Origin of the sequence: Microvirga subterranea, assembly GCF_003350535.1 — a bacterium.
GTDB lineage: Bacteria > Pseudomonadota > Alphaproteobacteria > Rhizobiales > Beijerinckiaceae > Microvirga > Microvirga subterranea.
In genome coordinates this window covers 1-57,671 of the sequence record NZ_QQBB01000013.1, presented here as the reverse complement: position 1 = coordinate 57,671, position 57,671 = coordinate 1, and the positions used below count along the sequence as shown (strand labels likewise).

Annotated in this window: 52 protein-coding genes (1 of these 52 running past the window's edge); 17 read left to right on the top strand and 35 right to left on the bottom strand. The window is 61.2% G+C overall.

Annotated elements, in window-relative coordinates; all coding sequences use genetic code 11:
* Positions 1–242, bottom strand: the 5' end (the start) of a protein-coding gene (locus tag DES45_RS22045; protein ID WP_245571835.1) for a GmrSD restriction endonuclease domain-containing protein. Its footprint begins 1,972 nt before the window's first position; 242 of the gene's 2,214 nt are visible here — the first part of the coding sequence; the start codon lies at positions 240–242; its stop codon lies off the left edge, out of view.
* A 629-nt stretch (positions 243–871) separates the two neighbouring features.
* Here DES45_RS22045 and DES45_RS22040 point away from each other — a divergent pair.
* Entirely contained in the window at positions 872–1,927 is a 1,056-nt protein-coding gene (locus DES45_RS22040) for a S1 family peptidase (RefSeq protein WP_114772654.1), read from the top strand.
* Positions 1,928–1,977: 50 nt separating this feature from the next.
* On the opposite strand, the gene DES45_RS26405 is transcribed toward DES45_RS22040, so the two are convergent.
* The 5 genes from DES45_RS26405 to DES45_RS24855 form a co-directional block, all read right to left on the bottom strand.
* Positions 1,978–2,208, bottom strand: coding sequence for a transposase domain-containing protein (locus DES45_RS26405; RefSeq protein ID WP_425374303.1), 231 nt, complete (start codon positions 2,206–2,208; stop codon positions 1,978–1,980).
* Positions 2,209–2,901: 693 nt separating this feature from the next.
* Entirely contained in the window at positions 2,902–3,030 is a 129-nt protein-coding gene (locus tag DES45_RS26165) for a hypothetical protein (protein ID WP_281024107.1), read from the bottom strand.
* Positions 3,031–3,402: 372 nt separating this feature from the next.
* On the bottom strand, positions 3,403–3,729 hold the full coding sequence (locus DES45_RS22030) for a hypothetical protein (protein ID WP_147282471.1): 327 nt from the start codon (positions 3,727–3,729) through the stop codon (positions 3,403–3,405).
* 4 nt (positions 3,730–3,733) lie between these two features.
* On the bottom strand, positions 3,734–4,159 hold the full coding sequence (locus DES45_RS24860) for a hypothetical protein (RefSeq protein WP_147282470.1): 426 nt from the start codon (positions 4,157–4,159) through the stop codon (positions 3,734–3,736).
* Positions 4,160–4,191: 32 nt separating this feature from the next.
* Positions 4,192–4,707, bottom strand: a complete 516-nt coding sequence (locus DES45_RS24855) for a hypothetical protein (RefSeq protein ID WP_147282469.1) — start codon at positions 4,705–4,707, stop codon at positions 4,192–4,194.
* Between the two features lie 1,052 nt (positions 4,708–5,759).
* On the opposite strand from DES45_RS24855, the gene DES45_RS22025 reads away from it, so the two are divergent.
* The 3 genes from DES45_RS22025 (at position 5,760) to DES45_RS26400 (ending at position 8,662) form a co-directional block, all read left to right on the top strand.
* Positions 5,760–6,539: an N-acetylmuramidase domain-containing protein gene (locus tag DES45_RS22025; RefSeq protein WP_114772650.1), complete on the top strand. Its 780-nt coding sequence runs from the start codon at positions 5,760–5,762 to the stop codon at positions 6,537–6,539.
* 59 nt (positions 6,540–6,598) lie between these two features.
* On the top strand, positions 6,599–7,897 hold the full coding sequence (locus tag DES45_RS22020) for a DUF2235 domain-containing protein (protein WP_147282468.1): 1,299 nt from the start codon (positions 6,599–6,601) through the stop codon (positions 7,895–7,897).
* 396 nt (positions 7,898–8,293) lie between these two features.
* A complete protein-coding gene (locus tag DES45_RS26400) occupies positions 8,294–8,662 on the top strand; it encodes a peptidoglycan-binding domain-containing protein (protein WP_114772646.1) in 369 nt (122 codons plus the stop codon).
* A 999-nt stretch (positions 8,663–9,661) separates the two neighbouring features.
* Here DES45_RS26400 and trkA read toward each other — a convergent pair.
* The 6 genes from trkA to DES45_RS21980 form a co-directional block, all read right to left on the bottom strand.
* Positions 9,662–10,549 (bottom strand): Trk system potassium transporter TrkA, encoded by an 888-nt coding sequence (gene trkA, locus DES45_RS22010; RefSeq protein ID WP_170151600.1) that lies wholly within the window; start codon positions 10,547–10,549, stop codon positions 9,662–9,664.
* Positions 10,550–11,088: 539 nt separating this feature from the next.
* Positions 11,089–11,427, bottom strand: coding sequence for a PilZ domain-containing protein (locus tag DES45_RS22000; protein WP_170151599.1), 339 nt, complete (start codon positions 11,425–11,427; stop codon positions 11,089–11,091).
* A gap of 95 nt (positions 11,428–11,522) precedes the next feature.
* Positions 11,523–11,705, bottom strand: a complete 183-nt coding sequence (locus DES45_RS21995) for a hypothetical protein (RefSeq protein WP_114772638.1) — start codon at positions 11,703–11,705, stop codon at positions 11,523–11,525.
* 48 nt (positions 11,706–11,753) lie between these two features.
* Positions 11,754–12,947, bottom strand: coding sequence for a Na+/H+ antiporter NhaA (gene nhaA, locus DES45_RS21990; RefSeq protein WP_114772636.1), 1,194 nt, complete (start codon positions 12,945–12,947; stop codon positions 11,754–11,756).
* Positions 12,948–13,082: 135 nt separating this feature from the next.
* Positions 13,083–13,274, bottom strand: a complete 192-nt coding sequence (locus DES45_RS21985; RefSeq protein ID WP_114772634.1) for a hypothetical protein — start codon at positions 13,272–13,274, stop codon at positions 13,083–13,085.
* A 149-nt stretch (positions 13,275–13,423) separates the two neighbouring features.
* Positions 13,424–13,774, bottom strand: coding sequence for a hypothetical protein (locus DES45_RS21980; RefSeq protein ID WP_147282467.1), 351 nt, complete (start codon positions 13,772–13,774; stop codon positions 13,424–13,426).
* A gap of 278 nt (positions 13,775–14,052) precedes the next feature.
* Here DES45_RS21980 and DES45_RS21975 point away from each other — a divergent pair, with 278 nt between their 5' ends.
* Together DES45_RS21975 and DES45_RS21970 are read left to right on the top strand one after the other, a co-directional pair.
* The gene (locus DES45_RS21975; protein WP_114772630.1) at positions 14,053–15,630 is read left to right on the top strand and encodes an ATP-binding protein; all 1,578 of its coding nucleotides are present in this window, start codon (positions 14,053–14,055) and stop codon (positions 15,628–15,630) included.
* Complete coding sequence (locus DES45_RS21970) at positions 15,627–16,364, top strand: response regulator (protein ID WP_114772628.1); 738 nt, start codon at positions 15,627–15,629, stop codon at positions 16,362–16,364. The genes DES45_RS21975 and DES45_RS21970 overlap by 4 nt, the downstream gene beginning before the upstream one ends.
* 274 nt (positions 16,365–16,638) lie before the next feature.
* Here the strand turns inward: DES45_RS21970 and DES45_RS21965 are convergent, their stop codons facing one another.
* A complete protein-coding gene (locus DES45_RS21965) occupies positions 16,639–17,511 on the bottom strand; it encodes a MurR/RpiR family transcriptional regulator (protein WP_170151598.1) in 873 nt (290 codons plus the stop codon).
* 100 nt (positions 17,512–17,611) lie between these two features.
* Here DES45_RS21965 and DES45_RS21960 point away from each other — a divergent pair, with 100 nt between their 5' ends.
* From DES45_RS21960 to DES45_RS21930, 7 genes are read left to right on the top strand one after another with little or no spacing between them, the layout of a single operon-like run.
* A complete protein-coding gene (locus tag DES45_RS21960) occupies positions 17,612–19,222 on the top strand; it encodes an ABC transporter substrate-binding protein (protein WP_114772624.1) in 1,611 nt (536 codons plus the stop codon).
* A gap of 42 nt (positions 19,223–19,264) precedes the next feature.
* Complete coding sequence (locus tag DES45_RS21955) at positions 19,265–20,242, top strand: ABC transporter permease (RefSeq protein ID WP_114772622.1); 978 nt, start codon at positions 19,265–19,267, stop codon at positions 20,240–20,242.
* Entirely contained in the window at positions 20,239–21,147 is a 909-nt protein-coding gene (locus tag DES45_RS21950) for an ABC transporter permease (protein ID WP_114772620.1), read from the top strand. Before DES45_RS21955 ends, DES45_RS21950 begins: the two co-directional genes overlap by 4 nt.
* Entirely contained in the window at positions 21,144–22,127 is a 984-nt protein-coding gene (locus DES45_RS21945) for an ABC transporter ATP-binding protein (protein WP_114772618.1), read from the top strand. Before DES45_RS21950 ends, DES45_RS21945 begins: the two co-directional genes overlap by 4 nt.
* Complete coding sequence (locus DES45_RS21940; protein WP_114772616.1) at positions 22,124–23,128, top strand: ABC transporter ATP-binding protein; 1,005 nt, start codon at positions 22,124–22,126, stop codon at positions 23,126–23,128. Before DES45_RS21945 ends, DES45_RS21940 begins: the two co-directional genes overlap by 4 nt.
* Complete coding sequence (locus DES45_RS21935) at positions 23,125–23,997, top strand: alpha/beta hydrolase (RefSeq protein ID WP_114772614.1); 873 nt, start codon at positions 23,125–23,127, stop codon at positions 23,995–23,997. The genes DES45_RS21940 and DES45_RS21935 overlap by 4 nt, the downstream gene beginning before the upstream one ends.
* Before the next feature lie 47 nt (positions 23,998–24,044).
* Positions 24,045–25,463, top strand: a complete 1,419-nt coding sequence (locus DES45_RS21930; RefSeq protein ID WP_114772612.1) for a M20 family metallopeptidase — start codon at positions 24,045–24,047, stop codon at positions 25,461–25,463.
* Between the two features lie 591 nt (positions 25,464–26,054).
* On the opposite strand, the gene DES45_RS21925 is transcribed toward DES45_RS21930, so the two are convergent.
* A complete protein-coding gene (locus DES45_RS21925; RefSeq protein ID WP_114772610.1) occupies positions 26,055–26,948 on the bottom strand; it encodes a LysR family transcriptional regulator in 894 nt (297 codons plus the stop codon).
* Between the two features lie 144 nt (positions 26,949–27,092).
* Here DES45_RS21925 and DES45_RS21920 point away from each other — a divergent pair, with 144 nt between their 5' ends.
* The gene (locus DES45_RS21920) at positions 27,093–28,040 is read left to right on the top strand and encodes an alpha/beta hydrolase (RefSeq protein ID WP_114772608.1); all 948 of its coding nucleotides are present in this window, start codon (positions 27,093–27,095) and stop codon (positions 28,038–28,040) included.
* Positions 28,041–28,157: 117 nt separating this feature from the next.
* Positions 28,158–29,126, top strand: a complete 969-nt coding sequence (locus tag DES45_RS21915; protein ID WP_114772606.1) for an alpha/beta hydrolase — start codon at positions 28,158–28,160, stop codon at positions 29,124–29,126.
* A gap of 390 nt (positions 29,127–29,516) precedes the next feature.
* Here the strand turns inward: DES45_RS21915 and DES45_RS21910 are convergent, their stop codons facing one another.
* The 15 genes from DES45_RS21910 to DES45_RS21840 all read right to left on the bottom strand — a co-directional run bounded on the left by DES45_RS21910 (position 29,517) and on the right by DES45_RS21840 (position 48,582).
* On the bottom strand, positions 29,517–29,759 hold the full coding sequence (locus DES45_RS21910; RefSeq protein WP_114772604.1) for a rhodanese-like domain-containing protein: 243 nt from the start codon (positions 29,757–29,759) through the stop codon (positions 29,517–29,519).
* 41 nt (positions 29,760–29,800) lie between these two features.
* Positions 29,801–31,645 (bottom strand): LuxR C-terminal-related transcriptional regulator, encoded by a 1,845-nt coding sequence (locus DES45_RS21905; RefSeq protein ID WP_114772601.1) that lies wholly within the window; start codon positions 31,643–31,645, stop codon positions 29,801–29,803.
* Between the two features lie 899 nt (positions 31,646–32,544).
* On the bottom strand, positions 32,545–34,113 hold the full coding sequence (locus DES45_RS21900; RefSeq protein ID WP_114772599.1) for a DUF1254 domain-containing protein: 1,569 nt from the start codon (positions 34,111–34,113) through the stop codon (positions 32,545–32,547).
* A 33-nt stretch (positions 34,114–34,146) separates the two neighbouring features.
* The gene (locus DES45_RS21895; protein WP_114772597.1) at positions 34,147–35,178 is read right to left on the bottom strand and encodes an HAD family hydrolase; all 1,032 of its coding nucleotides are present in this window, start codon (positions 35,176–35,178) and stop codon (positions 34,147–34,149) included.
* A 44-nt stretch (positions 35,179–35,222) separates the two neighbouring features.
* Positions 35,223–36,533: a DUF1214 domain-containing protein gene (locus DES45_RS21890; RefSeq protein WP_114772595.1), complete on the bottom strand. Its 1,311-nt coding sequence runs from the start codon at positions 36,531–36,533 to the stop codon at positions 35,223–35,225.
* A gap of 28 nt (positions 36,534–36,561) precedes the next feature.
* Positions 36,562–37,497: an HlyD family secretion protein gene (locus tag DES45_RS21885; protein ID WP_114772594.1), complete on the bottom strand. Its 936-nt coding sequence runs from the start codon at positions 37,495–37,497 to the stop codon at positions 36,562–36,564.
* The gene (locus tag DES45_RS21880; protein ID WP_114772708.1) at positions 37,494–37,733 is read right to left on the bottom strand and encodes a DUF3302 domain-containing protein; all 240 of its coding nucleotides are present in this window, start codon (positions 37,731–37,733) and stop codon (positions 37,494–37,496) included. Before DES45_RS21880 ends, DES45_RS21885 begins: the two co-directional genes overlap by 4 nt.
* 311 nt (positions 37,734–38,044) lie before the next feature.
* The gene (locus DES45_RS21875; RefSeq protein WP_245571834.1) at positions 38,045–39,049 is read right to left on the bottom strand and encodes a SphA family protein; all 1,005 of its coding nucleotides are present in this window, start codon (positions 39,047–39,049) and stop codon (positions 38,045–38,047) included.
* Between the two features lie 231 nt (positions 39,050–39,280).
* The gene (locus tag DES45_RS21870; RefSeq protein ID WP_114772592.1) at positions 39,281–39,646 is read right to left on the bottom strand and encodes a response regulator; all 366 of its coding nucleotides are present in this window, start codon (positions 39,644–39,646) and stop codon (positions 39,281–39,283) included.
* Positions 39,639–42,641, bottom strand: a complete 3,003-nt coding sequence (locus tag DES45_RS21865) for a PAS domain S-box protein (RefSeq protein WP_170151597.1) — start codon at positions 42,639–42,641, stop codon at positions 39,639–39,641. The genes DES45_RS21870 and DES45_RS21865 overlap by 8 nt, the downstream gene beginning before the upstream one ends.
* A gap of 287 nt (positions 42,642–42,928) precedes the next feature.
* Positions 42,929–44,017, bottom strand: a complete 1,089-nt coding sequence (locus tag DES45_RS21860; RefSeq protein WP_114772587.1) for a sensor histidine kinase — start codon at positions 44,015–44,017, stop codon at positions 42,929–42,931.
* 2 nt (positions 44,018–44,019) lie between these two features.
* A complete protein-coding gene (locus tag DES45_RS21855) occupies positions 44,020–45,516 on the bottom strand; it encodes an ATPase domain-containing protein (RefSeq protein ID WP_114772704.1) in 1,497 nt (498 codons plus the stop codon).
* Positions 45,506–45,856, bottom strand: coding sequence for a HigA family addiction module antitoxin (locus DES45_RS21850; RefSeq protein WP_114772585.1), 351 nt, complete (start codon positions 45,854–45,856; stop codon positions 45,506–45,508). Before DES45_RS21850 ends, DES45_RS21855 begins: the two co-directional genes overlap by 11 nt.
* A 334-nt stretch (positions 45,857–46,190) precedes the next feature.
* Positions 46,191–48,266: a PAS domain-containing sensor histidine kinase gene (locus DES45_RS21845; protein ID WP_170151596.1), complete on the bottom strand. Its 2,076-nt coding sequence runs from the start codon at positions 48,264–48,266 to the stop codon at positions 46,191–46,193.
* Positions 48,267–48,381: 115 nt separating this feature from the next.
* Complete coding sequence (locus tag DES45_RS21840) at positions 48,382–48,582, bottom strand: type II toxin-antitoxin system ParD family antitoxin (protein ID WP_114772581.1); 201 nt, start codon at positions 48,580–48,582, stop codon at positions 48,382–48,384.
* Between the two features lie 431 nt (positions 48,583–49,013).
* Between DES45_RS21840 and DES45_RS21835 the strand changes: the two genes are divergently transcribed.
* A complete protein-coding gene (locus DES45_RS21835) occupies positions 49,014–50,501 on the top strand; it encodes an FAD-dependent monooxygenase (RefSeq protein WP_114772579.1) in 1,488 nt (495 codons plus the stop codon).
* A 458-nt stretch (positions 50,502–50,959) separates the two neighbouring features.
* Positions 50,960–52,119 (top strand): IS3 family transposase gene (locus DES45_RS21830; RefSeq protein ID WP_425374302.1). Its coding sequence is split into 2 segments (ribosomal slippage): positions 50,960–51,215 and positions 51,215–52,119, totalling 1,161 coding nucleotides; the frame shifts between segments, so codons are not numbered across the junction.
* Positions 52,120–52,241: 122 nt separating this feature from the next.
* On the opposite strand, the gene DES45_RS21825 is transcribed toward DES45_RS21830, so the two are convergent.
* The 6 genes from DES45_RS21825 to DES45_RS21800 all read right to left on the bottom strand — a co-directional run.
* Complete coding sequence (locus DES45_RS21825) at positions 52,242–53,069, bottom strand: inositol monophosphatase family protein (protein WP_114772575.1); 828 nt, start codon at positions 53,067–53,069, stop codon at positions 52,242–52,244.
* Between the two features lie 89 nt (positions 53,070–53,158).
* Positions 53,159–53,986 (bottom strand): inositol monophosphatase family protein, encoded by an 828-nt coding sequence (locus tag DES45_RS21820; RefSeq protein WP_114772573.1) that lies wholly within the window; start codon positions 53,984–53,986, stop codon positions 53,159–53,161.
* Between the two features lie 14 nt (positions 53,987–54,000).
* Positions 54,001–54,624: a protein-tyrosine phosphatase family protein gene (locus DES45_RS21815; RefSeq protein ID WP_114772572.1), complete on the bottom strand. Its 624-nt coding sequence runs from the start codon at positions 54,622–54,624 to the stop codon at positions 54,001–54,003.
* 110 nt (positions 54,625–54,734) lie between these two features.
* Positions 54,735–55,859 carry an ABC transporter ATP-binding protein gene (locus DES45_RS21810; protein ID WP_114772571.1) on the bottom strand — a complete coding sequence of 375 codons (1,125 nt, stop codon included), beginning with the start codon at positions 55,857–55,859 and terminating at the stop codon, positions 54,735–54,737.
* 35 nt (positions 55,860–55,894) lie between these two features.
* Positions 55,895–57,133, bottom strand: coding sequence for an ABC transporter substrate-binding protein (locus DES45_RS21805; protein WP_114772570.1), 1,239 nt, complete (start codon positions 57,131–57,133; stop codon positions 55,895–55,897).
* A gap of 52 nt (positions 57,134–57,185) precedes the next feature.
* A partial coding sequence (locus DES45_RS21800) for an ABC transporter permease (RefSeq protein ID WP_114772568.1) occupies positions 57,186–57,671 on the bottom strand: 486 nt, incomplete at its 5' end.

The following is a 57,671-nucleotide window of genomic DNA, read 5'->3' as shown; positions in this document are numbered from 1 at the left end:
GAGGTTAATCGCTGCTGCCCATCAACAATCGCAAGCGACGGGGCCTTCTGGTGTTCCTTGGTGCCGATGGTCTTGTTGCCGGTCTCAGCGCCCGTTTCCCAAAACAGCAGATAGCCCGCAGGGTAGCCCCTGTAGAGAGAGTCGAAGAGATTGCGGACATTCACGTTCGGCCAAACAAACGGGCGCTGGATCTCCGGCAGCCCGATCTTGCCAAGGTCGATGTCCTCAACAAGTGCAATCAATGGATACGCCGTAGTTGTAAATAAAGCCAAAATTCGCCCCCAAGCGTTTGGCCTCAGTTTGTCTGAGCCCTCGTCTGAAGGCAAGGATTCTAAGTCTAGTGTTGGTAGACGTTCCTGCTTAGACCGGAGTCATCACTCAGAAAATGACATTCGGGTCGCGGCATTCTGAGCTGCACCTCGCCTCGGCGCAGTCGCTTGCGGACGACGACTTAGCCAACTGCATCAACGGCCTGAACCTGGAAGATGTGCTTGGCCAGATCCAGACCAACTGTGGTAATCTGCATGGCGGATGCTCCCTCTCCTTGTGGCGATCTTCACGACGACCACCCTTTGGCACTTTGATGCCGGTGAGCAGGGAGCGTCCGCTCCATCACATTAATAGATCTATGAAAATCCAACGAAAGTTCGCTAGAGTACTGGTTGTCAAGCAGCGGAAACATGGTGTGGTGTGCTAACAGTGGAAGGGATGGAAGGAGACAAAGCCTCATTTTTGATACAATCAGCAAGAACGGCAGTAATCGCTTGCGATCATCTAGCCAAGGCACGCAGTGTGGGATCAGAGCTTCAATTCTAAACATAATTCTCTAAAGTAGAACATCAGAGCAGCCGATTTCTATAAGGTCACGATCATGGCACACGGAATCGAGCCTAGTGACGGCGAGACGTCCAGCGAAAAGCGTCAGCACGATTTGAGCATATCGAACCTGAGCGATAAGTTAAAAGCTCTGGAAGAAAAGGTATCTCAACCTAAGCCTAAAGATAAGTGGGATAAATTTGCTGCTTTATCGACTTTGATTTCCGGCTTGACTGTCGCGTTTATCGGCTTTTATGCAACAAACATTTACGATAGCAGATCGAAAGAGCTTGATCAAAGCCAAAAGCAGCGGTCAACAATTGCCTCCGAGTTGCAGGTCGTCGAAAAGTTCATCCCGCATCTTGCCTCCACTGACGTCAAAATTCGTTCCGCCGCATTGGCTGCTCTTTCCGCTATCGGAAACACTGAGTTAGCCGGAAAGTTGTCGCGCGTGTTTGGCGACGCAGAAGCGCAGGCGGCTGTTACTGCCGTTTCTAAGCCTGAGCCCCACGTTTCTGTACCACTGCCGAAATCTAATAACCCGCTTGATTTTATCGAGAGGTACAAGGCGTCAATTGCATTCGTTGACGTAAGTGTTGACGGAAATACATTAAAGCAGGGCAGCGCATTCCCTATAAACAAAGATGGCTTTCTCATAACCGCAGCGCATTTGATCGAGCTTAATGCAAGCGTTAGCGTACGGTTTGGCAGTCGTGATGCTCTCCCTTATTCGGCTCAGGTAGTATCTAGAAGTGAGGCCAGTGACATTGCGTTGCTGCGTGTTAGCTCGGTTGCAACACAGGTCGCCGTTCCTACACTTGCCCCATCCAGCGAGAGATTAAACGCTGGGTCAAAGCTTTTCGTCATGGCATTTGCTCTGTCAATGCCAGAACCGATGCTTATCGAAGGAGTTGCAACCGGTTCTCCTGGCCCCGATTTGACACAGGCTATCTCGTCGCCCCTTGTCCCTGGCATGTCGGGCGGACCAGTTTTTAATTCAGAGGGTCAGGTTGTCGGCATAGTCAAGGGCGGCGCGGTTAATTTCCCTTCCCTGAGCTTTATTGTCCCTGCCCAGTTCGTAAGAGGTCTGCTTGCCACCGCAGGGCTGTGATTGATCCTCAGGACGTTCAACAGTTTCACACGTAGGCCCCCGGCAGCAGATCATCGATCCGGCTGTTGAAGGTGGTCGGTCACGATGCGGCTCAGCACGTCCGTGAGATATGCCTGCGGGTCCACCCCGCACATTTTACGGGTCACCACCAGCGAGGTGATGATCGCCAGTGAACCTGCGGCGTTCCAAGTTCCGTCAAAGCACACGATTTGGCGCGTTGCTGGCGATCTGTGGGAGAGGTGAGTATTTATCAGCATCCTGAGGGCAAAACTGGATTTCAAGACGAAAGCTCACAAACTGCTGCTTTGTATGTTTGTAGCAGCCGCCCATCTATGCTGTTCTCTCTAATGTCAGCAACGAGGTAGCCGGGACGTCCGCCCGCAACATAAAATCTTATAGTGCTACCACGTCTGGTTTTGATTAGCGTATAGTTCTCGCCCCACTGGACGTCGCTAGCTTTTGCAGAATCAATGGTTTCATAGCCATCGGCGCTCGCAAGAAAAAGCAACCTTACCGCCCCTTGCTTAGTAAATTTAATCTCAGGCAGAAAATCACGACATTGAAATGTGTTCGGGACTAAGTACGGCTTTAGGTCAGCTCTAGCTGAAAAACTGAAGCAATTTACAGCCACAAAAAAAGCGATTCTGTAAAATGCACTAGGACGTGACATGGCAAGGCCCGTCCTTTTCCCCGGAACCCCTCAAGTAGAAACGTCCAAATCGAAGATCTATCGTGATTTCATCTTGTCCAGCCGATAACGATATGGAACGCCGCGATGAACTGGCATATACTTCTTCAGCATCGGACCAATGAGGACTCACCGATACTGATCCATTGCGGCGAAAGCTAATGGTAATTTCCTTACAGACGATCTTTTTCCCGCGCAATTGTACTAAATCAATATCGGCTCCAGCATCAGCCGCAATGGGCCGGGCCAACAACGCTAGACTGAGCATAATGAATAATATTCGCATTCATTTGACCTTTACATCGGCGAAGATGAAGAAATTGCTGGCAGCAACTACAAAGCTGCGTTCGCCAACCTCGTCCCGTTCGTTTGGGGTCACACGGTTACTGCCACCGAGTACCACGATGGCGAACATCCAATTCGCAGATTCCTCCTCTCAGCACCTCCCCATTCATTACGCCGTCGCCTGAAATATCAGCCACAAGTTTAGGCTCATTGCCACCACTAACATAGAGCCTGTACCGATCTTGCTTGTCAGTGAAGAACACTGTGTCGTCTGTCCACTTGATGCGTGCAGCTGGTACTCGCGCAACAATTTCTGAGGTTCCGATGGCATCAGCATACAGAAGGATGATGCTTCCATTTTTCTGAAAACTGATCTCGAACAAAAAACCGTTACAATGATATATATTTCCGCTTAGTAACGACCTTAGATCATTCTGCGCGTGAGCTTCCGAATATTGCAATAGCGCCCCAGAGAAAGCAATTCCGATCAGACAGTTAAGTATTACTTGAGGACGCATTTGCCTTCCCCATAGTAGTAATTGCCGAAGCGGAACCCAATCTCAATTGTGTCCTGAGCACCCTCAGGTGCAACAACAATCTGGTTTCTGAGAAACCCGACGTCCTTCGCATTGGCCTTCCAATCTTGTGAAAGCTTGCCATCTTCATACATCGTGAACGCACCACTCCGGTCAAACCGAAACTCGTAGTCGCCACAGATCAAAGATCGCCCTAGAAGACGAGTCCGTTCATTCTTACTTTGCTGGCCCAGCGCGCCTTGTGGAGCAAGAAGCAAGACCAAGATCGAGATGGACAAAGCTTGACCTGTCATCCAGTTATACCGCCGTAAATGTGGCAACGATGTAAGTGTCCGCAGAGAGCACATAGAAGCGTTTTCGACCAACACGAACCACTTTTGGGCCTGATGTTCGGAGTGGCGCTGATTGGATTGTCAGTGGGGTGAAAGTGAGCGGCCCTATAGACCGCTGACTCTCAATCCTCCCTTCACCTTCTATGAAACACAATATTGTGCCTTTGATCGTTTCCGTGTCTGCAATTGAGTCAGTAAGATCAAGGGTGACAGAGAACGGAACCTGCTCACCAACAGCAACTTGGGTTTTCCCAAGTTTCAATGACTCGAGCCCAACATGAAGAAGAGAATCGTGTTGCTGTGCAATGGCCTCAGGATCAATCTGCGCGAAAGCACGGGAGCAAATCAGCAGCCCTGGCGTTGACAGAAAGAGTCGGCGGGACAGATCCATTCACTCCTCCAGCGCACATCGAAATCCAGATATTATTGTACTTTGATACTGATTGGCACAGTCGAAACAGCAGTTCGACTGACAAACTGATTTGCTTGTTTTGACGTCGCCCCCGGGCCTACAAAATTGATTGTTATGTTCACATCAGCTGGAATCTCAACAACCAACTTTCCAGAAGACTCGATAAATCTTGAATTTCGTACAGTTTGCTCGACCTCGCCCTGAGAAGGGTTATCTTTCCTGTTGTTGAGAGAAATATCTCCCCTAATCTTCTGGTAAAGGTCCCAAAGTTTTGTTGCGAGATCGACGGCAGTGATAACAGCTGGAATGAGTGCAGCGACGCTAGCATCAGCTGTGGGATTTGCGCATGGCAGAGGAACAGCAGCGGAAGCCGCCCCAAAAATGAATCCTCTTCGAGTGATCAAACTTGGTAAGCGCCGCTGGTAAGTTTGCGATTTGAGGAAGTCATGAACCTCATCCGCCGGGAGCCCTGGAGGAAGATGATCGGCAACAAACTCGTACTTAACAGGGATAAGCCGACGCGACATTTTTGACGCTCCATTGTTATAGGCAAAGTAGACAGCTTTTCAGGTTTAAGCAATGTACATCCCATTTCCTTTTGGCCGGACTACCTACCACTAACGGGTAAGTACAGTACGTACGAATTTTATACTTAAAGCGTATACAGCGCATCAACGATCCTTGAGGCGATCCATTTTTCAGCCGTGCGGTAACATTGCGACTTTGAGCAGCAGCTACACAGGAGCAATCCACAATCGCCGAGCTACAACGCGCTCTCGGTAAACCGACTCAAGCGGAATCAGCACCTCGCCTCAAAGCGGCAAGGCTGCCTCGCGTCGGCGTGACTGACGCGCCTTGTCATGGTATCTTATTAGTCTTAAATACTCAGTCGGTTGCTTTGCAACTCCATCTACATAGCTTCATTCTCTCATTGAATGCAGCACGGGGCCTTGTAGAGAGCATTGGATGCAATCTGGGTGGAGCAGCCTTTGCGCCCCCGCAGCAGTTGTAATTACCAGTGCGTACTGTTGTGTCGCTGCCATCTGCGTCAGCAATGCCAACGGTGGCCGCCATGCACACTGAGCCAGCCTTCACCTTATTGGCGTTCTGATTGCTGCTCAGTTCGGGGAGCGCACAGTCTCAGTAGGTTTACTATCCCGGCTATGGCTATCGGTGGGCCGATCCCTACCAAGCGGTAGGCCTACAGATACTATCAGCAGCAGCGAGCATTTCCTGGCGAGCTAGAAGTTTACTCATAAGTCTTGATGGGCTGGATGGAACCCGTAGCAACGTACGCGAGAGTCTTGATATCTTATGAGAGACGTACTGGCTCACGAGCCAGCTATACCTCCAAATATCAGGCAAATGTCTCTCAACGTTGCGCTGGACCTCTATACAGAACTTGCAGATTATTGTAAAGATTGCAAACTCGTGCGCTTCAGTTTTCTTACATGAAACACCTTAGCACACACGACTTGCTCCTGTTTAGAGCATCTCCACCAGTATTAGTTTTACTATGCGTGGATACTGATGTTTTACTCTTACCTCATTACATATCTGGCTCATGGAGTAAGTTGCGATGCATCATCTGTTTAAAGGCGAAGGCCTACCCCTGTCCCAAGGTGCATTTGATGAAGTCGCTGAAACGCTTGCCACCGATGCCGCAAAGCTCTGGGCGGTTATCGAGATCGAAGCTATGCGATGTGGCTTCCTTGAAGATAAGCGCCCTGTTATATTGTTTGAACGGCACATCTTTCACAGGTATACTAAGAGTCGGTTCGACTCTGATTATCCTGACCTCAGCAACTCAATTCCAGGCGGATATGGAAAAGGTGGAGCCTCCCAGTATTCGCGTCTAGAGCGGGCAGTTGCTCTGGACCGTGAGGCCGCTTTGCGTAGTACATCCTGGGGCTTGGGACAAGTCATGGGGTTTAACGCTGAAATTGCAGGCTTCGCCAGTGCATCTGAAATGGTTCGTGATATGTGCCAATCAGAGGACGCTCAACTCAGAGGCATGATGAATTTTATCCTCCACAATGGCCTTCATAAACCTTTGCGAGTAGGAAATTGGACCTCGTTTGCAGCCGGATACAACGGTCCAAAGCACTATATCAACGATTATGCGGGGCGACTGAGAGGCGCATTTAACAAGTACTCAACTGGCCCGATGCCAGACTTGCGCATCCGTGCCGCCCAGCTATACCTGACCTATCATGGATACGATCCAGGACTGATTGATGGGTGGCTCGGTCCAAGGACAATCAGGGCGCTCAATGACTTTCGCGCAAGCGTTGGTCGGAAGGAGGCAGATGAACTTACTCATGAGGATCTTGAGCAGCTGATGACGCTCAGTAGGTGAAGAGAGTGCATCTGTATGAAGTTTCCTGGCCGCGACGCTACATATAGGTATTGGTTGCCATGCAACGACTCGTTCTTTGCCTTGACGGCACTTGGAATGCTGCGGACAGCCCGGATCCAATTACAAATATTGTGGTGCTGCGGGACCTCGTCGATCCTCTCTGGAAAAATGGCACAGCCATCGAGAAGCAACGCATTTACTATGACGAGGGTGTCGGGACTGCAGGTCGCTTGGATCGGCTTATAGCCGGGGCAACGGGTGCTGGCCTTGATGATAACGTGCGCCAGGCATATCGCTTTCTCTCACAGTTCTATGAACCTGAATGTGAGATCTACATCTTTGGGTTTTCGCGCGGAGCATTTACCGCCAGGAGCTTAGCAGGATACATTGGAGCGGCGGGACTATTAACACGGCAAAACTGCTCTCCCGAGACCGAGACGCGCACCTGGGCATATTATCGAACGCCGCCGAAGGAGCGATATCCAAGCACAAAGGAAGACCTTTCGCGCTTTACTCATCCAGACGTTCGGATCACATGCCTCGGCGTGTTCGATACTGTTGGTGCATTGGGCATTCCAAGCGATCTCTTTGAGTCGCTCAATCGCCGCCGATATGCCTTTCATGACACCAAGCTTTCCTCGATTGTTGATCATGCGCTCCACGCCCTGGCAGTTGACGAAAAGCGCGGACCGTTCGGGACTGCGCTCTGGGCTTTCCCTGACCACAAAAACTACCTTTCCGTCGAGCAGGTTTGGTTTCCTGGCGTTCACTCCAACATCGGGGGTGGATACGAAGATCGCCGCCTGTCGGACTTGGCGCTTCGCTGGATGCTCGACCGGATCAAGGCAAAGAAACTCGGACTAAAACTCTACCAGGATAGACCTGAAATCGTCGGAGATCCCACCGGGAAGCTGTACGAGTCGCGAACGGCACTTTATACCTATAGCCAACAGGTGCCGAAGATCCGTGTCATCAACCAAGCAATACCTAATCAGCTAGCGCGCATGCGCCTTTCCCGGCTCCCTCCGCATGCTAATCCTATCGGCGAGATGCTCCATTGGAGTGTGCTCGACCGCTGGAAGAGGAGTCCGCTGTCGACAGAGAATGGCGGAGAGTACCGACCCGTCAATGTTGAGGCAGCTTTCGAGACCATTTACAGCTCGGATCAGCGGTTTCAAACCCATGTCGTCGGTCGCAGGAATGAACCTTTAAACTGGGCGGAGAGCGATGCTGATTATGAAGAACTGCGGGATCTTCTCCCGCCTGAGCACCAAAAGCGGCTTCAAGCGGCGCGTAGCAGGATGCCCTCAACACCTCGTCCCGTAGGCGTGGCTGGGATAACACGGCAAGCTCAGTAAAAGATACTCTTTATGGCTGTAAACTGGGTGCGGCGCACCGAAAAACTATCAACATAAGCTACGGTTTTAGGAAATTTTACCGCGCATTTCTTCAGCTAAGTAAAAGCGTGGGTGACTCAGAGTCGGTAAGCTCGATCAATGATTATGGGGAACGTACATGCTACGGCTCCGAACCCGACTTGCTTACGTCTCCGCTTTTGCGTTAACGGGATTGGGTTTAAGCATGATCTTTGCCTACGTAAATTATGAGCCTTACAGCTCCGCACGAATGGAGCATACTCTGGATATTTTCTTGCGCTTAATGAGATAGAGGAGCCCACCAGCCAGCATCCGATTCAAGAATAAGAGAGTTGAAGCTTTATGGCGCAGAAAACCATACTCAATGGGAGTTAGACCATGCGAGTTTTTTGCCTGCTAAATGTCTTTTTTGTCAGCGCAATTATCGCAATGATCATGAATCTTCCTGCAGGTGCTGGCGTAATTTGTCAAGAAACTGTGTACAATCCGAACCTTGTGCGAAATATCCAGGATAAGCTACGCAGGACAACTGCTAAGAAACTACGGCTGAACGGCAAATGGGACGCAAATACGATTGCAGCACTCAAAGTATACCAGAAATCCAATGGCCTCGAGCAAACAGGCGATCTCGATAGTGAGACATTCTCGTCAATGTTTGGCAAAGACTCAGAATACGAGCCGATTTCTAGAGTCGTGACAAACCCACACAACGCACCAGACGACGTTTTTCGGAGATTCTGCAGATAACCTCAGGACACCTGGGAGAAGCAATAGTGCATGTCGAAGAGAGCGAACCTCTGTGCATTGTTTGCAAATCGAAGCTTAATAGAGGTGCGAGGATATGTGTCGAGTGTAAGAACCCGCAGGACTGGACCTATCATATCTTTCGTTGGAAGGAGCTTGTTTCCGCGGCCCTAACGGCTGTCCCCCTGATGGCAGGCGCATACTCACTCTACCAACTTGCCGCGAGAGCCGACAAGCCGAAGGTGAGTGCATTCGTTGAGTGCCGGATATCAGACGCTCAGCTCGTGCTCGCCAACGATGGTGGTGCAATCGCGGTGCTTGGCCAACCTCAGCTAACTGTTCAGCGCAATCGCCGAACGGAACCATCTAACATCAAGCTTGTTCCAGAGGATCCCAAAGCATATCCGACCGTACTGGCAGCGAAGCAGAGTGCAGCGGTCACAGTTCGTCCCGAGATAGGATCCTTGAGAGGTGAATTCCCAACCTCTGCTTCTACGCGGCCAGGTGAAATTTGTGAGTTGGCCTTCCTTATCGAAACACAAAGTTTCGATGGCGCGTCCCCACCCGTGACAGCAAAATGCCGGTGCCCGACAGCAGGATAGCCTAGATGCAACTCAGAGATCTGATGATAAGGAATATTCTCGTTGCACTACTAACAGCAAGCTCACTTGATGTTGCGCTTGCCGAGTCGTCGGTCAAGTGCCCAGTCGCCGCGGATGCAAGGAGCGTAGTCTTTATTGCTCGATACAGCGGCGCACAAGCTGGCGAATCCCTGAACCATCTTTCGAATTTCCTTTCCTTCTTAGGGGACCGAATCGAAGTCTGGCGGAGTGAGCTTAGCTCACTTGCTCCCAGCGCATCCTTCATTGGGCAACTAAGGGTTAGCCAAGATCCAGATCTTAGAAAGCTTGAACCTCTAACAACTGACGAAGCCTACCAAGCCTGGAAGGGCGTAAAGGAGCGTCTAGAAGTTTTGTACGGTGCAGTTGTGCAAAAACAAGGTCAGTACACGATAGTAAGCCGAGTGCATCTGGTGACCGCGATGATCGTCTCCGCGTCCTCAACGTTCGCCTCGACCAGGGTCTCCTTGTCGAGCGCGTCCCCGTGCAGCACGACCGCACTCTCGCCGAGCTCCTGGGCGATGTACTCGGCCCGCTCCCGGGAGTGCTCGATGATGCGGAGCGATGTCGAGGGCGAGGACCGGGTCAGCCTCCTGGCGAGGTTCAGTCCGACATTGCCGCCGCCGACGATGATCACGCGCCGGGCCACCTCTTCCTCATGGCCGAAGAAACGCATGATCCGGTCCGCCTGCCGGGCGTCGGTCACGACGTAGACGTCGTCGCCCCGCTCAATGCGGTCCTGGCCGTGGGGCACAAAGGCCTGCCCGTTCCGCACGACGGCCAGGACCACAACTTCGACATCGGGCAGAAGGGCCTTGAGTTCGTTCAGAGGGTGCCCAACGATGGAGCAGGCACCCGAATTGCAGTGGATGCCCAGAAGCTGGACACGGGCCTCTGCCAAGGGAACGGTGTCAAAGGCACCCGGCGTCCTGAGACGACGCTCGATCCCGCTGGCGACTTCGATCTCGGGCGAGATGATGACATCGATCGGCAACTGATCGCGGGCATAGAGGCCGAGACGGCTCTTCTCGAGGTACCCGCTATGACGCACGCGGGCGATCCGGCGGCGCACGTTGAACAGCGAGTAGGCCACCTGGCAGGCGACCATGTTGACCTCGTCGGAGTGGGTGACCGCAATGAGCATGTCGGCGCCCTGTGCGCCAGCCCGTTCCAGCACTTCGGGATGGGAGGCGTGGCCGACCATTCCTCGGACATCGTAACTCTCGTTGACGCGCCGGGCCTGTTCGGGCGAGGCGTCGATGACCGTCACGTCGACCCCTCGATAGCGAGGTGTCGGGCGATGGTCGAGCCGACCTGGCCCGCTCCGCAGACGATAACCTTCATGAACTCCTCAGCTCCCGCAAATTCAGGTTCATGTCCGACCTTTTCCTATGTGGGTCCGAGTCAACTGACCGGGCCATGCTGTTGCCAGGTGTAGTCCCTGGTTTTTGAACCGTCGTGACAACGGCACGGATCCATTCCTTCTCGAGCACCAGCTCCTAGGATTGCCCATGCCATTCCTCACGGAAGCATCCGCTTTCTCCTGAAGGGGCGCATCCGGTAGATCTGCCCTGCCTTCCGGATGCCTTCCTCGCGGGCTCTGTCCGCCAGCTCCCTCTGGATCTCGGCAAGTTGCCCGTGCTGCCGGCCGCATTGAAGGCAGTGCACACTGCCTGCCGCCATGGCCTCCTGAGGAAGGATTGCTTGCTCGGTCCCGCACTCCCGACATGAATAGGCGATCACGACATCTTTCATCATGGGTCGCCACCCCTCGCCTTTGATGTCATGTTGCGCGTGCTTCCTTGGTCGTCATCGGCTGCCGTCCCGCCCGGTCTTTTGACCAAGGGTTCTGAGCATCTCCAGCAGATCGTCCTCCTCGCGGCCGGTCGGCACACGGAGAGCCTCAAGGAACATCAGGCCGTGCTGGTTTGCTTCGGACCACACCGCACGAGCGCTCACGGCTTGCTCCAGCATGGGAATCTCCAGTTGGAACTCATCGGGGAACGTGATGGCATCGGGGAGCCAGATCCGCGCACCCGTCACGGATAAGTCGCGGATGGTGCAGGCGATCGGCGAGCCTTGAGGACCAAGTCTGATCCGCCCTTCAAGAATTGAAGGGATGCGCCTGCTGAAGCGGCGATTTCGCATTGGCATCACACCTTGCTGCTTTGCTGATCAACGATCGCGCCCGATGCTCGTGCCCGACAGGTTCAATGCCCGTACGATTGATCGGCAGATGCTGCTCAGAGGTTTGTGACAACCGTCATCGCGCCGATCGCCAGGAAGACCAGGGTCAGGCCTGGGTAAAGGACAAACACAAGTGATGACTTCATGAACGGGCGCACGTCCTCGCCTTTGCGGGGCCGCCCGAACAGGATCATTGCCAGACCGATGCAAAGCATCACGATTCCGATTGTCAGTCCCATTGTTCCTCCGGTGATTGGCTCGTTTGTTTGGGATGGTTGGAAGCGGGTTCAGTGCGGCACCGCCTCTGGCGTTCGCTCTGGCTTCGCCAGGCGGAGCAACACGGCGCCAATGCCTGCCGACAGGCCTGATCCGAGCAGCACGCCGAGCTTGGTGGCGTCTTGAAGTTCGGCTGAGGTCGGGAAGGCAAGAAGGCCGATGAACAGACTCATGGTGAAGCCGATGCCGCACAACAGCGCGACGCCGTAGAACTGTGGCCATGTGGCATTTGCCGGCAGGTCTGCCCAGTCCAGGCGGATCACCACCCAGGAGAAGGCGAACACCCCCACCTGCTTGCCGATGAAGAGCCCGAGCGCGATGCCGAGCGGCACCGGGTTCAAGATCGATCCGAACGTCATCCCTGCAAAGGAGACCCCGGCGTTGGCAAACCCGAAAATCGGAACGATCAGAAACGCCACCCATGGCTGGAGAGCGTGCTCAAGCCGGTGCAGCGGTGAGGTCGCATCCTCCGGCTTGCCGGGCGAGACCCGCAACGGGATCGTGAGCGCCAGGGCCACGCCCGCCAGCGTGGCATGAATGCCGGACATCAGCACCAGGACCCACAGCACGATGCCCAGCAGAAGATAGGGCTTCACGTCGGCGAAGCCGGCCCGGTTGAGGCCGTTGAGGAGAACAAGCACGAAGGCTGCGCCGCCGAGAGCAACGAGGTTGAGGTCGCCGGTGTAGAACACCGCGATGATGAGAACCGCGCCGAGGTCGTCCAGAATGGCGAGCGCCGTCAGGAAGACCTTGAGTGAGATCGGCACCCGTGGCCCGAGCAGCGAAAGGACCCCGAGGGCAAAGGCGATGTCTGTGGCGGACGGGATGGCCCAGCCGCGGGGGTGGCCGTCTGGTCCGCCGTTGAAGGCAAGATAGATCGCGGCCGGCACGATCATACCGCCCAGGGCGGCGATGCCCGGGAGCGCCCGCCGCGGCCAGGTGGAGAGCTGCCCGTCGAGCATCTCACGCTTGATCTCGAACCCGACCAGCAGAAAGAACACCGCCATAAGGGCATCGTTGACCCAATGCAGTACCGACAGACCGAAGACGTAGGTCTTCAGGATTCCGAAATAGGCGCCTGACAGGGGTGAATTGGCGAGAACGAGCGCAAGCGCGGCTGCGCCCATCAGGACGAGGCCGCCGGAGGCTTCGTTGTTCAGGAACGTCCTAAGGGCAGAGCGGGGGCGCGGCGTGAGTGCATGCATCGGACCTCCTCTTCGGGAAAGGAAGGTCTGGTTACTCGGTCAAAGGGGCGATTACAGCACCGTCGCCGTGCGGAAACGGCATTTTGGCCGTTTCATATATGAGATTCCTATACCGGGGCAGCGTACGATGCATTGCTACCGATCCGCGTCAGCCCCGCGCGATCGCTTCTTTCTGATCCTGTTGCGCATGACGGCCACGGTGGCGAGCATGACCGCGCCGGCAGAGCTGAAGACGACTAATTCGGTGAACACATGAACGAACGGATCGACGTCAGGAAGGCGATCGACGTACAAATGACGTGCATTGTGCGCGATGACCGCTGCCATGCCCAACAGGGCTCCGACCGCGGCGTACAGCGCGGGATCCGATGGCTTGCGGGGCTTCGAAGTCGCGCCGGAGCCTAATGTGTAGCCCAAGCGACGCGATCGGGAACCTGGACCAGACGCCCGGTCCCACCACGACCTCGGCGGCTCCGTCAATGGCAGCTCCCATGCCGCCGCCGGGCCTCCCGGATGAACTCCACCGCCGCCATGAGTTCGTCCTCGTCGAACTCATAGCAGCCGAGGCTATCGATGACTGAGCCGCGCCCATGGGAGTAGAGCTCGAGCCAGAACCACGGCAGGTTGGTAGGCCCCCTGCGCGGGGTCTCCGTCAGGCGGACTTCAAGGCTCCCGAACCGTTCCACCGTCACGGTACAGGAGCCATCGTCATCGTCCGGGAGTACAGCGAGTTGCACATATGCACGCACGACCTTCTGCTCGATCTGGTCACGGCATCCGTCAAGGGATGGCGCCTCGTCCTCCGGCAGCATGGATGCCCGCTCCATATTCATATCTCTTGCCCTTGGTATCGGCTCCTCCGGGTCGGCGGAGACTGGACAGGTCTGGTTCCGTACTGGTCGCCACTGTGTCGAACTCGACTGAACCGCAATGTGCGGCCTGGGCCGGGGCATCTATTCGATTAGGCGCGGTTTGGCAGCCACCGGATAGCGGAAAAGCTGCCAAAAAGCCGTTTCATATATGACATTCCTATACGGGGGGCGGGTTCGCGTCTCGCCTTCCGCCGACACGGGCGTCATGGTGGCGGCGCTGGGACGGAGAGGTCATGACAAGCGGCGCCAGGCAGAACAATCGGGATCGCAAACACAGGGACTGGATCGGGATCCGCTCCTCCGGCGGACCACTCAGCCCATGGCAGTTCGGCGTAACCCTCGTTGTGGTCGCGGCGGCCTTGGCACTTGCTTTCCTCCTTTATCCAGTCGCTGGCCTCGAGAACGCCGATCTGGTGTTCCTGACCGCCATCATTGCCATCGCCGTCCGCTACGGGTTCTGGCCCTCGGTTGCGGCCTGCATTCTCAGTGCGCTGGCCTACAACTTCTTCTTCTTCCCGCCGGTCAATACCTTTGCCATGACCGACCCGGGCAATATTGCGACCGTGTTCTTCTTCCTCGTCGTCGCGGTCGCAACAAGCCATCTCGCCGCCCACGCTCGGGCGGCAGCGCTCGCGGCGGAAAGCCGAGCTGAGACGACGGAGGCTCTCTACGCGTTCAGTCGGAAGATCGCGGGGATTGTCGCGCTCGATGACCTGCTGGAGGCTACGGCGTACCAGATCGGTTCAATGCTTCGCCTCGACGTGATGATCCTGCTCCCCGATGCAGACGGCAAGCTCGAGGTCAGGGCCTCCAACCCGCCCGATGACCGCCCCGGTGGAACTGATGCGTGGGCCTGGGACGAGGACCGATCGGCCGGACGGGGGGCCGAGGCCTTATTCACGACCCAACACCTCTTCCTGCCCCTGCGCACCAGCCACGGCCCAGTTGGAGCAATCGGGGTCAGCCGGACCGGAGCACCGCTGAAGCCTGACGAAGAGCGACTACTGGCCGCGCTCGTTGACCAGGCCGCGGTTGCCATCGAGCGCAGCCGGCTGGCCGCTGAAATGGATGCAGCCCGTCTTGCGGCCGAAACGGAACGGCTGCGGACGGCACTGTTGACCTCGCTCTCGCACGACCTGAAGACGCCGCTGGCGTCCATCACCGGAGCGGCCACCTCCCTGCGCGAGTACGGTGAACTCTACGATGCGGCCGCTCGCGAGGAACTCGCCGTCACGATCCAGGGCGAGAGCGAGCGCCTGTCCCGCTTCGTCGCCAACCTCCTCGACATGACCCGCCTCAAGGCCGGCGGGATCGTGCTCAAGCGGGAGCCGGTCGACCTCGGGGAGGCCGTCGGCGCAGCCTTGCAGCGCATGCGGGGCGTGCTCGACGAACACCAAGTTGCCGTCGAACTGCCGGCAGGTCTTCCCATGCTTGACCTCGATGTCGTGCTGCTCGAGCAGGTGTTGGTCAATCTGCTGGACAATGCGTCCAAGTACTCCGCGCCCGGTTCAACCATCGTGATTGGCGCCGCCTGCGACGGACGGATGCTGGAACTCACGATCAGCGACGAGGGATCGGGTATCCCGGCTGAGGACCTGGAGCGGGTGTTCGAGATGTTCTACCGCGTGAACAAGGGTGACCGGCAGCGCGCCGGGACGGGTCTCGGCTTGTCGATTTGCCGAGGCTTCGTCGAGGTTCTCGGCGGGACCATCCGGGTAGCCAACCGGAGCGACCGATCCGGGGCGGTCTTCACCGTCACGTTTCCCCGATCCGTCTTCACCACCCTCCCTCAAGGCGATGCCGCCGAATGACCTCTCGTGGCAGCATTCCCCTCCTCATCGTGGACGACGAACCGCCGATCCGGCGGTTCCTGCGCACAAGCCTCGCGGCCCAGGGATACCGGATCCTGGAGGCCGGGAGCGCCCGAGCAGCCCTCGACGTCATTGCCTGCGAAGCGCCCGAGGTTGTGCTCCTCGACCTCGGTCTGCCGGACCAGGACGGCCTGGAGGTGATCCGGCAGCTTCGGGCCGCCGGGGCGAAGGTGGCGGTCATCGTCCTGTCGAGCCGCGGCGACGAGGCCGGCAAGGTGGAGGCGCTCGACCTTGGCGCCGACGACTACGTGACCAAGCCGTTCGGCATGGCCGAACTCGTCGCCCGCATCCGCACAGCCCTGCGCCACCGGGTCCAGCGACAGGGAGCCGAGCCGCTGTTCACCCATGGCGACCTGTCCGTCGACCTCACCCGCCGCCGGGTGACGGTGCGCGGGGCGGAGGTGAAGCTCTCCAACAAGGAATGGGACATCCTGCGGCTGCTCGTGCTCCATGCCGGCCAGGTGCTGACCCACCGCGTGATCATGCAGGAGGTATGGGGACCGAAGGTGGACGTGCAGTACCTGCGCATCTACGTGCGCCAGCTCCGCCAGAAGCTGGAGGAGAAGCCCGACCAGCCCCGGCACATCCTGACGGAGACCGGCGTCGGCTACCGGCTTCAGGCCGATGCGGAAATGCCGGAGAACGTTCGGGCACTACGCACTGAGGGTGAATGAGGGTGCCAATCCACACCACATTTTGCGTTGCGAAACGTCGCTTCAGGATCATTCTGAGCCGTTAAGCGTGGCCATGTGAAGGTCCGCTTACCCAGCAACTGCGGAGGTACGGCTAAGGTCAGCCCTGTGCCAAGAGCAGTCCTTTGTCGCAGGTCTTCAGGTCTATCCGCATTCGTCAGCGAGTTCCCAGAAAAGTCAACGTTCAGTCGGAGAGCACTACAGTAGCTATTCTGGATGATAAAATTATGCATCTGAGCGGTTACACGCCAAATAGTCACTGATAGAACGTCCAGAGAAGACTTTCACTGAGTTCTTTTAAGGCCTCGACGGCATCGGGTCGCTCCCGGGCCACCGCAGCAACGATGGCATCGGCAAGTGCGAAGGCAGCGGTCGGCGAATTCGGCAGCAGCCGGTTCCTTGCCGGAGCGAAGAGGGTGATGTCGGCGATAGGGACAAGCGGCGAACTCGGCCCGTCCGTCAGGGCCATGATCGTCGCCCCACGGTTCTTGGCGAGTTTCGCCAGATCGACGGTTCCCCGTGAATAGCGCGGAAGAGAGATGGCCAGCACGAGATCATCCGGTCCCACATTCATCAGGTGCCGGACCGCTTTTTCAGCGCCTCCGCGGGACGATGCGAAGATGACGTTCGCATCGAGATAGAGTGTCAATCCTTCATCCAGATGCGCCGCCACATGGTGGCTTGCCCCGGATCCGACGATGAAGATACGACGGGCGCACAACAGGACGTCCATGGCCCGGGAGCAGGTTTCCTCGTCGACGGCCGCGAGGGTCTCGTCCAGGTTGGCAGCCTGATCCTTGAGAGATGTCACGAAGGTCGCGAAGGCGGAGCCTTTCGTGCTGTGGGCATCGGCGAAACTGTCGACGGGGGCCATCGCCAGTCGCAGCGCCTCGGAGAGCGCCGCCCGGAACTCGCCGTAGCCCGCGTAACCCAGAGAGCGGACGAAGCGTGTCACCGTCGCCGTTGAGGCGCCGCTGCGCTCCGCGAAACCCTCGATCGTCATCGTCGCCGTCTCAAGAGGATGCTGAAGCACGAAGTCCGCCGCGCGGCGATGCGCTTCGCTGAGCGAGGCGTAAACGATCGCGATGCGGTGAGCCAAATCCGTTGTCGGCTTCAGAGCTTGAGACAAGGGCACTCCAGACTGATTGACGTTAGGATATTTTCATGATTTTTAATCTGAGAAAATAAATCTGTCAAAAGGCAGCTACCAAGGGAACCGGAGAGATTCAATGCGCCGTCCACTCATATTTGCCTTCGTCGCCAGCACCTGCCTGCTCAGTGCTCCCGCATGGGCACAGTCCCTCAAGATTGCGCTCAGCTCGGAGCCGACCGCGATCGACCCACACTATCATGATCTGACGCCAAACAATGCGTTGGCGGCTCATATCTTCGACGGATTGACCAAGCAGGACGAACAGCAGAAAGTTCTGCCGAACCTTGCGACCTCCTGGGAGAACGACGGCCAGAATCGGTGGACCTTCAAGCTCCGCCAAGGCGTGACCTTCTCCAATGGCCAGCCCTTCACCGCCGACGACGTGATCTTCAGCTTCTGCCGCACGCTGAAGAACGAGACAGCGATCGCGGGCTCGTTCGCCGACATCACGGGCAACTTCACGGCTGTCGAGGCACCGGATCCGCACACCATTGTCATCACCACGAAGGCGCCGGACCCGCTGCTGCCGAACTTCCTGTCCAGCATCGCCATCCTGAGCTCGTCCGTTCTTCCGCATGACAAGCTCTCCTTCGATGTGGCGAAGAATTGCGGCGTCACCGGAGCATGGCCCGTCGTCGGCGACTTCAACGACGGCAAGCTCGCGATCGGCACGGGCCCCTACAAGTTCAAGAGTTACACGAAGGGCACGAGCGTCGAGCTCGAACGCAACGACAAGTACTGGGGTCAGGCGGAGCCCTGGGCCAACGTGACCTTCGTGCCGGTCCCCAATGCCGGTCCGCGCCTGGCAGGCCTGCTTGCCGGAGACTACGACGTGATCGAGAACCCGGCGGCGCGCGACGTGGCCCGAATCAAGGACGACAAGCGCTTCGGCTACGTGATCACGCCCTCGACGCGCGTCATCTACTTCCAGCTCGATGTGGAGCGTGAGCCGAGCCCGTTCGTGAAGGCCGAGAACGGCAAGAACCCGCTGAAGGATCCGCGCGTGCGCAAGGCGATGTCGCTCGCCATCGACCGTGACGCCATCATCAAGCGTATCATGGACGGGGCTGCCGAGCCGGCCTACCAGTTCCTGCCCAACGGCATGTTCGGCGCATTGGAAAATCCGCCGAAGCTTGCCTACGACCCGGCCGCGGCGAAGAAGCTCCTCGCCGAGGCCGGCTACCCCAACGGATTCCAGCTCTCCCTGTCGACGACCAATGACCGTTACATCAACGACAGCCAGATCACGCAGGCCGTCGCGCAGTACCTGACACAGGTCGGCATCCGCTCCGAAGTGGACGCGATGGCCCGCGCCATCTACTTCCCGCGCCGTTCCAAGAAGGAGTTCAGCGTGGCCCTCGGCGGCTGGGGCTCCACGAGCGGTGAGGCCTCGTCCTTCCTGCGCCAGTGGCCGGCGACGCCGGACGAGGCGAAGACCATCGGCGGTTCGAACTACGGCGGCTACAGCGATCCCGAATTCGACAAGCTGATCCGCAGGGCCATCGTGACCCTCGACGACGCCAAGCGCGCGGAGATTCTCAAGCAGGCCGGAACGAGGGTTATCGAAGGCGGCGCATTCATCCCGCTGCATTTCGAGAGCACGATCTGGGCCTACAAGGCGAACCTGAAATATACCGGCCGCGCGGACCAGTTCACGATGGCCATGCAGGTCAAGCCCGCGAAGTAAGCAAGCCCTGAACGAAGCCGCGAGCAGATCGGAACGCCTCCCATGACGGCCTACATCCTGCAACGTCTGATCCAGAGCGTCCTGGTTCTGCTCGCGGTTTCCGTCGTGGTCTTCCTCGCCGTCTACGGCATCGGAGACCCGATCGAACTACTGGTCCCGCCGCAGGTCAGCGCCGCCGAACGCACGGCGATGATCCAGCGCCTGGGCCTCGACCTGCCCGTGTGGCAGCAATATCTCGGCTTCCTGGGCAAAGCCCTGAAAGGCGATCTCGGACTTTCCTTCGTCCATGGCGTTCCGGCGGTGGACCTGATCCTGGCACGGCTGCCGGCCACCTTCGAACTCGTTCTCCTGGCCATGAGCCTTGCCGCGATCATCGGCATTCCTCTCGGCCTCCTGGCCGGTCTCAATCCCGAGAGCCGTCCCAGCCGCGCCATCATGGCTGGGACGATTCTCGGCTTCTCCCTTCCGAGCTTCTGGAAGGGCATGATGCTCATCCTGCTCTTCAGCGTCTTCCTCGGCTGGCTGCCGACGGCGGGACGCGGAGAGACGGTTTCCGTGCTCGGAATCCCGACGAGCCTGCTGACGCTCGATGGTCTCAAGCATCTTGCCCTGCCCGCATTGAACCTCGCCATTCCTAACATGGCCCTGATGATTCGCCTCGTGGCGGCGGGAACCACGGAGGCGATGACGCAGGACTACGTCAAATACGCTCGCGCCAAGGGCGTGCGCCGCAAGCGCATCATCGGGCGGCATGTGCTGCGCAACATCCTCATTCCCGTCGTGACGGTCGCCGGCATGGAATTCGGAAGCCTCGTCGCCTTCTCGACCATCACCGAGACCGTGTTCGCCTGGCCGGGCATGGGCAAGCTTCTCATCGACAGCATCTATCAGCTGGATCGTCCCGTCGTCGTCGCCTACGTGATGCTCGCAACGCTCCTTTTCGTCGCCGTGAACTTCCTCGTCGACATTCTCTACGCGGCGCTCGATCCCCGCGTGAAGCTGACGGGAGAAATGGCATGATCGCCTCGAAGACGGCACCCGTGGCGGCCGATGCCGACACGGCGCTGCGCCACAAGGTTCTGCGCCGGATCAAAAGCCGTCCCACGACACGGGGCGCGGTCATCCTCCTCGGGGTTCTCCTGCTGCTCGCGCTGCTGGCTCCCTTCATCGCGCCGCAGAATCCGCACGACCTCGCCTCCCTGAGCGTGATGGACAATCGCCTGGAGCCCGGCGCGCAGGGTATGACCGGCATCACCTATTGGCTCGGCACCGACGCGCAGGGCCGCGACATGCTCAGCGCCATCCTGTACGGGCTGCGGACCAGCCTTCTGGTCGGCCTGACATCCACTGCGGGCGCGCTCGCCATCGGGGTTCTCGCCGGACTCGTCGCGGCCCAGTTCGGCGGAGCCGTCGATGCGGCGATCATGCGCGTCGTCGATTTCATGCTCGGCTTCCCGTCGATCCTGATCGCCCTCGTGCTGCTTGCCTCCATCGGACGCGGCGTCGACAAGGTGATCATCGCCATCATTCTGGTGCAATGGGCGCAATATGCCCGCCTGATGCGCGCGGCGGCTCTCGTCGAGCGGCGCAAGGAATACATCGAGGCGGCCGTCAATTTCGGCCTGCCGACGCGCCACATCATGCTGGCGCATCTCCTGCCCAATTCCATCAGCTCCGTTCTCGTCGTCTCGACGATCAGCATCGCGGGCGCGATCACGCTGGAAGCCACCCTGTCCTTCCTCGGCGTCGGCGTTCCGGTGACGCAACCCTCCCTGGGGCTTCTGATCGCCAACGGGTTCGAGTTCCTGCTCTCGGGCGAATATTGGATCGCGGCCTTTCCGGGCATCGCCCTCGTGCTGCTGATCATGTCGCTCAACCTCGTGGGCGAGCGCCTGCGCCGCAGCTTCAATGTGAGGGGCCAATGACCTCCCCGTTGCTCGAAGTGCGTGGACTGAGAACCGTCTTCCACGATCTCGCAGGAGCATGGCCCGCCGTCGACGGCGTCGATCTCGTCGTGCAGCCCGGCGAAATCGTGGGACTGGTGGGCGAGTCCGGCTCTGGCAAGTCGGTGACCGGCTTCTCCCTGGTCCAGCTGATCGATGCTCCCGGCGAAATCGTGTCAGGCGACGTCCTGTTCAAGGGAGAGGATCTGCGGCGTGCGACCGAGGAGCGCCTGCGCCATCTGCGCGGCGACCGCATCGCGATGATCTTCCAGGATCCGCTGATGACCCTCAACCCCGTCCTCACCATCGGCGAGCAAATGTGCGAGGCCATCCAGGAGCACCGCCCCTGCAGCACGCAGGAGGCCATGGATGAAGCCTCCCGCGCCCTGGCCCGGGTCGGAATCTCGTCTCCGCAGGCGCGATTGAAGCAGTACCCGCACGAGTTCTCGGGAGGCATGCGCCAGCGCGTGGCCATTGCGACGGCCCTCCTGAACAGACCCGACCTGATCATCGCCGACGAGCCGACGACGGCGCTCGACGTCACGATCCAGAGCCAGATCCTGTTCGAGGTCCAGAAGCTCAGCCGGGAGACCGGCACGGCGGTCCTCTGGATCACGCACGACCTCGCCGTCGTGGCCGAGCTCGCCGACCGGGTCGCCGTCATGTATGCCGGTCGGATCGTCGAGACAGGAACCGTCGACGACGTTCTCGACCGTCCCCGCCATCCCTACACGCTCGGCCTGCTCGGTTCCTCGGCCGCGACGGTCGCTCCGGGCGAGCGGCTGAGGCAGATCAATGGAGCCGCGCCCAGCATCGACGCGCGCCCGAGCGGATGCCCGTTCCGTCCGCGATGCGAACGGGCCCTGCCGGTCTGCGCGCAGATCGATCCCCCGCCGCAGGTCATCAGCAACGGGCAGAGCTATCGCTGCCACAACCCCGTGCCCGAAGGCGCTGTCCCATGACCGAACCCTTCTTCGAGCTGCGCGGCGTCAAGAAATACTTCCGCAGCAAGGCGACATTGGCGCAGCGCATCCTTGCCGCGACCGGAAGCGTTCCCCCGCCGCCCGTGCTGAAGGCGGTCGATGGCGTCGATCTCACCGTGACGCGCGGCGAGGTGCTCAGCCTCGTCGGTGAATCCGGCTGCGGCAAGTCTACGCTCGCGCGGGCCGCGACCGGAATCACCAAGCCCACCGCCGGAGACATCGTTTACGAAGGACGACGCGTTGCGGAACTGCGCGGCAAGGACAGGCTGGATTATCTCCTCAAGGTCCAGATGGTGTTCCAGGACCCCTATGCGTCCCTCAATCCCCGCATGCAGGTGCGCAAGATCATCGGAGAGGCGCTGCGGGTTCACGGGCTTCTGCCGAAGAGCGAAATCGACGCGGCCGTCGACAAGGCCTTGACGGAAGTCGGCCTCGATGTCGCCTACCGCAACCGCTATCCGCATCAGTTCTCCGGCGGACAGCGCCAGCGCATCGGCATTGCCCGCGCGCTCGCGGTCAAGCCCGGCTTCCTGGTCTGCGACGAACCGGTCTCCGCGCTCGACGTCTCGATCCAGGCGCAGGTCATCAACCTGTTCATGGACGTCCGCGAGAAGCACGGGCTGACCTACCTGTTCGTCAGCCATGACCTTGGAATCGTGCGGCATATCAGCGACCGGGTCGCGATCATGTATCTCGGGCGCATCGTGGAGATCGGGCCGGCCTCCGCCGTCTTCACCGAACCGGCCCATCCCTACAGCGCGGCCCTCATTGCGGCGAGCCCTTCCACGGCACGGCGCAAGCGTGCTTTTCAACCGCTCAAGGGCGAGTTGCCCTCTCCTCTCGCGCCGCCCGGCGGCTGTCCCTTCCACCCGCGCTGCGGGCACGCGATGGCGAAATGCCATGAGGTTCGCCCTATCCTGAAAGAGATCGCTCCCGGGCGCAGCGCCGCCTGCCATTTGCACAACTCGGATGACACATGACGACAACCACCCTTAGCCCCGAGATCGGCCGCAGCACGCTCCCCTTCGTCGATTCTCACCACCCCGACAGACCGATCGAGGTGAACGTCTATCGCCCGGCTAGTCACGTCCCCGACGATCCGGTGGTCATCGTCCAGCACGGCATGCTGCGCAACGGCGACGAGTATCGGGATTTCTGGATTCCCGCCGCGGAGAAGCACCGGATCCTGATCGCTGCGCCGACCTTCTCCGATGCGAATTTTCCAGGCCCCGAATCCTACAACAACGGCCTGGTCGTCGAGGACGGCGGAAGCGTGCGTCCTTTCGAGAAGTGGCTCTACTCCGTTCCGTCCCGCGTCCTCGCGGCCCTGCAGAAGGGTGGCGTGACACGTCGCCCGAAGGCTCGGCTCTTCGGTCACTCGGCCGGAGGACAATTCGCTCACCGGATGCTCGCAACCCAGGATCACGGATTCTTCGAATCCGTGATCGCGGGCAACCCAGGCTGGTACACGTTGCCGACGCTGGAGCGCAGCTTCCCTGAAGGGCTCGGCGGCCTCGGCCTCGATGAAGCCAGCATGGCGCGCTGGTTCGCCTATCCCATGCACATCTTCGCGGGCGATCAGGATATCAGCACCGACGATCCGAACCTGCCGGCTCAGGCGGAGGCCCTGCGGCAGGGGCCGCATCGCTATGCCCGCGCGCAGTTCGTCTACGATTTCGCCCGCCGCGAAGCCGAACGCCTTGGACTTCCCTTCCATTGGAAGCTGATCCGCGTCGAAGGGGTCGGCCATGACGGGGCCGCCATGTCGCGCGCGGCCGCCGCCTATTGGTTCGAGGGGCGCATTCCACCGGCTGACGAGCTGATCACCGCCGAAGTGGGCGCTTTGTAGAGCGGCATTGCTGCGACGACCGTTCACGACCGATTCTGGAGCAAGAGATGAACGTCCGAAACGAGATCTGGCAGCATGTGGATGCTGCGAAGAGCCGCCTCATTGATCTGAGCGACCGCATCTGGGGGATGCCGGAGGTCTGCTACACCGAGGTGCGTTCGGCGGCCGAACATGCCGCGGAACTGCGCCACCAGGGCTTTCGCGTCACCGAGGGTGTCGCCGGCATTCCGACTGCGGTCATCGGCGAAGCCGGCGAAGGTGGCCCGGTCATCGCGTTTCTCGGCGAGTACGACGCGCTTCCGGGGCTCAGCCAGGAAGCCGGTGTGGCGGAGCATCGCCCCATCGAGCCCGGCGGCCATGGACATGGATGCGGGCATAACCTCCTCGGATCCGGCGCGATGCTCGCCGCCGTCGCGCTGAAGAACTGGCTTGCGGAGAAAGGCATCCCGGGCCGCGTCCGGTATTACGGCTGCCCGGCCGAGGAAGGTGGCGCGGCCAAGGCCTTCATGGTGCGCGCCGGCGCCTTCGACGACGCCGATATCGCGATCTCCTGGCATCCCTACAGCTTCTGGGAGGTCGCGCCGGCCCTTTCGCTCGCCAACACGCGCGCCGACTTCGCCTTCAGGGGCCGCGCCGCTCATGCGGCCGCTTCGCCCCATCTTGGGCGAAGCGCGCTCGATGCGGTCGAGTTGATGAATGTAGGCGTTAACTACATGCGCGAGCACATGCCGCCCGATGCGCGCGTGCATTACGCCCTGCTCGATACGGGTGGCATCGCGCCGAACGTGGTGCAGGCTTATGCCCGCGTGCGCTACTCGATCCGCGCCATGGATCTCCAGGGCATGCTCGACCTTGTCGAGCGCGTGCACAAGATCGCGCAGGGTGCCGCCCTCATGACGGAGACCAGCGTCGAGATGCGCATCGTCAGCGCCGTCTCGAACACGCTCGGGAACACGCCGCTCGAACATGCCCTGCATAATGCTATGGAGGAACTCGGAGCGCCGCCCTTCGACGACGCCGACCGCGACTTCGCCCGCAAGATCCGCGCCACCCTGTCGGAGCAGGAGATCGCATCCGTCTACAAGGCGATCGGCCAGCCGAAGACCGATGCTCCTCTCGCCGATTTCCTGACACCTCTCGACTCGCCGCGCAAGCCCATGATCGGCTCGACCGATATCGGCGACGTGAGCTGGGTGGTGCCCACCGTTCAGGCGCACGCGCCGACGGTTGCGATCGGTACGCCGTTCCACACCTGGCAGGTCGTAGCCCAGGGCAAGATGCCGGCGGCGCACAAGGCGATGGTGCATGTTGCCAAGGCCATGGCAGCCACAGGGATGGCCGCGATAACCGATCCATCCCTGATAATCGCTGCCAAGGCCGACCTCGCCCGGAGGACACAGGAAACCCCGTATGTGAGCCCACTTCGTGAGGGCGTCGAGCCACCCTTGGATATGTCGTGTATCTGATTGTAGCGCGGATGCCATATTAGCGGCGAATATTGCTCTCTACTTATTGAGGCAAATCTCGCACGACCGGAAGTCAAGGCCTTGAGCGTGGCATTTATACGTTCTCATGAACGTGAAACGCGGAAAGTAGGTAGGCTGTGTTTCCCGTATCAGACCGGAAAAAACTGAGCTCTGCTCCAGACGCTCTGCAGAAAAGCATTCAAGAGAGAACGCAATGACCTTTCCGTCTGATAGTTGATTCAACTATAGACTCGCTCGACCGTTGAACCCAGCAACACGGGCCAAAATGATCGACCTCAGCCCGTGCTGTCTTGGGTTTTGGTCCTACCACCGAATAGTGCGTTCACTTGCTCGGAACCAAGCTTTCTGGAAGTCCGCTCAGGGTCAACCTGAGCCATTAAGCTCTTGCCTATGAGGGTCAGCTCACGCCGCCAGTGCAGAAATTCGGCTAAGGTCCGCCCCGTGCCATGAGCTGACCTTATCGGGCTTCGACAAGGCTCCTAAACCTGTCATTCCGAAGGTGAATGGCGCGCCAGTCCCTTATGGAGCGGCATGGCTCAACGCTGGTGCCCACCAAAACCGGGTTCGGTGTCACTCCCGAAACCGCAGCGTCTCCACCAGAAGGGTGAACGCCGAAGAGGCATGGCGCCGGTGGGGATAATAGAGATGATAGCCCGGAAGGTCGGGAGTGGGGTTGCCCAGCACCCGCACCAGTCGACCCTCGTCCAGATGACCCTGAACCTGATCGAGCGGCAGATACGCAAGGCCGTGGCCGTCAAGGGCGGCATCGAGGATCAGGTCGATCGTATTGAGGATCAGCGGCCCATCGATCCGCACACGCGCCTCCCGGCCACCGCGCATCAGCCGCCAGCCATTGAGCGTGCCTGACGTGGGGAGCCGCAGATTGATCGCGCGATGATCGATTAGTTGCGCCGGCGAGGCCGGAACGGTGCGCGTACGAAAATAATCCGGAGAGCCGACGATCGCCATCGGAATATCCGGCCCAATCCGTACCGCGATCATGTCCTTGGCGATCTCTCCGCCCAGGCGAACACCAGCGTCATACCGATCAGCCACCACATCCGCCAGGCCATAATCGATGGTCATCTCCACCGTGATGTCCGGGTTGTCCGGCAGCAGGCGCTTCATGGCCGGAACGATGATGGTTTTGGCCGCGTGCTCGACCGTGGTCAGGCGGATGGTGCCGGACGGCCGGTCGCGCAGCTCGCCCAGTGAGGCAATCGCCGAGTCCAGATCGTGCAGCATGGGACCCAGCGTCGCGATCAGTCGCTCGCCTGCGTCCGTGGGAGCCACGCTTCGCGTCGTGCGCGAGAGCAGCCGCAAGCCCAGCCGTCCCTCGATCCGGCGGACGATCTGGCTGAGGGCGGACTGGGCCATGCCGAGCCGCGCGGCCGCCTTGGTGAAGCTGCGCTCTTCGGCAACCACGACAAAGGCGGCCAGATCGGCGATCTCGTCCCGTCGCATTTATCACCTGAATGATAGCCTCAAGCAGAATTACCTGCCTAATCGGCACAATCTTTCTGGCCTAAGTTAATCCCGTTCGCAAGGGGGGCTTTCCCCAAACAGCAGCGTCGAACCATGAGGCTCTCACCGGAAAGGAACTGGAAGATGGGAAAGATCAGCTTCGCCAATTCGAACAACAAGACGATCACCATGTCCGCGGTGATTAATTTCCCCGAAGGCTTCGACGAGAGCCGGACTTATCCCGCCATCGTGGTCTCGCATCCCGGCGGGGGCGTGAAGGAGCAGACCGCCGGCACCTATGCCAGGAAGCTCGCCGAGAAGGGGTTTGTCACCATCGCCTATGACGCTTCCTATCAGGGCGAGAGCACCGGCGAGCCACGCCAGCTCGAAAACCCCCATGTCCGCACGGAGGACGTCAGTGCGGTCATCGATTACCTGACCACCCTGCCGTTCGTCGACCGCGACCGCATCGGCGCGATGGGGATCTGCGCGGGCGCCGGCTACACCGCCAACGCCGCGATCCAGGACCGCCGCATCAAGGCGGTGGGCACGGTTAGCGCCGTCAACATTGGTTCGATGTTCCGCAACGGCTGGGAGAACAACGTCACGTCTATCGACGCTCTGCCTTACATTGAGGCTGGCTCGAACGCTCGCACCTCCGACGCCAGCGGCGCCGATATCGGCACCATGCCGCTCGCGCCGCTCAAGGAGGAGGATGCCCCGAACGAGGAACTCCGCCAAGCTTGGGAATACTACCATACGCCCCGCGCCGAACACGCCACCGCGCCCGGCTTTGCGACGCTGCGCAGCCTGAACCAGATCATCACCTATGACGCTTACCACATGGCGGACGTCTACCTGACTCAGCCGTTGCAGATCGTCGCCGGAAGCGTGGCGGGCAGCAAGTGGATGAGCGACGACCTGTTCGATCGCGCCGCCAGCAAGGACAAGTCCTTCCATATCGTCGAGGGTGCCAACCACATGGAGCTTTATGACGGCCAGCAGTTCGTCAACGAGGCGGTGTCGGTGCTCGCTCCGTTCTTCCAGCAGAAGCTGAACGGCGCCGAACCTGCAAGGGTCGCTGCGGAATAAGGGCGGACTTCCGAAGACGACGCAGATGGCCGGGCTGCCCCGCACCGAGGCGGCTCGTGAATGGGCCAGCGCCCGAGCGGTTTGGTCAGCCCGGCAGGAGCAAACGGAGAAGCTTTCATGAAATCCGTCCACATCCAGAATCCCGACATGACCTGGCACATCGCGGCGAACATCCTGTTCCCGCCGGGCTTCGACGAGGCCCAGAAATACCCGACCATCGTCAGCGTCCATCCCTTCGGGAGCTGTAAGGAGCAGACCTCGGGCAAAGTCTACGGCAAGGCCCTCGCCGAGCAGGGCTTCGTCATCATCGTCTATGATGCCAGCTTCCAGGGTGAATCCGGAGGCTCGCCGCGCTGGATCGAGGACCCGACGCAGCGGGTCGAGGACGTCAGCCGCGTGATCGACTATGCGGTGACGCTTCCTTATGTCGATGAGCATCGCATCGGCGTGCTTGGCGTCTGCGGCGGGGGTGGGTACGCGATCAACGCGACGCTCACCGAAAAGCGCATCAAGGCCGTCGTCAGCATCACCGGCGTGAATATCGGCCGCCTGTTTCGCGAGGGCTTCAGCAACTATGACCCGCTGGGCGCGCTCGATGCGATGGCCGCGCAGCGCACGGCCGAGGCGCGCGGCGGCGAGCTCCAGGTCAATGAACTGCTGCCCGCCAGCCCGGAAGTCGCCAGAGAGAACAAGTTGACCGAGCGTGACGTCTTCGAGGCGACGGATTACTACAAGACGCCACGTGGTCAGAAGCCCGGCGGGGCGACCCGGATGCTGTTCTCGCATGCGCAGAAGACGCTTGCCTGGGACGCGTTCGCCTTTGCCGAGACCCTGCTCACGCAGCCCGTCATGGTTGTGGTCGGTCAGAAGGTGGGAGCCTTTGGGGCATACCGTGACGGCATGGAGATCCATGGCCGTGCCACCGCTTCGAAGGACCGCCAGTTGGTCGAGCTGGAGGACTGTTCGCACTATGACCTCTACGACAAGACCGAGCCGGTTGGCATGGCACTCGAGAAACTGGTTCCGTTCTTCAGGAAGCACTTGAACGGTCCGGTCGCCGCACGCCAGGCGGAAGCAGCCGAGTAGGCATCTCTAAGCGTGGAAGCCGGCGGTGACTGGTCGCCGTCGGCTATTCCAGGCGCTGTATGAGGATCCGAGGAAATGAGGAAGGAGCTCACCCTCGGCGCTGGCGGGCAAACCGCCCGCCAGGCCGTCGGTATACTGGCCGACAATGACTCGCGTTATTCATCAACGTCTACAGCCTTGCTTCCTATGCTGAGACTTGCGGAGCGCCAAGAGCAGAAAGCCGCGACAGAGCGCCGGATAGTCGGCTCTGGGTCAATCTGGTTCGTTCGACGTTGCCTTATGAAGGTCCGCTTACCCAGTGACTGCGGAAGTTCGGCTTTCGTCTGCCTCGCGCCAAGACCTGACCTTAGCGCAAAAATTTCGTGGAAGGGCGCTCATCGAATTTGACGATTAAGCTGCCATGACAAGGCCGCGGCTATAGCAACCTGCCGCCCCTAAAGACAATGGTGCACCCAAGTTGTTGGCCAGCTTCAGATCCGCCTGAGAACCCGCGTAGAAGCTGACGTTGTGAAACGCGTTCCTGGCAATCTCCTCGGCCACTTCGCGCGCCTGCCCTGAATCCGCCCCGAACACCACGATGCAGGTGTTGTGGTCCTCTATTGGGAGCCGTCCGTTATCCTCGGCCTTGGACACCTCCGCCTTGGGCAGATGGCGAGCGCCAGTCAGAGGCTTAATCAGGATCCGCTATCCTGCGGCTTTACGTGCAATCCCGCGGCAAGCGCCATCCGTACCAACTCCGGCAGGTTGTTTGCCCCCAGGCGCTCCATGATCCGGGCGCGATGCGCCTCCACTGTGCGTGGACTGATGCCGAGATCGCGGGCAATGGTCTTGTTGGTGCCGCCCGCCAGCAGCCGATCCAGCACCTCCCGCTCCCGGACAGACAACAGGGCAACCTGGGCTCGGATGTGTTCAGCAGTCTGATCCCGCTCCGCCACATCCCGGATTGAAGCCAATGCCGACGCAACAGCCTCCAGGAGCTGTTCCGGACGGCAGGAGGTCTCCAGAAAGTCCACCGCTCCGGCTTTCATCGCATCGACTCCGACTGATATGATACCGTGCGCCTCTCCCAGCACAACGACCGGCAGGCCCGCCCGGCGTCCCTTCAGTTCTTTCGGGATCCTCATCCCGCCGGCCTCGGGGGCTCGCGCGTCGAGCACCACGCACCCAGCGACGAGGACCGGCGCCACGTCAAGGAAGGCCTGCGCTGAGACAAACGCCTTCACCTGATAGCCTGCCTCCTGCAGCCGCAGCGACAGCTCCTGCCGTGAAGCCTCGTTGCCGTCTACGACGTACACCATGGACCCGTCATGCTGCGTTACATCGCGAGCGATGCCACCGATCCGCTGGATGGCCCCACACCCATCCAGGATGGGGAACACAGTGGCATGGATGTAGCGCATGCCGCCGTCAGGGCGCACGATCCGATACTCGTGGGTGATGGTCTCGCCTTGGAGAACGCCTCGAAAGACCTGGGTGGTGCGCTCGCGGTCGTCCGGATGGACGGATTCCTCCCATTGGATGCGGCTCCTAATGGTTTCAAGCGGCCGCCCCCAGACCCGCTCATAGGCGGGGCTGATATACTCGAAACCGCGGGTGTTGGCGTCCACGACCCAAAGCACATCAGTCGCATGCTCGGCAAACTGCCGGAAGAGCTGCTCACTGTTCCGCAGCGCGGTTTCGGCCCGGGCCCGCAGCACTGATGTCCAGGTGCGCTCGGCCACTTCCTGCACCAGCGCCACTTCGTCTTCCCGCCAGTGGCGTGGCTGTGTCTGATGGACGTAGAAAAATGCCACGAACCGGCCATTTCGGATGAGCGGCGCTATGATGCTGGCACGCTTGCCGGTCCGGAGGAATTCACCCGCGATGGCTTCCTCCGCCGTGAGCGGATCGGCCAGAATGTCATCGATGCGAACCGTGCGCCCTGCGTTCAGCTCACTCTTGATCAGCGTACCAAAGTCGCTACTACGGTATTCACCGGCACAGCTCGGGATGGCGGAATCCGTCCAGTCGCGCTCAACCACGAGCGTCTCGCCATTCTCGCTGACCATCCCGTACCCGGCGCGGCTCGCCCGCAAATGCCGCCCCAGCTGCTCTGCAGTCGTGGCCATGACCTCCCGCGCCTCAGCGATCCCGCGCAAGCGCGTGCTGAGATCCACCAGAAAGCGGAGGCGCTGCTCGGTGAGCACCCGCTCGGTGGTCTCCTGCAGGATGATGAGCACGCCGCCGACCGTGCCGGTCTCGGCCATGACGGGGCTGAACGAAGCCGTCCACCACGTCTGTTCGGGATAACCTTTGCGCTGCACGATATCGACGGGCACGTCCTGAAGGTAGGTCGCCTCGCCCCGAAGCGCCTGCTTGATTGTCGGACCGACCACGTCCCAGATCTCAGCCCAAGCCTGTTGCAGTGGTTGTCCGAGCGCCTCCGGGCGAATGCCACGCAGGGGCAGGCTAGCGTCATTGTAGAAGGTGATCAGCTCCGGTCCCCAGACGAGATAAGTGGGGAACTTGGATCGCAGCATGTTGCTGAGGGTAACCTGTAGGGATGACGGCCAAGTCTCAGGCGGCCCGAGCGGGGAAGTGGACCAATCGTACGCCTGGATTCGGGCACTTATCGTGCCACCCTGTGCGAGAAACTGTGTTGTATTCAAGCTGCCGAACCTCCCCAAGCGCAGTTGAGACCAACAGCCCAATATTGGCCAGATTGCGCCGTATGGCTTTTCTGAGGGATCGTCGCTTATCTGTGAACAGAGGACCACCCGCTGCAGCTGGTGAATGCGCGGCGCGATCTTATTCCTATAAATGGAAGGTGAATCTTCGATTCAAGTTAGTCTGTCGCATCGAGCTAGAGGCGAGCGCGGCAGCTGGCGGGAAAGACGCGCCTTATGATTCTCGTGGTGCTATCGCACATTGGCGCATGCTGATTCGAAAGGCGCGCGCCTCCACAACACGGCTTCCACGCTGATTTTCTCTCAGCAGAGGCGCCAATCATCTTTCGCCCGTTGTTACCCCTCCTGTTACCCAGGTGGGAAAATTGACGGAATGCAGACGCAAAAGATCCCGATAAGCAATTGATTTTGTTGGCGACCCCGGCAGGGCTCGAACCTGCGACCTACTGCTTAGAAGAAACTAACTCAGTCGGTAACCCTTTGATTCATAAGGATAGCGGTTCCCAATCCCGAAGCGCGAATGGGAAGTAACGTGTCGGAAGAGCCAGGGGTTTGGGAACCGCACACCCTGCGACTTGAGATGTCTCCTACGGCGCCGGAACGGCCATCCCTACCCGACCGCCAGGATGTCTCCTGCGGGTCAGGAACCAAGATTCCCTGCAATTTGCGAACGTCCGCTTCAATGAGGATTGCTGCCTTCGAGCTTACGTCTCAGGCGTGCCACAACCTGACGTTCCGAACACGATCAATCATCACGCCGCCCGGTGCACCGCTGGCGGCGTCCATGAGCCGTCGAGGATCGCGGTCTTCGGCCAATAGGCGCGCATGTAAAGCGTGAAGTCGGCCCCATTCGGCGCAGGCAACCAGTTGCCGCGCTGCGCTTCCGGTGGCGGTTCGGCCTGCACATAGATCGTGAGCGAGCCATCCGGGTTGGGGCGCAGCGACTTGTTCTTGGTGCCCAGCGAGTAGCGCTTGATCTCGTTCGGCACGAAGAAGTGGTGCTCGTCATACAGCGTCAGCGACCAGAACCCGTCCACCGGTGGCGTCTGGTCCTTTGCGAAGGTCACCGCGTAGCGGTTGGCGCCGTTGAGACGGGCGCCGGAGGCGTCGAGATCCTGGTAGTAGTACTTTGTCTCGTTGGGCGCGTTGACCAGGATGTTTGACTTCGCGACGGCTGTCCTTGTGAAGTAGTCGGTGCCGAAGGCGGCGCTGTTCGAGATCGAGCTCCAGTGGTAGGGAAGCTGCTCACCCCAGTTGCGGAATTGCAGCAGCGGGCCGACGAGGTCCACGTCCGTCTTCTTTGCCTCGTCGGTCATCGCCTGCTTGAGCGCGGGATCCTTCTGAGCTGCCGCGATGACGGCCAGGACCTGAGCGTAGCGCGCCTCCTCACCCGGCAGCGGCGGCGCATCCGTCAGGACCTGCGGCAACTGGTCGAAGAAGGTCTCCGGGAACACCCAGCGGGTCTCGCCCTCGCCGCTGTCGCCCGTGGACGAGCCGAGCCGTGGGAGTTGGCGCCAGTCGTGCTGCTTCATCGTCCCGTCGAACTGCGCCAGCGGATAGACGTCGATGCCAGCGATGAGAGCCTGCACCGCCTGCCGGTCCTCCGCCGTGTCGTCCTGGAACACGCGCGGCACGACGAAGGCTGTTCCGGTCTGGGCCTGGAACACCTTGGTGATGCCGCGGGGTGTCTCGCCCTGCCAGTCGGCTCGCGCCAGCAGGTAAAAGCCAGGCTGCGTGCCGTACATTGACCCGAGTTCGACAAACCCGTCCGTGCGCAGGTCCACCACCTGGTAGACCCAGAACCGCCCGCGGAAGTCCGGCACCTGCACCACCACAGGAGTCTCGTCGAGGGCCGCAACGGCAGCGCCGTAGACCACGTCCTGGTTCGGGCAGGCGACCCAGCGCTGCTCGGGCTCGATGTAGTCGTGCAGCATGGACAGGGTGTTGAGCGGCGCGAAGGGCAGCACGCCGTTCATGAGGCCGACCTGCGGCGCGTGCTTGAAGGCGAGACGGCGATTGTAGATGTTCACCAATGGCCAGGCCCAGAAGTAGGCGTCCCGGGCGACCATCCTGGCATAGGGCTCGGTGATCCTGACGCTGACGTCGGGGCCCGACGGCATGGCCTGCGCCCAGTTTGGGGACGGCGGCAGCGGTTGTGGGTTGAGCTCCGCCGCCTGTACAAGCCGTGCCGATGCACCGAGGCCGAGCGTGGACGCAACAGCCACCGCAGGGCCGGCCAGCAGGACGTTGCGGCGGCTGAGCGAAGGACGCGCCGGGTCGCCGCCTGCCACGGATGTATCCTTGCTGAGTGTATGGGTCATGACCTGCTCCTTGATCCTTCTCGCGACCGGTCCTCAGGGCCCGACGATGGTCTTCCAGTCCTGCTTGATGCTGACAACTTGGAAGCCGTATGTCTGTGCGACCTTCAGCGAGTAGTCGTCCGACTCCTCGTAGGCGTACTCGCGCTCGCCATCGTCATGATCGATGAGAAGGTGGAAGCTCGGGCCTTGGCGATCCTTCGACCAGCGCATCATCGCGATATCCCCGCGCCCACCCTCGTTGCCGGCGACGAAAACCGGACGCGTGCCAAGTGCAAGGTTGATGGCAACAGGCTTGCCGGCGCCGTCGTTCAGATGGCCGATGCGTCCATCGAAGACGAGCACCGTCCTGCCGTCCCGCTCCTCCAGCTTTGTCGTGACATGGCTGCCGATCACCCGTTCCGGTGGGATGCCGAACATCTGCTCTGAAAGCGCCCGTGTGATCAGGACCGGGCTGCCGCTGCAAATCCAGTTCCGGAAGCCGTGGGCCTCGAGATCGGCGAGCAGCTCGCGCATCGGCTGGTAGACGGCCTTGGCGTAAGTCAAGCCGAACTTCGGATGGGACGCCTGCGCCGTCAGCGGCCCGACGTTCCGGACGATGTCCTTGGTGGTCCGGCCGTCGGTCGCCGCCGCGATCAGGTCGTTGATGCCCTGCTCGCCGGCGGCATGCAGCGCGGCATCATCGCCCTTGAGCAGCGCCGCGACCGCGGGTGGGTCGCCGAGCAGCGGGTTCCTGGCGACGGCTTCCTTGATGTCGGCGAGCACCGGAACGAGCGCGATGGGAATCGGCCGTTCCGGCACGAGCGTGCCGTCCATGTCGAAGACGGCGACCCGCTCCTTCTCGGGCACGAAATCCGGTCCGTCCGATTGGGTGGCCCTCGCGACGAAGGCCACGATGGCCTGCTTGGTCGGCGAGTCGTTCCACGAGGGCAGCGGGTCGGCCTGCGCGAGAGCATTGGCCGTGAGGAGCAGGATCGCGAGGAACCCGCCGAGTCCTGCCCGCGAGGCCGACTGGATCACGGGATTGCACGGGGGCCAGCGGACCTGCCATGGCTGGTGGATCGTCACGGTTTGCCTCCCGTCGATGGCTGCATCACCTCTCCCTGCCCGGGTCAGTTCATCCGCCGCAGTGCCGGTGGGTAGTAGGTGCCGTTCGCGACCCCCTCAGTCGGGCCGTAGTAGCGGAAGGTCAGGCGGTACACCGTGCCTTTCGGTGTCGGCAGCCAGTTGCCGTCCGGCGCGTCCGACGGCTTCTGGTCCGCGAAATACAGCGTCAACGAACCATCCGCGTTGTACTCGGGCTTGGTCTCGCGATTCAGCAGATACCGATTCCTCGGGTTCGGCAGCACGCGAAAGCGTGTGCTGTCGACGGCGATGACCGACCAGAAGTAATTGGCAAACCTGGACGGCAACTCGTCCTTCGGAAAGGTCAGCGTGTAGACATTGTCGCCGTTGAGCTCGGCGCCCGTGGAGTCGTTGCCGCCTCGGTAGTAAAGGACTTCCGGTTTGACGTTGGCCCAGATGCCGCGATAGTTCACGAGAGTCCGGGTGAGATAGTCGATCCCGTATTCACCCACCACGCCTGGCCGTGCCCAACCGTTCTGGACTGTCCCGTGCCCGATGCGGGTGCCGGCCTTCGCGATCTCGGCAAAGGCCTGTTCGCGGATCACCTGGTCGATCCGGCCGCGCTCGGGCTGTTCCTTCGCGGCCCTTGCAATGGCGCGGGTCCTCTCCTGCATGGCCTCAAGGCCGGGATTGATGTCCGGCTCGCTGTCGAGTGCCGCCTCGGCGGCATCGAAGGCCTCGACGCCGGGGAACTGCTCGAGTTCGAAGATCGGTGTCCTCGGGATGTCGGGCAGCGCAGGATTGCCGGTGGCCCTGAGCGTGAATTGGTGCTGCAAGGCGACCGCCTTGTCCCAGTCGTCGCCCAACTCGACCCGTGACAGGATCCGTGAATGCTTCACCGGCAGGTCGATGCGCACCACCTCGGTCGGTAGAGTGGCCTTCGCTCCCCTCAGACACAACGCGAATTCGCCGGAGGGGCGATTGGGAAAGACGCGCTCATTGATGTTGGCCAGCGTCTCGCCCCAGCCATTCAGAACCTGCACGGTATAGTAGCGTCCCTCGACCTTTGGTACGGTGACGATCGTGCAACTTTCCTCATCCACGGCGACCCAGGCTTCGGAATAGGCGACGTCAAGGTTCGGGTTGGGCCAGTCCACGGCTCCGGGTTTGCGGTGCCGGAGCTCATTCCACTTGAAGCCCTCCTGGAAGTCGAGCTGCTGCTGGCGCGTCACCATCAGGCGGCCGAGCAGATAGATGTAGGCGTTGCTGATGTCCTGGTCGGAGATGGGTGCTGGCTGCGCCCGCACGGGTGCCGCGAACGCGATGGCAGCGAGGGTTGCAAGGATCATCACTTTCATTGTCTTCTCCCGTGTGCCGCGATCCCGCTCAGAACGGATTGATGTAATTGACGATCGCCGTCTGCCGCAGGACGACCTTCCGGATGACGTGAGCGGCCGTGACGTGGTTGGTGTAGATCGCCGCCAGCCCCGTGCTCCCCGCCGGCAGGCGCTGCGCCACGCCCTGATCGTCGAGCCGGATGCGGACCGCGAACGGCGACGCCTGGATTTCTGACGGAGCAACGGCCAAGCCGCCGACCTGCGTCTGTCCGGTGGCGATGGCCTGCAACACCGTCTCGATACGCCCAGGGAAGACCTCGCCCGGAAACGGCTTGAATGTGACTTCAACGGGCTGCCCGACCTCGATGTAGCGGGCGTAGATCTGCGGGATCTCGACGCCGAGGATGGTCTCCGAGGTGTCGATGAAGGCCATCACCGGGGACTGGGCAGTGACCCTCGCCCCTTTGCGCAGCGCCAGATTGGTGACGTAGCCGTCGGCCGGAGCCCGCACAGTGGTCTTGTCGAGGTTCCACTTGGCGCCTTCGAGCTGGGCACGCAACTGCTCGACCTCGGCCTCGCGCTGCTGCACGTCGAAGGCGCGTCCGGTGTCACGGCTCTGGAGTTCGGAGAACTGACCGAGACGAAGTTCGGCGAACTTGAGCTGGGCTTGAATGGTGTCGACCTGGGCTTGGTAGGTGGTCGGGTCGATCCGGAACAGAACATCGCCTGCCTTGATCGGCTCGTTGGCTGCGACCGGGACGTCGGCGACCTCCCCTGCCACGGACGGGATGATCTGAACCGAGTTGCGGATCACCGCCGCGGGTCCGGAGGGAGCGCCCCAGCCCATCGGAATGAACAGGCCGATAAGGAGGGCAAGCAATACCAGGACCGGCGAGAGCTTCCAGAACGTGTTGAACGGGATGAACCGGAGCCAGACGAACAGGGCGAGGAGGGCGATGTAGGCATTGAGCAGGACGACGATCATCGCGGCGTCTCCCGCCTCGCTGGCACGTCGACATAGGCCCAGATCAGGACCAGCGGCCAGAACACGAACCCAAACACCAGCGTGGCCCAGCTTCCGACCGCCACCGCCTCCGCCCAGGGATGTCCGCGCTTGCGGGCGATGCGGCCCGGCATCATGCCGAGCGCCGCGACGATTGCCACGAGCGTGCCGACGAGCACGAGCAGCACGATCCAGGCGAAGATGTCGATCACGGTCATTATGGGTGTCCCGGACGGCCCGTTGCGCAGGTCCATAGGCTCCTCCTCTGGGTTGACGCAACCACGCGGTTCAGGAGCGACGTCGACGAAGCCGCCGATCAAAGGTGGCTCGCCGGAGCCAAGGTCGGACGCAGGACATTTTACTTATCTTATGACTTAGGCCGCCTGACAGGGACGGCAAGAACCAGTGCCCTTCCGGTGTGGAACGTCGGCCGCGTCCGCGTTCACGTCGGACCTGATCGGCCCCTTTCGAGCATCCGCAACCGTATCACCTCCTTGTCACGAGGGAGGCCCGTCGCTTGAGGCTGGCCTCAATCCTTCGCGACGACGGGCGAGGCAGTCTTGGGAGCGGCATGCCCGCCCAGGGGAAACGCCACCGTGAACAGGCCGATGGTGCCCTGGGGACGGTTCTCAACATCGACCTCGCGCAGCACCTTGAGCCTAGCCGTCACCGGCGTGCCCGCGACCTCGAGGTTATAGGTAGCTGAGGCGCCGACCGCCGTTACCCGCCCCTTGAAGGGACCGATCCGATTGCCCTCGCCACGGTCCTCCGACACCTGATCGTAGTAGCCGGCGAGCAATCCAATCGAGAACTCCTTGGTCAGGTTCTTGGTGACGGCCAAGTCCACATGGAAGGCATTGCCGCTGCGGTAGTCAGTGTCGGGGTTCTCGCCGTTGATCTCGAAACCAACGGCGCCCGAGATGTCCCACCCGGTCTCCGGGTCGAACCAAGTCGCCGCGGCGAAGATGTCGCCGACCCAGCGGTTGAAGGCGAGATTGGAGAGCTCGTCCTCCTCGTAGCCGCCGGCCGGGACGCTGACGCCCGCACCGAGCGACCAGTGGAACTTGCCCGCATCCCAGCCGACGAGGCCGGTCAAGACCGGATCGCCGAGCACGAACGATGCGTCGCGCTGGCTGAACGCGAAGGTGCGTCCCAGCCGTGGTGCCTCGATCAGGACACCAGCGCTGACCCGCGGCACACCCAGCGGCAGGCTGGCACCGATGGCCATGCGGCCGTTCACCGCGTCCAGGGGGAAGACCCAGGTGGCGGTCAGGAAGTCGGCCCGGATCTCGACCTCCACGTCCGCTAAGACCGCGCCGCCGATCTGGATGCGGCGGGCGCCGCTGAGTTCGCCCGAGTAGGCCAGGAAATCGCTGCTGAAGTAGAAGCCGGGCGGCGGGACGATGCCCGCCAGAGGGCCTCGGAGGCCCGGGAGATAGAGACTGGCCCCGCCCTCGGTCGCCTGCGCTGCGCTGGCGACGAGGTCAACGGCAATCCCGAGTGCAAGGATAGGCGCAAGATGACGACGATGCATGGACGCCCCACAAAGCATCTTCAGGAGCGCAGCATGACGCGTTTCCAACAGCAGGTAAATCTGGGGCACGGGGGTGGTCCACCAGCAGATTGGAAGGGCTGCTCCGGGTCAAACTGAGCCGTTGGGAATGGTCTTATGAAAGTCCGCTCATCCAAGCAGTGCGGAAGTACGGCTAAGGTCGGCCCCGTGCCAATAGCTGCCGTTCTGCTGAAGAGGATCTGGTCAGCAGGCTCAGCCGAACAGAGTTCTGGCCAGATGGCGCAGGTCGACGGGCTTCTCGCAACGGGGCACGTCCTTGTAGGCCCCCGGCAGCGCCCATTGCTCGTAGCCAGTCGCAAGTACGAAGGGAATGCCGCGATCGCGCAGGACGTCAGCAACCGGGTATGCCTTCTCGCCCCTGAGGTTCACGTCCAGGATGGCACCATCGATAGCGTCCTCCGTGGCCAGCAGCCTCAGGGCGTCTGCCACGCTGGGCACCGGCCCCACCACCTTGGCACCCGCCTTCTCCAGATCGTACTGTAAGTCATCGGCCATCATGTACTCGTCCTCGACCACAAGGATGCGACGCCCACGCAGGGCAGAAAGAAGGTCAGGCATGCTCGGCTTCCCGGTGCGTGGTGGAGAGCGGCAGGATGATCGTGCAGCGCACCCCCTCCGGAGTGAGTTCGTACGAGGTCTCAGCCCCAAGCTGATAGGGTAGCGACCGCTCGATCAGTTCACGTCCGGAGCCTCTCCGGTAATGCTGCCCTCGGGCGGGCGGTGGCACTGGCACGCCGCTCTCCTGCCACTCCACTTGCAGCCGTCGATCGCCATCCTTCCCATCGACCAAGCCCCATCGGACCAGCAACCGGCCCTCGGGCAGGGAAAGCGCGCCGTGCTTGACCGCGTTGGTGGCCAGCTCATGCAGCCCGAGCGCGAAGGTCTGCACCGTGGCCGAGCGCAGGCGAATGCCTGTGGGCCCCTCCAGCGTCACCTGCCCATGCCCGTCGCCGTCCATGACCCCGTGCCCGGCCAGCTCGGCCTGGAGCAGTTCATCGAAGCTGATCCGGGTACTCTCTTCAAGCCGCGACAGCAGCCCGTTCACCCGCGACAGTGCCCCGATACGGTCGCGGAAGCGCTCCTGGAACTCGTCGAGCGAGCTGCTGCCGGCCAGCGTCCGGTCGGCGATGGAGCGCACCACCCCGAGGAGGTTGCGGGTGCGGTGCTGGAGCTCGGCGACCAGGACCTGGAGCCGTTCCTCCCACTCGCGCCGCTCCGTGATGTTGGTGAACAGGACCGCAACGCGGTTCTGCTGCCGGTCCAGGCTGAAGATGTTGAGGTCAAACGTGCGGCCAAGCGTCGGTTCCCTTTCTTCCACCCGCAGCGGCTTCCCGGTGTCGAGCGCCTGCCCGTACAATTGGGCCCAGCGGGGATTGGGCGTGCCGAGCAACTCGGTGGCTGTCTTTCCGACGGGGTAAGGCATCGACGTGTGCTCGATGAAAGCCGGGTTCACCTCAAGGAAGCGGAAGTCCGCCCACGTTCCGTCCTGCCCCTTCAGCACCTCGACGACGGCATAGGCCTCGTCCATCGACTCGAACAGGGCGCGATAGCGTTGCTCGCTGGCGCGTAGAGCCTCGTCCGCTCGCTTCCGGTCGGTGATGTCGCGCCAGAAGATCGCGATGCCGCCGGGGGTTGGGTACACCCGCAAGTCCAGCCACAAGGCCCGGCCGTTCGGCCAAGCGTACTGATGCTCGAGCGCTTCAGGCACACGTTCTCGCACCACCCTCTTGAACAGCGCCCCGACAGGAGAGTGTTCGGTCCCGGGAAACGCGTCCCAGTGCGAGCGGCCCACCAACTCGTCGCGGCGGCGGCCGTCCAACCTTACCGTCTCTGTGTTGACGTCGAGAATGGTGAAGTCCGGCCCGAGCAAGGCAAAGCCCTCCGCCATGGAGTTGAGGACATCCCGCAGCCGCTCCTCGCTCTCGCGCAGGGCGATCTCGGCGCGCTTGCGCTCCGTGATGTCGGCAAAGAGAGCGGCGAATTGGTCTCCTTCCCGCGGGAACAGCCCGACTTCATACCAGCGGCCGAGACCCTCGTTGAAATATTCCAGGCGGGTCGGCTCGCCCGAGGCGATCACGCGGGCAGATGCTTCGAGCCTGCGCTCGTCTGGCACGGGAATTGCCTCGGAGCGCAGTCGGCCATTGACCTGTGATGACGCCAGACCCGTCAGCGTCTCGAAAGCGCGGTTCACTTCCAGATAGCGATAGTCGACCGCTCGACCCTGATCGTCGCGCACCAGTTCGCAAAGGGCATAGCCTTCGTCCATGGTCGCGAATAGCGAGCGGTACCTCTTCTCGCTCTCGCGCAAAGCCTGCTCGGCGCTCTTGCGCTCGGTCACGTCCTGGTGAACGCTTGCGACCCGTTTGCTCTCCGGCGGGCCTACCTTGGAGAGCCGGAAATCGAACCACCGCCCATGCGGCTCCGCGTAATGCTCCGCGCGAATCGGCTCGCCGGTGAGTGCCACGCGGCCGTAAGCCTCATACCAGTATTCTTCATAACGCGGATCGATCTCGCGCATCCGCTGCCCAGTAAAGTCCCGCCCAGCCAGCCGCACCGCAGCCGGATTGGCCTCAAGGAAGCGAATGTCGATCGCCTTGTCGTTCTCGTCCAAGATGACCTCGCTGAGCAGATACCCTTCGTCCATCGACTCAAACAGCGTGCGATATCGCTCCTCGTTCTCGCGCAGCGCCGCCTCGGTGCGCTTGCGGTCGTCGATGTCGATGTTCATGCCCGCCCACTTCTCGACCCTCCCTTCAGCATCGAGCACGGGGGCGGCGCGGACGTTGGTCCAGCGCCACTCGCCGTCGGGTGCCCGAAGCCGGAACTCGGCATTGACGAGCGCGCGCGCGGCGACCGCTTCTCGCCATTGCCGCTCGGCATAGGCGCGGTCGTCGGGATGGATCGCGTCGAGCCATCCATAGCCGAGCCACTCGTCCAGGGTCTGGCCGGTATAGGCGCGCCAGCTCGGGCTGTCGGCGACGACAACACCGTCGGCATCGGTCTCCCACACCGCCTGCGTCCAGCTCTCGATCAGGAGGCGGTGCCTCGCCTCGCTCTCGCGCAGGGCGGCCTGAACCTCCAATCGGTCTGACACCTCGACGAGCGTCTGGAGCGCGCCGGCCACCGCACCCGACTCGTCGCGGATCGGTGACCAGTCGGTGTCGAACACGCGCTCTTCCAGCCGACTGTCCAGCCCGGCCAGCGGGACAGGAAAGCCAGTGAGCCGCGTTGCGCGCCCGGCGCTGGCGCTTTCCAGAATCGGGGCGATCACGGATTTGTAGACGTCTGGCCAGCCCTCAACCACGGGGCGGCCAAGCAGTGCTGGGTGCCGTTCCTTCGCGATCGCGATGTAAGCATCATTGTAGATTTGAACGTGCTTCGGACCCCAGAGGATCGTCGCGGGCCCGGGCATGGCGAGGATCAGGTCCACTGTAGTCCGCAAAGACTGCGGCCAAGTTTCGATGGGTCCAAGCGGCGTGTCGGCCCAGCCGAGGCTGCGGATGCGCGCGGCCATCTCGCCTTCGCCTTGCGGCCAGGGGCCTGCACTCAACATGGCTTCTGTCCTCATGCGGGATTTACTCAGCGTTCGACCTCACACAATAACGCTTGGGCGCAGGTAATGTCTGCAAAGGATCAGAAGAACCTCCTAAGCTTGGCCTTATAGAGGCCCGCTTACCTCGCGACTGCGGAGATACGGCCAAGGTCCGCCCCGTGCCAGGAGGCGACATTTGGACTTTGCGCCGTATCTCCTCCCGTCTCTCCCCCAAGTTCTTTAGAGCGACTTTCGAAGACGGGCATCGAACGGAACCCTTGCACAGGTTCCAGGCCGGAGTCGCAGATCTACGCCACAGGGGCTTCGACAGTGCACACGACACCAGTGGGAGGAAAGGCAATCGCCACCTGACCATCCAGATCCTGCGCCAGGGTGCGCTCGATGAGACGCGACCCAAAGCCCCGCCGGCTCGGAGCTACCACCGGCGGCCCCCCGGCCTCGATCCAGTGCAAGCTCAGCCGCGGTGGCGCGGTTCCGTTTTGCAGCTCCCACGATACCTCAATGGTGCCGGTCTTGTTGGACAGCGCCCCGTACTTCACCGCGTTGGTCGCCAGCTCATGCAGGGCCATCGCCAGGGCCAGCGACATGCGTGGTGTCACCCGCACATGCGGCCCTTTGATGTGGAAACGGCTCTCCCCTGGGTTCTCATAAGGTCTGAGGGCATTTGCAACCACTTCGACCAGATCGGCACCCTCCCAGCTCTCGCGGGTGAGCACGTCGTGGGCCCGGGACAGGGCCAGCAGACGCATCTCCAACGCCTCACGGGCGTCCGCTTTCGTGTCCGCGGTACGCAACGTCTGGGCTGAGATGGATTGTACGGTTGCGAGCGTGTTCTTCACCCGGTGGTTCAACTCATTGATGAGGACCCTCTGATGCTCGACCGCATGCCGTTCCTTGTCGAGCGCCGCTTTCAGCCGCTCCTCGCCATCGTGCAGCTCCTCCAGCCGAGCCCGTGCCTCGTATTGCCGAAGCCGTCCTCGAAGGGCGGAATGAGCGACGCTCACCAGCGTGCCGGCATGAAAAGGGCGCTCGAGGAACACCACGTTGCCGAGGATCTGGGAGAGACGCGCCAGGGCTGGATTGCGCTCAACCCCGCCACCGCGACGTGTGAGGAGCACGAAGGCGAAATCAGACCACGGCGGCTGGTTCGACAACCAACGGGAAAGCTCCTTCAGATCGGCGGTGTGGAACGCCTCGTCGGTGACAAGTGCAAAGCCCGCACCCTGCGCGATCTCGCGCACCAGCGCCGGCAGATCGAGGCAGATCTCGGCCGTGACTTTCGCCGCTGCCAAGATCTCGACAGCGATGGTGGCATCCCGCCCGTGCGGCGCCAGGATGAGCGCCCGCTGCGAACGCGAGCGAAGAGCGTTGTTCATAGTCAGCGATCTTCGAGCAGCCGGGCCCGGTCACCCTCGGCCAGGATCGGGGTGCCGCGCAGGATGCCCTGGAAACCCTCCAAGGGCTCTCCGATGGCAATGCCTCGGTTGTCGATCCGGATCTCGCGGATGGTGTTCTCGTGCGTGCCGAACCGCTTCTTGATGATTGAGATTGCCCGCCGAACCTGGCCAAAGGCCTCAAAGTAGCGTAGCAGGATCACAGTATCTGCGAGATAGGTCACGTCGACGGGGGATCTCATGTCGTCGACAAGCCCGTGCTGGGCCATCGTCAGCAAGGTCGAGGCGCCCTGCCGGTTCAGGTACTGCAACAGCTCATGGATATGCAGGGTCAGGAACTGCTCGTCCGGCATGGCGGCCTGGTAGCCGTTGAGGCCGTCAATCACGACGGTCTTCACGCTATTGCTGTCAACCCTAGCCCGGACCCTATGGGCAAACTCACCCGGGGAGAGCTCAGCCGCGTCGACCTGCTCGATGAACATGTTGCCGCTGGCACACAGCGCATCCAGGTCGATACCCATCAGCTTGGTGCGGTCGATGAGCAAGCCAAGCTCCTCATCGAAGATGAACAACGCCGCCTTCTCGCCCCGTGCGGCGGCCGAGACGGCAAACTGCACAGCCAGCAGGGATTTGCCGGAACCCGCAGGTCCCATGATCAAGGTACTGGAGCCCTGCTCGATGCCGCCGCCCAGGAGCATGTCGAGTTCGTCGATGCCGCTGGTGAGCACATGGCGGGCAAAGCCTGTTTTGTGCTCGCTGGAGACAAGCCGTGGAAAGACCTGCACGCCACCCTCGGCGATGATGAAGTCGTGGAAGCCACCCCGGAACGCTTGGCCGCGGTACTTGATCACGCGCAGACGGCGGCGCTCGGCGCCGTAATTGGGCGTCAGCCCCTCCAGGCGGATGACACCATGGGCGAGACTGTGAACGGTCTTGTCATTCGTGTCGGTGGTGAGGTCATCCAGCAGGAGAACGGTCGCGCCCTGGCGAGCGAAGTAGTGCTTCATGGCCAGGATCTGACGGCGATAGCGCAGAGAGCTTTGCGCCAGGAGGCGGATCTCGGACAGGCTGTCGATCACGATCCGGACCGGCTGGGTTCGGTCGATGGCCTCGAACACGGCCTTGGTGGTCTCTCCGAGCTCGAGATCGGATGAGTAGAGCAGGCTCTGTTGGTGTTCTTCATCGAGAAGGTTCTCGGGCGGGACGAGTTCGAACACCTGAACGCCATCGCCAATATCCCAGCCATGGGACGCTGCACCGTCACGCAGCTCCCGCTCGGTCTCCGACATGGTGATGTAGAGCCCGGTTTCCCCCACCTTGGCCCCCTCAAGCAGGAACTGAAGCGCGATGGTGGTCTTGCCGGTGCCGGGGCTGCCCTCTAGGAGGTAGACGTGGCCAGGGGACAAGCCTCCGACGAGAATGTCGTCCAACCCCTCAACCCCGGTTCGCGCTTTGGAAGGGGATTGAGCCTTAGCGGTCATGACGAAGTCCAATCTCTTTCTGAAGAGCGGCCGGGAGGGTGTGGGTTGGGATCAGATGCAGCACGCCTTGCAGCGTCTGCTCTGCCTGCCAGAGGTCGTGCTGTTGCTGGCGGTCGAGCCAGAAGTGAGGGGTGGTGCCCGAGAGACGAGCCAGACGCGTGGCCATCTCGGGACTAACCGCGGCCGTACCGGCCAGAACGCGATGGAGTGTCTGACGCGCGATGCGCAACTCGCGAGCCGCTTGGCTGACGGAGAGGCCAAGGCCAGGTAGGATCCGATCCCGCAAGATCCAGCCTGGATGGGTCGGAGGCACTAGAAGAGCGGCTTGGGAGGCTTTCATGGTCTTAACCTTGGGAACAGGCCGACTGTAGCGTTATGGGCGACAGGTTGCCGAAAACAAGGGCTGGTGCTGATCTGAGCATGATTGATTGATCTGCTCGCCCTGCACGGCTCCTCAGAGAGATCTACTTTGTCCTCATCAGTCCAGGAGCCGGAAGGTCGGCTTGGGGTCAGATAGCGATGATTCCTGCCTAACAGGAGCGCCCGATGTTCCCTGCTTGAGCGGACCGTCGGCTGACGTAATCCCATGCTGCGCACCCGGACGTCCATGGATTGCGTTCACGAGCAGCCCGCGACCATCCCGGCATCAGACGCTCGCCTGACGAAAGTCATACTCAGGAACCGTTGAGGGGCGCCGCGACCGTACACACGACCCCCGTTGGCGCGAACTCGATCCGCACGTCACCACCGAGATCCTGCGCCAGGCTGCGCTCGATCAGCCGCGTCCCAAACCCCCGCCGCGCCGGAGCCTCTACGGGAGGTCCACCACGCTCTTCCCAGCACAGGTGAAGTTCCGTGCGTGCATCAGCGGGATCAACCTCCCAGGTGATGCGGATCTCCCCGCCCGCCATGGACAAAGCACCATATTTGACGGCATTCGTCGCCAGCTCCTGGAAGGCCATGGCAAGGGCCAAGGCCATGCGGGGCGGCAGCCGGACGTGAGGGCCGGTCAGGTGCAGCCGGTCCTCACTCCGGTTCGAATAGGGCTCCACCGCCTGGGCGGCAATGTCATACAGATCCGCTCCATCCCAGCTCTCCCGCGTCAGCACGTCATGGGTCCGCGACAACGCGAACAGACGCCCCTCCAGGGCCCCCTTGGCCTCTTGCGTGCTGGACGCATTGCGCAGCGTCTGGGCGGCAATCGACTGCACCGTCGCCAGGGTGTTCTTCACTCGATGATTGAGCTCGTTGATGAGAACCCGCTGATCCACCTGCGCCTGCTTCTCGGCTCGGATATCCCTCACCTCGATGATCGTCCCGATCGGCCGGCTGCCCTCATCCTGGATTGGGCTGGCCGTGAAGGCGACCGGATAGAAACTGCCATCTTTATGGACGAACACCTCTTCGCCCTGTGTCTGGTGCTCCTCCGGAAAGGCACGGTCGATGGCGCATTCCTCCAGGGGGAAATGGCTCCCGTCCGGACGGGTGTGATGGATCACCTCGTGCAGGGGACGTCCCAGCGTCTCGGGCAGGGTGTAGCCGGTCAGCCGCTCGGCCGCCGCGTTCATGTAGACGCAGTGCTGACGGTCATCCATCAGGAAGATCGCAACGGTCGCATTGTTGAGGACGGCATTGAGCCGCCGCTGGCTGTCGCGCAGCGACTTCTCCCGTTGATTGCGGTCAGTCATGTCCCGGGCAATGGCCGAGACGCCGATCACTTCGCCCTCAGAGCTCTGCATGGGAGACAGGGAGAGCGCCGCCTCAAAGAGGCTGCCATCCTTGCGGCGCCGGACGCTCTCGAACGTGACCACCTCGCCCGCGCGCACCCGTGCAAAGAACTGGTTCGGCTCATGCGCGTGGTCCTCCGGCACCAGAATGGACACCTTCTGGCCGATCGCCTCTTCGGCGGTGTGGCCGAAGACCTGCTCGGCCGCCGCATTCCAGCTCAGGATCGTGCCATCGGGCGCAAAGCTCATGATCGCGTCACCCGAGGCGGCCACCAGGGCGGCCAGGTGGGCATTGGCGGCCTGGGCCTGCTTCTGCTGCGTTACATCCCGCATGAACAGCGCCAGCCCGTCCTGCGATGGGTAGACCCGCAGCTCCAGCCAAGCCCTGTGACCGTCGGGCCAGACATACTCGTGCACAAGCCGCCCCGGTACGCGTTCGGTCATGACCTGCTTGCACAGCCGGCCGAGCTCCGCCTCCTCGCTGCCGGGCCACGCCTCCCAGAAGCTTCTGCCGACGATCTCCCCGCGTGGGCGGTTCTCGATCCGCAGGGCCGCGCCATTGATGTCGAGGACCTGAAAGTCCGGACCAACCAGGACGAAGCCTTCGCCCATGCTGTCGAGGATGCCGCGGCTGCGGTCGCGTTCGGCGCGAAGCAGGGCTTCCACCCGTCGTCGCTCCGTCACATCGTTGAACACGCCGATCATCCGCTCGAGCCCGCCATCCGTGCCCATAACAGCATTGCTGATGCTGATCAGGGTGCGGATCGTGCCGTCGGGATGTTTGATGCGGTACTCGGTCTCCAGGCTTGCCTGCTGTTCGCGGGCAGCCTGCACCTCGGTTGAGACGCGGTCCAGATCACGCGGGTCGATGCGTTCGAAGATATCGCGAGCCGTGACTGGCTCGTGTGGGGGAAAGCCGAGCATCTCGCGGCTGCGCTGATCGAGCAGCACCTGGTTCGTGCGAACGTTCCAGTCGAAGGTGCCAAGCTTGGCGATGGCGAGCGCCGCATCCAGGCGGGCCATCTCTTTAGCGTTCCTGGTATTGGAAGCGCCTTCGGGTTCAGGCCGGGCGATCACGTCACTCAAGCTTTCGGTCTGGAGTTCCCGGTGGGCTTCACGATCGCCGAACCGATCCAAATCATCGCCCTGCATGGCGCGTCCGGGCGACTCGGGGCGGACGTTGCTCCGGACGGTTGGGAGCCTCGTCACGCTGAAGGAGGCGCAGGGCGGCTCGAACGACCTCGCTGGCGCTCTGGTAATCACCTGAGGCGACGCGCGATGCGATGAATGCGCTCAGCTCGGCCGTGAGGGAGATATTCTGTGAGATGCGGTTTGCCATGGCTCAGGTGAAGTAGTGCCCATCTGTGACACAGCAAGGGGACAGATCGCTGGCCTGAACAGCACATGACAGCTTGGCCGTGCATAGAACTGGCCCCTGAGTCGGCTCCGGGGTCGGGAACCGAGACTCCCGGCGATTTGGGAACGTCCGCTTCAATGAGGATTGCTGCCTTCGAGCTTACGTCTCAGGTGTGCCATCTGCCGACCTTCGCGGATTGCGGACTTAGTCGAATCCCGCCGTGCAGCCACCATCACGAGCGCAAGTGATCCGGGACCACCTGAAGGCGGATGAGGCGATACTGCTTTGCTCTTAGCACATCACCAAACGAGTGCCTGCGGTGACCGGATCCCGTTCACGCCAAGCTCAACTCGGCATTGCTTCTCAAAAACGATCCAGTTCTATTGATCAGTAATCGCACGGGAACCTTCGCAATGACTGACGACACCCGCATTCTGATCTCGGGAGCCGGCCCTGTCGGCCTGACCATGGCCATCGAGCTGACCCGTTACGGAGTACCCATCAGGATCGTCGACAAGGCAGCCTCCCGTACGGACAAGTCCAAAGCCCTCGTGATCTGGAGCCGGACACTGGAGTTGCTCGACCGCGCGGGTCTTGTCCGGCAGTTCCTCGATGCAGGCCAGACATGTCACGGAACGCAGTTCTCCAATGGTCCTGAGACGATCGCGCGGGTCAGCTTCGATAGCATCGACAGCCCCTACCCGTTCGCCCTGATGATCCCCCAGAGTGAGACCGAGCGCATCCTGGAGACCCACCTCAAGGAGCTTGGCGTCGCGGTCGAGCGTCAGGTCGAGTTGACCGGGTTCGCGGAGAGAGACGGTCGTGTGCTCTCGACGATCCTGCGGCCCGATGACCAAAACGAGGTCATCGAGACCCAATGGCTTGTTGGCTGCGACGGGGCACATTCCGCTGTGCGGCATGGCTTGGGAATGTCGTTCGAGGGTTCGACTCAGCCCAGCGACTGGGCATTGGCCGATGTGGAGATTACCGGACTGAAGGATCCCGACAGGATCGCCATTTTCTGGCACTCCGATGGCATCCTCGCAGTCTTCCCAATTAGCGATAAGCGCTTCCGTGTTATCGCCGATCTAGGTCCGGCGGGCGATGACGGCCATCATGCCGATCCGACATTGGACGACGTCCAGGCTCTGGTGGACCGGAGAGGCCCCGGCGGCATTGTGCTCAGCAACCCGATCTGGCTTGCAGCGTTCCGGATTAACGAGCGCAAGGTACGGGACTATGGACGAGGCCGGGTCTTCCTGGCCGGAGATGCTGCTCACATTCATAGCCCTGCTGGCGGACAGGGTATGAACACAGGTATGCAGGACGCTTTCAACCTCTCATGGAAGCTCGCCATGGTGGCGCGCGGGACATGCAAGCCTTCGCTCCTGGAAAGCTATTCGCCCGAGCGCAGTGCGGTGGGCGACGTGGTCCTGCGCAATGCTTCGCGGATGACGGATGCGGCAGTCCTTCGCAATCCGATCGCCCAGGCCATCCGCAACAAGATCGCGCATTTTGCCCTCGACATCCCACAGGTCCAACACCGCATTGCTCAGACACTGGCAGAGGTCGAAATCGCCTACTTGAAGAGCCCGCTCTCGGTCTCGGCTCCCGGAGCGGAAAGCATCAAGGGCGGACCGGCTGCCGGCGAGCGGTGGCCGCCGATCAAGGCGGATGTGGCTCCTGTCGGATCGGGAAGCGTGCCCGGCTTCACCCTCGTGGGAGAGGCGTCCGTTACGGAATCTCTGGCAAGGCAATTTCCGGCATTGGTCGTTGGAACCGGGACAGGTCCGTTCGAAGATGTGTTATGGCTCGTGCGGCCTGACGGGTATGTCGGCCTGACGGCTCGTTCTGACGACGTTCAAGCGGTGCGTGCTTATTTGGAAGGTGTGGCGATGTAGTGGGTTCGAGTAAGGCATAAATGCTTGGGCTGATGCGTTCATGCCTCTGTGGAGCGCAATGCCCTCTATGGTTTCCAAGCACATCGTGGACCTTGAGGAACTTGTTCAAGAAGCCGCGATGCTATCAAGCCATTGGCAGAAGTTTCGTTACCGGGACAGATACTTCCGAGCTGTCCGGTGAGCTTTCGGTTCGCATTCATTTTTCTGTGGCATGATTAATCAATGATCGCTTCGGGTCAGACTTCCACGTTCCGGCCACCCAGCGAACGTCAGCTCTCAAGCTCCGATGGGGACCAAGCTCTAACGTCTAAGGAGTGCCACTTGCAGACCTTAGGAACTATATATCCTGACAATTTCGGGTAGGTCCAAGCCTCTTTTAATCCAGGGTGAAAGGCTTCTGCTAAGTGGACTTGTTTCGGGAAAGTGGAGAGCACTTCTTATAATCCAGGAGGTGCTCCATGCCCCACACACGCTTTACGAGAGAGTTTCGGGATGATGCGGTGCGGCTCGCTCTGACCAGCGGCCGCAGCCGACGGGCGATTGCTGAGGATCTCGGCGTCGGCCTGTCGACCCTGCGCAGCTGGATCGACCGTCGCCGTGAGCACGAGATCGACGCTCCGCCCGAGGAGCGGCAGGAGGACATGGCGACCGAGCTGAAGCGGCTGCGGCGCGAGAACGAGATCCTGCGTCAGGAGCGGGAGATCCTGAAGCGGGCAACAGCTTTTTTCGCCAAGGAGGGAAGTCGATGAAGTTCCGGTTCATCGATGCGGCGAAAGAGAGCTTCCCCGTCACCCGTCTGTGCCACGTCCTCGATGTCAGCCCCAGCGGCTACTTCGCCTGGCGCTCTCGTCCGGCCAGTCCGCGCCAGCGGGAGGATCTGATCCTCTTGGCCCACATCCGCTCGGCCTTCACCCTCTCGAAGGGGACCTATGGCAGTCCACGCATGACCCGCGAGTTGCAGGATGAAGGACTGCAAGTCGGTCGCCGTCGGACCGCCCGGCTGATGCGGGAGAATGGCCTCAAGGTGCGGCAGAAGCGGCGCTTCAAACGCACCACTGACAGCCACCACGCCTTTCCGATCGCACCCAACCTGCTCGAGCAGGATTTCTCGGCCGAGCGCCCGAACCAGAAGTGGAACGCCGATGTCTCATACGTGTGGACGAACGAGGGCTGGCTGTATCTGGCTGTGATCCTCGATCTATTTGCTCGGCGGGTGGTTGGCTGGGCGGTGAGTGACCGGCTGCACAAGGAACTCGCGCTCGAGGCGCTGGCGATCCGCAGACCCGGTGAGGGGCTGACCCACCACGCGGACCGCGGCAGCCAGTATTGTTCGATCGCGTATCAGGCCGAGCTGAGGAAGCACGGCATCCGGATCTCGATGTCCGGGACAGGGAACTGTTACGACAACTCGGTGGTCGAGACCTTCTTCAAGACCTTGAAGTCCGAGTTGGTCTGGCGCACCGTCTTCCAGACGAGAGCTGAGGCGAAGGCGGCGATTGGGCGTAATATCGATGGCTTCTACAATCCCGTCCGGCGTCATTCGACCCTGGACTATGTCAGCCCGGTTCAATTTGAAAGGCTGGCCGGACCGCTACAAAACCGCTCTCCACTAAACTGAAGCAAGACCAGTCAGCGGCGGCTAGATCCCGGCAATAGCAAGGAACTGATTTGTCCTTGGTCCAGAGCAGGCATTGGGCCAAGGTTGGGCAACAGAGATGCCCTACAGATCGTAGGGCTCTCCTAGGCGGGCTCGAACAGTGTTTCCCGGATTCTCCGCCAGCTTTCCGCATCGGGAGCGCATATGAGGCCTCCCTCGTGGAAGGTGGGCCCATAGGGTGATCCGTCGAACCGTGCGGAGTAGCCGCCGGCCTCGCGATGGAGCAGCCAGCCTGCGGCATGGTCCCAGGGCATCAGCTTCGCGTAGACAAGGAAGTGGCAATGCCCGGCGGCCGCCATCCGATACTCGTGCGCCGCGCAGCGATAGGATGCGGCGGCACCAAAGCCTGCGAGGTTCGCCGCCACGACAGACCGCATGGGATCCCGCATATAATGCCAGGACGCGCAGCCCGCCATCTCCTGGACGGGAACCGAGGACGCAACCCGGAGGTCGATACGACCGCCGGCCTGTTCGATCCAGGCCCCCTCCCCGCGAACGGCTATCGCCGTGTCGTGGCCTATCGGGTCATGAATCCAACCAGCGACCACCTCTCCTCGGACCACAGCCGCCACCATCACCCCGAACAACGGGAGGCCAGAGGCGAAATTCTTGGTACCGTCCACCGGGTCGATCAGGAAGGCAAGTTCCGCATCTGCCAGCGTGTTCAACAGGGATGGATCGCGCTCCGCGGCCTCCTCACCGATCACAACGGCATCAGGGAATGCCTGCCGCAAACCGTCGGCGATCATCCGCTCGGCCGCCTCATCCGCATCCGTCACGAGATCCATGGGTGACGATTTCTGCCGGACCTCGTGGGAGGACAGGTTCCGGAAGCGGGGCATGATCTCCGCGCTCGCTGCTGCGCGCAGGACTCGATCCACAACATCGGCCTGATGGGTTGAGAACAGCATGCGATCACTTTCAACAGATTAGGAGGGCTGGACCTCGCGCGACCGTCAGCGGCAGGTCCGTTATTCCAAGTTCGAAGTTCCAAATGGAGTTAGACGATTTCTATCAGTCGAGCGAGAGAGTTCCTCAAGCCGGACGTGCATCCAAGAACGATATTGCCGTTCCGCAGACCCGAGTTTGCGAGAAAGTCGTTCACCGAGCCGCCCGCCTCTTCGATCAACAGCAATCCGGCCAGGGCATCCCACGAATTCATGTGTAGCTCGCAATAACCGTCGATCCGCCCCGCCGCTACATAGGCCAGAGCCAGGGCGCCCGAGCCGCCTCGGCGGACACCCGCCCCATCCGCCAGGATCCGGCCAACGAGATCGACGTAGAGGTTGAGCGGCAGTCGGGTCGACCAGCCGGCCTCGATGGTGGCGGACTGCATGTCGCTCAGGCCGCTGACCTGGATCCGCTCGCCGTTCAGGGTCGCGCCCCCTCCACGCTCCGCCGCGAACAGTTCATCATGCATCGGATCGTAGATGATTCCGATCTGTGTCTGGCCGTCGCGGACATAGGCGATGGAGATGCAGAACTGCGAAATCCCGCGCACGAAGTTCGCGGTGCCGTCGATCGGATCCACCACCCAGACATTATTATCCAACGATCCCCCACCCTCCTCACCGAAGAAGGAATCCTCCGGAAAGCTCGCCAGCAATCGGCCACGCACCAAACCCTCGACCTCTGCATCGACAGCCGAGAGGTAGTCCTGGTGCCCCTTGAGGTTGATGCCGGTCGCGCCGGGTCGGCCATTGAACCGGCGGCGGGCCAGGGCACCGGCTTCGCGTGCCACCGCGCATGCAACTGACAGTCTTAGATCTGATGTCTCTGCCGGAGGCGCGGCGGTATCAGCGACTCTCGCAGTGCTGGAGATAGGCATGATGGATGTCCTGCTTAACGGGTGGATGAAACGGGCTGCGGTGCCGGATGCTTCTCGTGCTCGATCCGCCGGATCCACGTGGCGGCGTGACGTGCGGCCTCGATCAGCATCGGCTTCGGCGTCTCCATCCATTCGGCAGGCTGAAGCTCGCGCGTGACGCGCAGATGATCGATGGCCGCCTCGAGAGTCGGGAAACGGTCGGGCAACTGAATGTGAATATACAAGGCCGCCAGGATCACCGACCGACTGCGCCCGCCGCGGCAGTGCAGCAGAACGTTGCCGCGACGGCGGTGGGGATAGGTGTAGCGGTCGGGCAGCTTCTGATGCAGGGCGCCATCGAGCAGATAATAGCCGGCGAGCAGCATCGTGTCCGGATTGCCGGCATCGTCGATAAGGCCGAGCTTGTAGTTCCGGACTGGCCCATGCGGCGATGCGACGTCTGAGCCTCCGAAGCCGGCCGTGTAGTCGATGTCGAGGTTGACGGCGCAGTTCACCACGATAGCGATGTCGTTGCCCTCGAGCAGGGCCCTGTCCGACGCGGCATTGGCATCGCCGACGAAGAGCTTCACTCCAAACGGGGGAAGGTCTTCGACGATGAGGCTCATTGGGGAACGTGGAAAGTTGAACTGGGTCGCCATCAAAACTTGTATCCTAAACTTCAGATCGTGTTGCTGCGAACACCCGCGCGGCGAGACTGCCCGCATGATTGGTTCAATACCTGACAGGCTAGCCTCCGGCGGGGCCGCCTTTAGGCTGCGTGGGACGCACCGACAGGTTGGGCCAGCGGGAGCCGGGTTCCGCTGCCTTTGTCGAAGAAGGTGAGTTGGTCGAGCGGGAACTCGATCCAGATGCTCTTCTTCGGCAGGGAGGTCTCGAAGCGCGGAATGAGGGCCGTCACCCTGCGGCCCTTCACCGAGAGCGAGATAATCGTCTGCGATCCGGTGGGCTGGACGATATCGACTTCGGCCGGCAGGCTGGATGGGCCCTGCCGCTCGACGATTGCGATGTTCTCCGGACGGATCGCAAACGTGACTGGGCCGTCCAGGCTCTGCAGTCCCATAGGTGCGGGAATGGCAGTGTCCTCGAAGCGCACGACGCGCTCGCCTCCAACGGTCGCCAAGGTGCCATCGAGGAGGTTGATCCTGGGATCGCCGATGAACTCGGCGACGAAGAGGTTAGCGGGATTGTGATAGATCTCGTACGGAGACCCCTGCTGCTGGATGATGCCGTCCTTCATCACCACGATGATGTCCGACATGGTCAGCGCCTCGACTTGGTCATGCGTGACGTAGACCGTGGTGGCCTCCAGCTCTCGGTGCAGGCGCTTCAGCTCCGTGCGCATCTCGGTCCTGAGTTTCGCGTCCAGGTTCGACAACGGCTCGTCCATCAGCAGGATCGAGTTGCGGGCCGCGATCAGGCGGGCCACGGCTACCCGCTGCTGCTGGCCTCCCGACAGCTCGGACGGATAACGGTCCGCCAGCCCGGTCAGCTGGACCTTTGCGAGCGCTTCGGCAAGTCGTTCCTCGATCACATGCGCAGGTTGTTTCGCCTCCGAGAGCGCCAGTATGATGTTCCGGTCGACCTTCATGTTCGGCCACAGGGCGTAACTCTGGAAGATGAAGCCGAGGCCACGCCGCTCGGGCGGGACGAAGACGCCGCTCCGGCTGGAGTAGACCGTCTTGCCGCCGAGCACGACCTCGCCGGTCGTCGCCTGCTCGAGGCCAGCGATGACGCGCAAGGTAGTGGTCTTGCCGCAGCCCGACGGCCCGAGCAAGGTCACGAAGCTGCCATTCGGGATGTCGAGGTCGAGGCTCGGAAGAGCCAGATGGCTTCCGTACGACTTGGTGATGTTTCTGAGGGTGATTTCAGACATGGGCACTCTCTCGTGCGGAAGCCATTCAGGTCAGGTTATCGGCTCGTTTCGGCCAGCCAGAAGTCGCTGATCTTCGCGATGTTGTCCTTCACGAATTCAGGCGACGCCGTGAGCTTGCGGGCCTTAGGCCACATCTCGCTATGGGGCGGCGGCGGAACGTCCGTGCGCGGCGAGAAGGTGCCGACCTGATAGAAGGCGGCCATGCCCTGCAGGAGTTCCAGCGATTTCCCGGACCTGAACGGAGGCTTGAGCTCCGAATTGGCATTGAGCTCCTTGCTGCCCATCAGGAACGCCACGAAGAGCTTCGCCGCATTCGGATGCGGCGCCTGTCCGGCAACCGCGACATAGGTGGGATACGAGTACAGCGCCGCGGGCTTCAGATCGTAGGGAATCGCGTTTGCGTAATTGTCGGTCTGGTTCTTGGTCAGATAGTGGATGACTGAGAACGCCATCGGGGGTTTGGCTTGCCCGCGAAGACCGACCGCCGTCGCGATCTTCGAACTGTTGTCGGAGATGACGATGTCGTTGCCGATCAGCCGGTGCAGAAACTCGTAGCCCGCGTTTTCGACGCCAGGCGAGAGTTCGAGCTTCTTGCCGTAATGCTCCTCATAAGCCTTCTGCATCTCATCGGAATGCTCGACGATGGCGGCTAGCGTCATCAGCGTGGTGAGAGAGCCCGCCGGCGACTTCATCGAGAAGCGGCCCTTCCATTGCGGCTCGGTGAGCTCCCAGATGGTTTTGATAGGAGGCTGCGGGTGGGCCTCCGAGTTATAGAAGATGCCGTAAGCTTCGATCACATGCGTCAGCAGCGGCTCGCGATGCTCGGCGGGAATCCTGTCCGCCAGATACGACGGCACATAGTTGACGATGCGGTGGTTGGGGAGCAGATCGAACACCATCTGCTCGGTTCCGCCCGAATAGACCACATCGGCCGCATAGACGCCGGCCTGGTGCTCGCGCACGATCTTCTCGATGGTCTTCTCAGAACCCAGATCATAGGCCTTGACCTTGATCTCCGGGTAGAACTTCGCGAAGTCCTCGGCGACCTTCAGCATCGTGCCGGTCGAGGAATAGACGACGACTTCGCCCTCCTTCTTTGCGTTCGTGACGACCTCGTCCCAGTTCTCGTTCTTCTGGTAAGGGCCGAGCTGACTCTTCTGCAGCCAGATATCCCACTTGGGATCAGCCTGCTGCGCCAGGGCCGGCGCCGCCAGAGCAAGAGTCAGGGCTCCAGCCGCGAGCCAGGCTTTGGCATTGCGGAATGTCGGTGTCATGATGGGCTTCCTCCTTCGTCTCTCTTTGTATCGAACGGTCCGGATGACGCGGTCAGGCCGCCCCAACCCTCGCTTTCGTCGATAAGGCACGGACGACCAGGTTGACCGCAATCACGATGGCGACAAGCAGCACGGTCGCGACGCCGACGAGTTGAGGCATGTCCTGGTTCTGGTAGTTGTAGATGACGCCAGCGAGAACGTTGGTTGACGGTGTCACGAGCAGGATGATGAGCGACAGCTCCCGCATGATGCTGATGAAACTGAGGAGCATGCCGGAGAGCAGCCCGCCTGCGGCGATGGGCACGATGATGCGCACCATGCGGCGGAACCAGCCGATGCCTTGGACACGAGCCGCCTCCTCCAGCGATTTGTCGATCTGCAGCAGCGCCGCGATTCCGGTGCGTGATGTGAAGGGCAGCGTCTTGACCGAGCAGATCAGGACAAGCAGCGCGAAGGTTCCGTAGAGTGCCGGAATTGGCCCAAACGGACGGGCGAACATGCCGATATAGATCGCGCCGAAGGCCAGGGCCGGAAAGAT

Bases quoted from the DNA above. Each gene is read 5' to 3' on its own strand.
- DES45_RS22040 (WP_114772654.1), top strand. From the start codon at position 872: ATGGCACACGGAATCGAGCCTAGTGACGGCGAGACGTCCAGCGAAAAG.
- DES45_RS26165 (WP_281024107.1), bottom strand. From the start codon at position 3,030: ATGTTCGCCATCGTGGTACTCGGTGGCAGTAACCGTGTGACCCCAAAC.
- DES45_RS22030 (WP_147282471.1), bottom strand. From the start codon at position 3,729: ATGACAGGTCAAGCTTTGTCCATCTCGATCTTGGTCTTGCTTCTTGCT.
- DES45_RS24860 (WP_147282470.1), bottom strand. From the start codon at position 4,159: ATGGATCTGTCCCGCCGACTCTTTCTGTCAACGCCAGGGCTGCTGATT.
- DES45_RS24855 (WP_147282469.1), bottom strand. From the start codon at position 4,707: ATGTCGCGTCGGCTTATCCCTGTTAAGTACGAGTTTGTTGCCGATCAT.
- DES45_RS22025 (WP_114772650.1), top strand. From the start codon at position 5,760: ATGCATCATCTGTTTAAAGGCGAAGGCCTACCCCTGTCCCAAGGTGCA.
- DES45_RS22020 (WP_147282468.1), top strand. From the start codon at position 6,599: ATGCAACGACTCGTTCTTTGCCTTGACGGCACTTGGAATGCTGCGGAC.
- DES45_RS26400 (WP_114772646.1), top strand. From the start codon at position 8,294: ATGCGAGTTTTTTGCCTGCTAAATGTCTTTTTTGTCAGCGCAATTATC.
- DES45_RS22000 (WP_170151599.1), bottom strand. From the start codon at position 11,427: ATGCGAAATCGCCGCTTCAGCAGGCGCATCCCTTCAATTCTTGAAGGG.
- DES45_RS21995 (WP_114772638.1), bottom strand. From the start codon at position 11,705: ATGGGACTGACAATCGGAATCGTGATGCTTTGCATCGGTCTGGCAATG.
- nhaA (WP_114772636.1), bottom strand. From the start codon at position 12,947: ATGCATGCACTCACGCCGCGCCCCCGCTCTGCCCTTAGGACGTTCCTG.
- DES45_RS21985 (WP_114772634.1), bottom strand. From the start codon at position 13,274: ATGGCAGCGGTCATCGCGCACAATGCACGTCATTTGTACGTCGATCGC.
- DES45_RS21980 (WP_147282467.1), bottom strand. From the start codon at position 13,774: ATGGAGCGGGCATCCATGCTGCCGGAGGACGAGGCGCCATCCCTTGAC.
- DES45_RS21975 (WP_114772630.1), top strand. From the start codon at position 14,053: ATGACAAGCGGCGCCAGGCAGAACAATCGGGATCGCAAACACAGGGAC.
- DES45_RS21970 (WP_114772628.1), top strand. From the start codon at position 15,627: ATGACCTCTCGTGGCAGCATTCCCCTCCTCATCGTGGACGACGAACCG.
- DES45_RS21960 (WP_114772624.1), top strand. From the start codon at position 17,612: ATGCGCCGTCCACTCATATTTGCCTTCGTCGCCAGCACCTGCCTGCTC.
- DES45_RS21955 (WP_114772622.1), top strand. From the start codon at position 19,265: ATGACGGCCTACATCCTGCAACGTCTGATCCAGAGCGTCCTGGTTCTG.
- DES45_RS21950 (WP_114772620.1), top strand. From the start codon at position 20,239: ATGATCGCCTCGAAGACGGCACCCGTGGCGGCCGATGCCGACACGGCG.
- DES45_RS21945 (WP_114772618.1), top strand. From the start codon at position 21,144: ATGACCTCCCCGTTGCTCGAAGTGCGTGGACTGAGAACCGTCTTCCAC.
- DES45_RS21940 (WP_114772616.1), top strand. From the start codon at position 22,124: ATGACCGAACCCTTCTTCGAGCTGCGCGGCGTCAAGAAATACTTCCGC.
- DES45_RS21935 (WP_114772614.1), top strand. From the start codon at position 23,125: ATGACGACAACCACCCTTAGCCCCGAGATCGGCCGCAGCACGCTCCCC.
- DES45_RS21930 (WP_114772612.1), top strand. From the start codon at position 24,045: ATGAACGTCCGAAACGAGATCTGGCAGCATGTGGATGCTGCGAAGAGC.
- DES45_RS21925 (WP_114772610.1), bottom strand. From the start codon at position 26,948: ATGCGACGGGACGAGATCGCCGATCTGGCCGCCTTTGTCGTGGTTGCC.
- DES45_RS21920 (WP_114772608.1), top strand. From the start codon at position 27,093: ATGGGAAAGATCAGCTTCGCCAATTCGAACAACAAGACGATCACCATG.
- DES45_RS21915 (WP_114772606.1), top strand. From the start codon at position 28,158: ATGAAATCCGTCCACATCCAGAATCCCGACATGACCTGGCACATCGCG.
- DES45_RS21905 (WP_114772601.1), bottom strand. From the start codon at position 31,645: ATGCTGCGATCCAAGTTCCCCACTTATCTCGTCTGGGGACCGGAGCTG.
- DES45_RS21900 (WP_114772599.1), bottom strand. From the start codon at position 34,113: ATGACCCATACACTCAGCAAGGATACATCCGTGGCAGGCGGCGACCCG.
- DES45_RS21890 (WP_114772595.1), bottom strand. From the start codon at position 36,533: ATGAAAGTGATGATCCTTGCAACCCTCGCTGCCATCGCGTTCGCGGCA.
- DES45_RS21885 (WP_114772594.1), bottom strand. From the start codon at position 37,497: ATGATCGTCGTCCTGCTCAATGCCTACATCGCCCTCCTCGCCCTGTTC.
- DES45_RS21880 (WP_114772708.1), bottom strand. From the start codon at position 37,733: ATGACCGTGATCGACATCTTCGCCTGGATCGTGCTGCTCGTGCTCGTC.
- DES45_RS21875 (WP_245571834.1), bottom strand. From the start codon at position 39,049: ATGCATCGTCGTCATCTTGCGCCTATCCTTGCACTCGGGATTGCCGTT.
- DES45_RS21870 (WP_114772592.1), bottom strand. From the start codon at position 39,646: ATGCCTGACCTTCTTTCTGCCCTGCGTGGGCGTCGCATCCTTGTGGTC.
- DES45_RS21865 (WP_170151597.1), bottom strand. From the start codon at position 42,641: ATGTTGAGTGCAGGCCCCTGGCCGCAAGGCGAAGGCGAGATGGCCGCG.
- DES45_RS21860 (WP_114772587.1), bottom strand. From the start codon at position 44,017: ATGAACAACGCTCTTCGCTCGCGTTCGCAGCGGGCGCTCATCCTGGCG.
- DES45_RS21855 (WP_114772704.1), bottom strand. From the start codon at position 45,516: ATGACCGCTAAGGCTCAATCCCCTTCCAAAGCGCGAACCGGGGTTGAG.
- DES45_RS21850 (WP_114772585.1), bottom strand. From the start codon at position 45,856: ATGAAAGCCTCCCAAGCCGCTCTTCTAGTGCCTCCGACCCATCCAGGC.
- DES45_RS21845 (WP_170151596.1), bottom strand. From the start codon at position 48,266: ATGGCCCGCCTGGATGCGGCGCTCGCCATCGCCAAGCTTGGCACCTTC.
- DES45_RS21840 (WP_114772581.1), bottom strand. From the start codon at position 48,582: ATGGCAAACCGCATCTCACAGAATATCTCCCTCACGGCCGAGCTGAGC.
- DES45_RS21835 (WP_114772579.1), top strand. From the start codon at position 49,014: ATGACTGACGACACCCGCATTCTGATCTCGGGAGCCGGCCCTGTCGGC.
- DES45_RS21825 (WP_114772575.1), bottom strand. From the start codon at position 53,069: ATGCTGTTCTCAACCCATCAGGCCGATGTTGTGGATCGAGTCCTGCGC.
- DES45_RS21820 (WP_114772573.1), bottom strand. From the start codon at position 53,986: ATGCCTATCTCCAGCACTGCGAGAGTCGCTGATACCGCCGCGCCTCCG.
- DES45_RS21815 (WP_114772572.1), bottom strand. From the start codon at position 54,624: ATGGCGACCCAGTTCAACTTTCCACGTTCCCCAATGAGCCTCATCGTC.
- DES45_RS21810 (WP_114772571.1), bottom strand. From the start codon at position 55,859: ATGTCTGAAATCACCCTCAGAAACATCACCAAGTCGTACGGAAGCCAT.
- DES45_RS21805 (WP_114772570.1), bottom strand. From the start codon at position 57,133: ATGACACCGACATTCCGCAATGCCAAAGCCTGGCTCGCGGCTGGAGCC.